Below are 57,671 nucleotides of genomic sequence, written 5' to 3' on the forward strand. Positions count from 1 at the left end.
ATCTTATAAAAGTGTAAGAATTACATGCAAAACAACCTTGTTTTTATTTTAATACAGTAATCTACCGTCAGTATTTATCAGTAAGATAAAATAAAAAAACCGCTATTTAAACCAAACACATTTCAATGAACTTTTAGTGAGAATTTATATTTAACCTCAGATTTTTATTAGGAGCCTTCAGTCTTAATAAGATTCGTTCAGCCATAAAGAAAAAGCAAGTTTTTTGGTATTTATGATCATAAAGGTGATAAATTCGATACATAAACCTATAAAAAACCACTATACCACCCACCGGCAGATTACTATTCTGTTAAATGATTTAAACCTTAGAATAAAAGATCGTCAAATTAAAATAATAGTAATGTAAATATATTTACAATTAAATTTGCATTGGATCCGTCTTAAAAATAACCATTCAAAAAAATCAATTAAATAATCACAAAAATATAAAGTTAATTATCAATGACAAATTAGTTGCAAAAAAAGTAACTCATCAATATTGAAGGATAATTAATATTAAACAGTAAAAAGACAAAAAAACACCGTCAGAAACAAAACACAACCAATTGAAATTAAACGATATTTAATATAAAAAAACAGGTTGAATATATTAAATTAAATCAAGATTAAAATGAATTTTATTCATATTAGCGGTACAGTTTGAATGGATGAGTGAATAAAAGGGTCGCATAAGCCGTGACTCATTAAGCAAGTTAAGTGCATTAGTATGGCGATTCATTTTTTTAAGAAAAAGGCCGGATACTGAAGAAGCCCGTCAGGAGTGGGAGCATTTGTCGGGATTGGAGGGATATCGAGCAAGCGCGTTGGATACTCGCGGTTCAAAGCAAGCTGATTGCCGTATCCAACACGCGTATGACATTCACAATAGTTATCAACCACAGGAGTTATCAGCTACAAGAGCTATCAACTCGCTGCCGCTTAGCGGAACGGAGTGGCGTCACCGGCACCTTCGCGGATAACTTCTGGGGAAGAATCCGTTAGGTCAATAACCGTAGTCGGTTGTTGGCCTAGAGAGCCGCCGTGAATAATTAAATCCACTTGCTTGCCCAAATTTTCTTTGATTTCTTCTGGGTCAGACTCAGCAAAATCATTGCCCGGTAACATCAATGTGGTCGACATCAGCGGCTCACCCAATACATCCAGCAGTGCCAGCGCAATAGGATTAGACGGCACACGCAAGCCGATAGTTTTGCGCTTGTCATTCATCAAACGCCGCGGCACTTCTTTTGTCGCTTTCAGTATGAAGGTGTAATTGCCGGGAGTATTATTTTTGATTAACCGAAATGCGGAGTTATCAACATAGGCGTAAGTTGATAACTCGGACAAGTCACGGCATACCAGTGTGAAGTTATGGTTTCCATCCAACTGGCGAATACGACAAATACGCTCCATTGCCGCCTTATCTTCTAAGCGGCAGCCCAGGGCATAGCCCGAATCTGTCGGATAAACCACCACCCCACCCTTGCGCAAAACATCAACACTTTGGTTGATTAACCGCGGCTGCGGGTTTTCCGGGTGAATATAAAAAAATTGACTCATGATTCTGCCTTATCATTCAACGTGCAAGTGGATTAGCGCTCTATCTGCCAATCACGCCATACCGGTTCTACCCCAGCGGGCAGCCACAATTTGCGGCCCAACTCAATCCAGGAACAAGGTTGATGGAAATCAGACCCCTGGGATGCAAGTAAATTATAGTCACGCGCATACTGGGCCAGTTGCGCCCGCTCAAAGGGGGCTTGCTGGCACTGGGCAACTTCCATGGCATCACCGCCATGCTCAGCAAAATGCGCTAATAACCGTTTCAGCCATTTTGCTGTTAAATCATAGCGCCCAGGATGCGCCAGTACGGCTTGCCCACCAGATTGCTTAATAGCATCAATAGCTTGTTCTATTGTACACCATTGCGCGGGAACATAGCCGGTCTTGCCTTTGGCCAAATACTTTTTAAAAACCTGACCGACATTGCTGGCCAGGCCTAACTCCACCAGATAGCGGGCAAAATGGCCTCGCGTCACCTGGCCGCCCTCTGCTAAGCGATTTGCCCCTTCCCAGGCACCGGGGATCCGCGCTTTTGCCAGCCGGGCACTTATTTCTTGCGCTCGAATATAGCGGCGCTCTGATTGTTCGCTTAACAACTGACAAAGACTGGCATGCTGAATATCCATGCCCAACCCCACAATATGGATCTCGTGGTTTTCCCATAATGTGGAAATCTCGACGCCGGGAATCAGCCGGAGGGGTAATTGCTGTTGCTCGATAGTCGCGGCGGCTTCTGCTAACCCTGCGGTGGTATCGTGATCGGTTATCGCCAACCCCCCTACACGCATTTGCGCCGCCCGGATAACCAACGCCGCGGGGCTTAACGAACCGTCCGATGCCGTGGTGTGGCTGTGCAAATCATAGAGTGTGAAGGCCGTTGATGTGACAGCATCAGTTAAATCAGCCGTGTCAGGTGATGTGGAGTTATCAGATAAAACGGGTTTATTAGTCAAAACTGATTCATTAGCCAAAACATGAGTCCGGAAAAAGCGTGGCCTTCAATTATACTCGCTAATGTGACATTAACGTTAATCAATCTTATTTGTGCTCGTCATACTTCAAGCCCATGAGGCCCAGCGCCCTGACAAAAAGAGTTTGTTAAAAAACAATCATCAGGGGTTGACATTCATCTCGCGAACCAGTTAACTAGTACACAAGTTCACGAGAGACCAAAATGCTGTTCAGGTCTATTCTGATAACACTATCAAATCGATAACAACAGCAAAGCAATTATAGCGAGTGACTGATAATGAAAATTTCCCTGATTTCCTTACTGCGTTGGTGGCACATCTCCCTCTCCCGGGCGGTGTAATCGCGCATATCAGTCACCAGACAATGCAGATTGCTTCAGCCCGCTAATAGCGGGCTTTTTTATGGATATACCCGTCATACTTCAAGCTACATGTGCGTTGGCTGCTCTCATTCACCCGAATCATTGACTCGAGTCAACTCATCGGGACTCACTCGATTGCCGCCTTCCTGCAACTCGAATTATTTAGAGCATAGATTTCGGCGTAATCACTTTTTTCAGGAACGACAAACAATATTTAGGAACGACAAACCATGCAAACCTCGCGCCCTACTTTACAGTTATTGACCACCACGGGGTGTTACCGTGATGACCCAACCGCACTGTTTCATCAGCTCTGCGGCGCACGGCCAGCAACACTTCTGCTTGAATCTGCGGAAGTGACCAGCAAACAGAACCTGAAAAGTCTGCTGATTGTCGACAGTGCGCTGCGTATCACCGCACTGGGGCAGAAAGTGACAATAGAAGCGCTGACACGCAATGGCGCATCTTTATTACCGCTGTTGGACTCAGCATTACCCGCGCAAGTTGAGATTCAAGTGCGCCCAAATGGCCGCGAACTCACGTTTCCCGTCATTAATGATGTGCAGGATGAAGACTCTCGCTTACAGGCATTATCCGTTTTTGATGCTTTGCGCCTGCTGCTGAAACTGGTGGATGCTCCAGTGGCAGAGCGGGAAGCCATGTTTATTGGTGGTTTGTTTGCCTACGATTTGGTCGCCGGTTTTGAAAACTTGCCACAGTTGCGCCAGGATCAGCGCTGCCCGGATTTCTGCTTCTATTTAGCCGAAACATTATTAGTGCTGGATCACCAACACCACTCCACAGGTTTACAAGCCAGCTTGTTCACCCCGGATAACAGTGAGCATCAGCGCTTAACAGCTCGTTTAGAACAACTTGCTCACCAATTGCAACAAACGCCACAGCCAATTCCTGCCAAATCAGCGCCAGAAATGGCGTTACAGTGTAACCAATCGGATGAAGAATACGGTGCAGTAGTCAGCGAATTACAGCAAGCCATTCGCGAAGGTGAGATTTTCCAAGTGGTGCCTTCCCGCCGCTTCTCACTGCCGTGCCCATCACCACTGGCGGCGTACCAAACACTGAAAGACAGTAATCCAAGCCCGTATATGTTTTTCATGCAGGATAATGAATTTTCTTTGTTCGGCGCCTCACCAGAGAGCGCACTGAAATACGACGCGACCAATCGCCAGATTGAAATTTATCCGATTGCCGGTACTCGCCCTCGTGGCCGCCGCGCTAATGGTGAACTGGACCGCGATTTAGACAGCCGCATTGAGCTGGAAATGCGCACCGACCATAAAGAACTCGCGGAGCACTTGATGCTGGTGGATTTGGCCCGCAATGACCTGGCGCGCATCTGTGAACCGGGCAGCCGTTACGTGGCAGATTTAACCAAAGTTGACCGCTATTCCTTTGTTATGCATCTGGTTTCTCGCGTGGTGGGCACATTGCGCCACGATTTAGATGTGCTGCATGCGTATCAAGCCTGCATGAACATGGGGACATTAAGTGGCGCGCCCAAAGTTCGGGCGATGCAACTAATCGCTGGCAGTGAGGGAACGCGTCGGGGCAGTTACGGCGGTGCCGTGGGCTATCTTACCGCCCATGGCGATCTGGATACCTGCATTGTGATTCGCTCAGCTTATGTTGAAGACGGAGTTGCTACTGTACAAGCGGGTGCGGGTGTGGTGCTCGACTCAATCCCACAGGCGGAAGCCGATGAAACCCGCAATAAAGCCCGCGCGGTTTTGCGCGCAATTGCCACGGCACACCACGCCAGGGAGCTGTTCTAATGGAAAATAATCTCATGGCCGATATCTTGCTGCTCGATAATATCGATTCCTTTACTTACAACCTGGTTGACCAGTTGCGCTCGAGCGGCCATCGCGTGGTGATTTACCGTAACCACATTGCTGCCGACACCATTATTGAGCGCTTGCAACAGCTTGAGCAACCGGTGCTGATGCTGTCACCCGGCCCCGGCACCCCTGCGGCAGCGGGCTGTATGCCGGAGTTATTACAGCGTTTGCGCGGCCAGTTGCCGATTATCGGGATCTGCCTCGGCCATCAAGCCATTGTCGAAGCCTATGGTGGCCATGTGGGTCAGGCCGGTGAAATATTGCATGGCAAAGCTTCAGCCATTGAACATGACGGGCACGGCATGTTTGCAGGAATGCCAAATCCACTGCCGGTCGCCCGCTACCATTCATTAGTCGGCAGCAATATCCCAGCAGAATTAACCGTTAACGCCCGTTTTGGCGAGATGGTGATGGCGGTTCGTCATGATGCCCATCGGGTTTGTGGCTACCAATTCCACCCGGAATCGATTTTAACCCCCCAGGGTGCCCGCTTGTTAGAGCAGACACTGGCCTGGACACTGGCGTAGGGATATAAGATGCAAACATTATCGAAAGAATTGTTATTGGAAAAACTGTTCCGCGCCGAGTCGATGACTCAGGCCGAAAGCCAACGCCTGTTTGCCGCGATTGTGCGCGGTGAACTGGAAGCCAGCCAATTAGCGGCGGCATTAATCAGCATGAAAGTGCGCGGTGAAACGCCAGCCGAGATTGCCGGTGCCGCACAAGCTTTATTAGCCGACGCGCAACCTTTCCCACGCCCAGATTACCTGTTTGCTGACATTGTTGGCACCGGCGGCGACGGCACCAACAGCATTAATATTTCCACCGCGAGCGCCTTTGTTGCCGCCAGTTGCGGGGTGAAAGTGGCCAAGCACGGCAACCGCAGTGTCTCCAGCCGCTCCGGCTCGTCAGACTTGCTGGCCGCCTTTGGTATTCGCCTCGACATGAGCGCTGAACAATCGCGTTTGGCCTTGGATGAGTTAGGGGTTTGCTTCCTGTTTGCGCCACAGTATCACACCGGTTTTCGCCACGCGATGCCAGTGCGCCAACAGTTAAAAACCCGCACCCTATTTAATGTGCTGGGGCCATTGATTAACCCCGCCCGCCCGCCGTTGGCGCTGATTGGTGTGTATAGCCCGGAATTGGTTTTGCCGATTGCTCAAACCCTTAAAGTCTTGGGGTATCAACGCGCTGCCGTGGTGCATGGCGGTGGAATGGATGAAGTGGCGATTCATGCGCCGACACAGGTCGCCGAGCTGAATAACGGCCATATTGAAAGCTACGAATTAGCGCCCGAAGATTTTGGGTTAAATCGTTATGAACTTGGCTCACTGCAAGGCGGCGCACCGGAAGAAAATCGTGACATTTTAGCACGGTTGTTACAAGGTAAGGGGACACCTGCCCACGCGGCAGCCGTCGCGGCTAACGTGGCGTTATTGCTAAAGTTGCACGGGCAAGAAAACTTGCGCCACAACGCACAGCAGGCATTGGAAATGATTCACAGCGGCCAGCCTTTTGACCGGGTTACCGCTTTGGCAGCAAGAGGATAAATCATGCAGGATACTGGGCTTAACAAAACTGTACTCCACAAAATAGTGGGCGATAAGGAAATCTGGGTTGCCGCGCGGAAATTGCAACAGCCTCTGGCCAGCTTCCAAAATGACATTACCCCGAGCCAGCGCAATTTTTATCACGCGCTACAGGGCGACAAAACGGTGTTTATTCTGGAATGCAAAAAAGCATCGCCATCCAAGGGTGTCATTCGCGATAATTTTAATCCGGCTGAGATTGCCGCAGTTTACAAAAATTACGCCTCGGCTATCTCGGTATTGACCGATGAAAAATACTTCCAGGGCAGTTTTGATTTCTTGCCGCAAGTCAGTGCCGTGGTGACTCAACCGGTATTGTGCAAAGATTTTATTATTGATGCTTACCAAATCCAGCTCGCCCGTTTTTATCAGGCTGATGCTATTTTGCTGATGTTATCTGTCCTTGATGATGAAACTTACCGCCAACTGGCTGCTGTGGCTCATAGCCTGAACATGGGCGTGTTGACGGAGGCCAGCAATGCCGAGGAGCTGGAGAGAGCCATTGCATTAGAGGCGAAAGTCGTCGGTATCAATAACCGTGACTTACGCGACTTGTCTATCAGCCTTGATCGCACCCGCGAACTGGCCCCCCGCTTGCCCGAGGGCGTGACAGTCATCAGCGAATCCGGCATCAATAACTACCAGCAAGTGCGCGAACTCAGCCACTTTGCCAATGGTTTCCTGATTGGCAGCGCGTTGATGTCTGAACCCAATCTAAATGCCGCAGTACGCCGCGTATTGCTGGGCGAGAATAAAGTCTGCGGGCTGACCCGCGCCCAAGATGCCACCGCAGCTTATCAGGCTGGTGCTGTGTATGGCGGGTTGATTTTTGTCGGCAATTCGCCACGTTATGTGGATATTGCGCACGCCCGCACCGTGATTAGTGGTGCGCCGCTAAAATATGTCGGGGTGTTCCGTGATGCCAAAGTCGAAACCATACAACAAACTGCCGAGCGCCTGTCACTAACCGCCGTGCAATTACATGGGCATGAAGATCAAGCCTATATCAACCAACTGCGCGAAATATTGCCCGCCAGTTGCCAGATTTGGCAGGCATTGAGTGTCAGTGGCACTGTGCCAGCACGCAACTTACAGCATGTCGAGCGCTATGTTTTGGATAATGGCCAGGGTGGCACCGGCCAACGCTTTGACTGGTCATTATTAGCCGGTCAGCCATTGGATAACATCCTGCTGGCGGGTGGATTGGGGCCGGATAACTGCGGTGCTGCGGCCCAATTGGGCTGTGCCGGTCTGGATCTCAACTCCGGTGTCGAAAGCGCCCCTGGAGTGAAAGACCCCAAAAAGATTGCCGCGGTGTTCCAAACATTGCGATTACGCACTTACTAATTTCTAAACACATTTGAGTTAACCCTATACCCAATAGATTTCAAGATGCAGGAAGGCGGCAAGCAAGATAATCCCGATGAACTTACAAAAGTAAGTGATTCGGGTTATTGAGTGCAGCCAACACACCTGCAGTTTGAAAGATGACGGGTATATAAAGGACAGAAAAATGACCACATTGAATCCCTATTTTGGCGAGTTCGGGGGCATGTATGTGCCACAGATTCTGATGCCAGCATTGAAACAACTGGAAGAAGCTTTTGTCAGCGCTCAGTTAGACCCTGAGTTTCAGGCGGAATTTCAGGATTTGTTAAAGAACTATGCCGGGCGTCCCACTGCCCTGACCCTCTGTCAGAATTTGACCGCTGGGACAAAAACCAAGCTATATCTGAAGCGCGAAGACCTGTTGCACGGCGGTGCGCACAAAACAAATCAGGTGTTAGGCCAAGCTTTATTAGCAAAACGCATGGGTAAGACAGAAATCATTGCTGAAACCGGTGCCGGTCAGCATGGTGTGGCATCCGCATTAGCCTGCGCCCTGCTCGGCTTAAAATGCCGCATTTATATGGGCGCTAAAGATATTGAGCGCCAGTCACCCAACGTATTCCGCATGCGCTTGATGGGCGCGGAAGTTATCCCGGTGCACAGTGGCTCCTCGACATTGAAAGATGCTTGTAATGAAGCCCTGCGTGACTGGTCTGGTAGCTACGAAACCGCCCACTATATGCTGGGAACCGCCGCAGGCCCGCACCCTTACCCGACTATTGTGCGTGAATTCCAACGGATGATTGGCGAAGAAACTAAAGCGCAAATGCTGGACAGAGAAGGCCGCCTGCCCGATGCAGTGCTGGCATGCATCGGTGGCGGTTCTAACGCCATTGGGATGTTTGCTGATTTTATCGATGAACCGGGCGTTGGGCTGATTGGTGTCGAACCGGCGGGGCTGGGTATCGAAACCGGCCAACATGGCGCGCCCCTCAAACACGGTAAAGTGGGTATCTACTTCGGTATGAAATCGCCGATGATGCAAACCAGTGATGGTCAAATTGAAGAATCTTACTCAATTTCTGCTGGTTTAGACTTCCCGTCAGTGGGGCCGCAACATGCATATTTGAACAGCATTGGGCGCGCGGACTATGTTTCCGTGACCGACGATGAAGCTCTGGAAGCATTTAAAGCGCTGTCGTGTAAAGAAGGGATTATCCCGGCTTTGGAATCTTCCCATGCACTGGCACATGCGTTGAAAATGATTAAAGCATCACCGGAAAAAGAACAGATATTGGTGGTGAATCTGTCCGGGCGTGGTGATAAAGATATTTTCACCGTTCACGATATCCTGAAAGCACGGGGAGAAATTTAATGGAGCGTTATCAGCAGCTTTTCCAACAATTGGCCGCCAAAAAAGAGGGCGCGTTTGTGCCTTTCGTCCAACTCGGTGACCCAACACCGGCGCTTTCTTTAGAGATTATCGACACCTTAATTGCCGCCGGTGCCGATGCATTGGAGCTGGGTATTCCCTTCTCTGACCCATTGGCGGATGGCCCGACGATTCAAAATGCGGCGCTACGTGCTTTCGCCGCCGGTGTTACCCCGAGTATTTGTTTTGAAATGCTGGCAGAAATTCGCAAAAAGCACCCTACCATTCCTATTGGGCTGCTAATGTATGCAAATCTGGTCTTCCATAATGGAATTGATACTTTCTATCAGCGCTGCGCTGATGTGGGTGTCGACTCAGTGCTGATTGCTGACGTGCCGTTTGAAGAGTCATTACCGTTCCGCACTGCGGCCTTGCGCCATGGAATTGCGCCGATCTTTATCTGCCCGCCTAATGCCGATGATGATTTATTGCGAGAGATTGCCTCTCATGGCCGTGGCTATACCTATCTGCTTTCTCGTGCCGGTGTGACCGGTGCGGAGAATCATGGTCACCAGCCCTTAAATCATTTAATAGATAAACTGCGTGAATACAATGCCGCGCCAGCCCTGCAAGGTTTTGGGATTTCAGAACCGGAACAGGTCAAAATCAGTCTGGCGGCAGGGGCGGCTGGGGCCATTTCGGGTTCTGCCATTGTAAAAATTATTGAAAACAATGTCTCACAGCCCACAGAGATGCTCGCGCAATTGGCGAGTTTTGTGACTAAAATGAAAGCCGCTACCCGCAATTAGTTTTCCAAGAGCGCCTGATGCCCCATCTTTCCCAGGCGCTATCTTCCTTATTTTCAATACCTTTCTCGCGGTCTATTCAGCATGAATTTGTATAAAAGCTATTCATCACCAATACTAATAATGTGTGACACACTCAGCATTTTTTACTTTTAAGATGCGGTGAATGTCAGCACGCCTGAGTGAAATATGAGTTAATAGTTCTTTGAGCTAAACATGGAGAGTCATTTATGAAGATTTTTAAGACCTTGGCAGCTTTATGTATTGCAGTGGTTATGGCGATGGCAATATCCGCTTGTGCGCCTACAGCAAAATCGGAAGGAACTGGTGGTTATCTGGATGATACCGTGGTTACCACGAAAGTGAAATCTGCGCTGCTGGGTGAGAAGAATCTAAAATCGACTGAAATCAGTGTTGAGACGTTCAAAGGGCGGGTTCAACTGAGTGGTTTTGTTAGCTCGCGTCAGGATGCTAACCGCGCGGTACAGATTACCCGTGGTGTACCTGGGGTGAAATCTGTTAGCGATCAGATGCTTATCAGGTAATTATGTGTAGGTAAGCACCTATTATAGTCTGGTGACTGGCGGGGCGACTGCACCGATGGGCGCTCCGGCAACTTTGGTCGCTACGACCCATTCGGTACATTTCCCCGCCTACTTGATGCTAAAAACGAAAAATATTAGCCAAAGTCATTGGTGTTACAGCAAGGCAGCCAGCAAACGCATCCCGATGAGCCTATTTATTTTAAGGTCAACGACAGTCAGTGATTCGGGAGTCAGTGATTCGGGTAAGTGAGCGCAGCTAACACCGCTGTAACGCCAAGGACGAAGGATAATTAGAAACGATAGCCAGCACCAAACATAAACACCCATGGATCAAGACGGGTATGAATACTTTGCTCTTGACCTGCTGCTTTGAATTTCACGTCAGTTTCGATATTCATCCACCAGACTGACATATTCACCATCCAGTTTTCGCTGACCATGTAATCCAAACCGGCCTGACCGGCTACACCCCAAGAGTCTTTGACACTTAAATCCGTCAGCCCAGCAGAAGTGCCGGTATTGTTGAATTTTTCATCAAAGAAAGTGGTGTAGTTCAGACCTATCCCCAGGTACGGGCGCAGTTTGTCTTGTTTATCACGGAAATAATATTGCGCCATTAATGTCGGTGGCAATTGCTTAACTTCTGCAATATCGCCGGTCGGCCCTAGGCCAACCTTATGACGAAACGGCGTCGCGGCCAATAGTTCGATCCCGATGTTATCAGTAACCAGATAGCTGAAGGTCAGACCCAACTGGGTATTGTTATCCGCTTTGAAAGAACCATAACCTAACACATCATCAGACCCGGTATTGGGTCTGACAGTTGCCGTCCCTGCCCGGAAAATATAATCGCCTGCTTGGTGCGCACTTACCGCAGTCGATGCCAGAGTTGCTACGGCTAACAATGCCAAAGTGACTTTTTTCATTATCCATTCCATTTGTAGGTATATTCGCGAGCAGAATATACCTACAAATAAGTATTCATGATCCAATCGAGATCACATCTTTCGTAACAATTTGAATAAAACCTAATTTAAGCATGGTTATTTAATGCCTTAATAATATTGAAATTGATCTGGATCATAAATGGCTGTTTACATCAGATTGTGCTCACAGCCATTGCTGAAACAGACAACAGGGGTCATGCTGCTATGCTTGGATGTCAGATGTGTGAAATCGTGATCGGTTGGCTGTTTACTTTGTAAGGAGCGGTAGATTAAAGATGAGCGCTGAAATAAATCCGTGTGTCAGTTGTGGGGCCTGCTGTGCCTATTTTCGAGTGTCATTTTATTGGGCTGAAAGCCAGGATGGCGGTGGTACAGTCCCCCCCTCTATGACTGAACAAATTACCCCCTTTATTAGCTGTATGTCCGGCACTAACTGCCAATCCCCGCGCTGCACCGCCCTTCAGGGAGAGGTTGGTCAGTCTGTTTCCTGTTCAATCTATGGTCAGCGCCCACCTCCCTGTCATGAATTTGAACCGTCGGGGGAAGCCGGGGTTCACAATCCATATTGTGACCGCGCCCGTGCCCACTACGGCTTGCCACCCTTACCTGTTGATAACATCCAGATAATTAGAGTAGAAGAAATCCGCCGTTGGCCAATGACGGGATCCCACAGCGCGCCATAACAAGGTATAATCATCGGCTAAGCGCTATTTTTTCATCCCAAGGAGCTTTCATGCCTATCACGGCTAACACTTTATACCGTGACAGTTTTAACTTTCTACGCAATCAGCTACCCGCTATTCTGTTGCTGGCGCTGCTGACTGCGTTCATTACCGTCATGTTAAATCAGGCATTTATCCCTGATACTGAACAATTGAGTAGTTTAAGTTCTACAGAAAGTGATTTCGCGTCATCAGGCAATCTCAGCATTACAGAATTAGTGGCGCAGCTCACACCGGAGCAACAGATTGTGCTGCTCAAAGTGTCAGCCGCGGCAACTTTCTCTGCACTAGTGGGTAACGTATTATTAGTCGGTGGCATGCTGACGCTGATTTCTATGGTTTCTCAAGGCCGTCGTGTTAGCGCATTGCAGGCAATTGGCATTTCCCTGCCTATTTTACCCCGCCTACTGCTGCTAATGTTCATCGGCACCTTGTTGATTCAGTTGGGAATAACCCTGTTTATCGTGCCGGGTATTGTCATTGCTGTCGCACTTTCCCTGTCACCGGCTATCGTCACGACAGAAAAAATAGGTGTTTTTGCCGCCATGAAAGCCAGCACTAAATTGGCATTTGCCAATGTGCGGTTGATTGTTCCGGCAATGATGCTGTGGATAGCGGCCAAACTGATTTTACTGTATTTGGTCAATCACCTGACGGTGTTGCCGACGCCAATTGCCAGTGTCGTTTTAGCTTCACTGAGTAATCTGGTTTCTGCATTGTTGCTGGTGTATCTGTTCCGCTTATATATGTTATTGCGCCCGACCGACATTACTGTATAAATATCAGTCAGATAACATGACAAAAGGGCCATTACGGCCCTTTTTTATTATTCAGGATTCAGCACATTTACTGTTGTACTGATTTCCGGCTCAGCTTCCGGCTCTTGTCTCTCTGCCACCCGCTGTTTACTCTGAATCAGCTTGAGGGCTAAATAGAGATCGGGCACCAAAATCAGGTCATCATCATGACTTTTCAGCCGATTAATCCGGAACCAGCGCGTCAGTTCGGTGCGCCGCCCTGCCAATATCAGCTTAATATTGCGCTGTTTTAAGTCGCGTTTAAGCTCATCAATCGCCGCCAACACACTGATATCCGCATAGGTAAAGCTGGCAACCGCATCAATCACCACCCAATTGGCCGGATGTGGCGTGCTGTCGACCAAATTCAGAATGCGCCGTTTAAAATAGGCGACGTTGAAATACGTCAGTGGCGAGTTAAACCGGTAAATCATCACGCCGGGTACAGGTTTGATGCCATTGCCACTGCGCATTGAATGGATCATGCCATCGGCATTCACCCCCAATAACTGCTCTGTCGGGCGAAAAACGGTGCGCAAGAATTGTAATAACCCCAACAATACCGCCAAACCAATGCCACTAATAACGCCGACCAATACCACGCTGACAAAAGTAAAAATCGCCAAATAGAAAGCTTGCGTATTACGTTTCCGTAATTGCCATAAACTCCTAAATCCGAGCAAAGACCAGGCGGCATAAATCAGCACCACGCCCAACGCCGCTATCGGGATATATTGCAGGGGACGGGTTAAAAACAGCAACACCATGGCGATAACCAATGCGGCAATAATGGACACCAACTGGCTTTTGCCATTATTGGCATCATTTACCGCAGTACGGGTGCTGGCCCCACTGATGGCAAAACCCTGAGACAAAGCAGAAACAATATTGGTAACACCGAGTGCGCGCAGCTCGACATCCGCATCGACTTCATAACCATTCTTCGCCGCAAAACTGCGGGCGGTGAGCATCATACTGACAAAGCTGACTACCGCCAGGTTGAGTGCCGGGATCACCATGTCACGTAACAGGCCTGGCTGAAAATCTGGCCAATGCACCATGGGCAAACCGCCGTCAAATCCCCCCACCACCCCAACACCAAATTGCTGCATATTGGCAGCCCAGGAGACAAAGGTCGCCATGACAATCGCCAACAAAGGCGCGGGCCAATTTGGCCGTAACCACTTGACGCCATACAGCACCACAAAAGTCAGTAGTGAAATCGCGACCGTGGGTAAATGGCTGTTAACCAAATTATGCGGCAGTGCCAAAACTCGCTCAATCAATTGAGGCGGGCGGGTCATAAAACCAAAAACTTTGCCCAATTGGTCAACAATAATGGTGACCGCCACCCCATTGAGCAAGCCGGTCAGTATCGGCCGCGATAATAAATCCGCCAACGCCCCCAACTTGAAGCGGCTGGCCACCAAGCACCATGTCCCCATCATCAGAGTCATCATGATGGTAAGCTGCCAATGAACCTCGCTATTCCCCGCCGCTAATGGGGCAACCACCGCCGCTATTACCGCGCAGGTTGCTGCGTCCGGCCCGACAATCAATTGCCGTGATGAACCAAAGAATGCATAGGCAATCATCGGCAAAATACAAGAATACAAGCCGACGGCGGCACTAACACCGGTCAATTCCGCATAGGCGATTGCGATGGGTAATGCCACTGCCGCCACCGACAACCCGGCTCTCATATCTGGCTTGAGCCAGTCGCGTTCATAAGCCATTAATTGGGTCAAACCCGGCATCCAATACCGGAGTGATTTTCTCTGCATATTTACTCCACAAACTTTAACCCAATATCTGTTTCTTATAATGCTGGGTTAGTGACTGACTGGCAATATACAGAAAATATCTGTTACGTGTTTATCGTAAGTTTCTGCAAATTCCGCTGGCAGAACGCGCATTCCAGCAGATAATTGAGGATAATAGTGTTTTGTCGCAGGTACCCTCACCTCACTGAATCCGGTATAGTCAGGCGGTGTATAAATGATGGATTGATTCATGAAGCAACTTTTAGATTTTCTCCCATTGGTCGTGTTTTTCGTTTTCTACAAAATGTATGACATTTTTGTCGCCTCAGGGGCACTGATTGTCGCCACATTGTTAGCGCTAGCCTTTACTTGGGTTAAATACCGCAAGGTCGAAAAAATGACACTGGTCACCGCCATTATGGTGCTGGTATTTGGTACCTTGACGCTGGCATTCCACAGTGACTTATTCATTAAGTGGAAAGTGACCGTGCTGTATGTTTTGTTCGCCGGTGCATTGCTCATCAGCCAGTGGTTTATGAAAAAACCCCTGATTCAGCGAATGCTTGGCAAAGAATTAACCTTGCCAGATAGCGTCTGGTCGACGCTGAACCTGTCTTGGGCAGTGTTCTTCCTGGTGTGTGGGCTACTGAATATCTATGTCGCGTTCTGGTTACCACAAGATATTTGGGTCAATTTCAAAGTCTTCGGCTTAACGGCCCTGACGCTGGTATTCACACTCATCAGCGGCGTTTATATCTACAAACATATGCCGGAAGAACAGAAAAAGTCATAATTTAAAATAGTAGGCAGAGATGACCCAAGAACAAACATCACCTCGCGGTGAGCGGTTATTACCTAACGGTGAGCTGGTGCTTCGCACCCTTGCCATGCCCGCCGATACTAATGCCAACGGGGATATTTTCGGTGGCTGGTTGATGTCGCAAATGGACATTGGCGGTGCTATTCAAGCGAAAGAGATAGCCCAAGGCCGAGTCGTCACGGTGCGGGTTGATGGCATGACTTTTCTCAAACCGGTTGCCGTGGGTGACGTAGTTTGTTGTTATGCCCGCTGCATTAAGTCCGGCCGCAGCTCTATTACCATTAATATTGAAGTCTGGGTGAAAAAGGTCTCTTCTGAGCCTATTGGGCAGCGCTACAAAGCCACTGAAGCGGTCTTCACCTATGTGGCCGTTGATGATGCAGGTAAAGCCCGCGCCTTGCCTGAAGGCAGCCGAAATTTTGAAGTTGGCGCGACGCAATAGCCGTAAAGCTATCCGATAGCATGCAAAAAGGGTCGCTATAAAGCGGCCCTTTTTATTGCAGCGTGACATTAATGCAGCATAGACACCGCCGAACAGCCATATCACGGGCTTAGTTCATTTCCGTCGTGCCACCAATTTTGAACACGATAGTGGTGACGCGATTTTTGTCCGTACCATCAAAACGCCATTTGCGCATCACCTGCTTCACTTCGCGCTCAAAGGTATTGCGCGGCGTTGCTTCCAATATCTGCACATTGGTGACTCGACCATCTTCGTCAATGTCATATTGTACTTTAACCTGCCCTTCAATGCCCAAAGCCAGTGCTCGAGCGGGATAATTCGGCTTCGCTTTGCTGAGCGCTCTTGGCCCGGTCGATGTTGATACCCCTGGCGTCGTCGCCTTAGGTGCAGATTTTACCGGTGCATTGGTAGAAACCAATGCTGGCTCATCCGATTTAAACGGTTTGTCATCCGGTGGTGCAACCGTCTTTTTAACATCCGGCTTCTTCACTTCTGGCTTTTTGACTTCTTTTTTCACCGGTTTTGGTTTCGGTTTGGGCTTCACCGGTTCAGGAAGCGGGACTGGCACCGGTTCTGGCAGCACTACTGGCTCTGGCGGTGCTTCTTCAACAGCTTCAGGTTCCGGCTCGGCCTGTGGCTCCGCCGCCGCTGGCTGGGGTGCCGCGAAGGTATCTATATTCACCATGGTGACAGCCAGCGGCGCGTCTTCTATCTCTGGCTGTATATTCATTTGCTCTACAGATACATATAGCAGCGCTGCAATGACGCTGCCATGTAGCCCGACTGAAAATACAAGTGGCCACGTCACCCGTCGACCCAGGAAAATTTTATTTAGCTGCATAATAATTCAGTGTCCTCTAATGCCGCTAAGTTTAAATGCAAATAGCAATCATATTCAATAAGCATGAGCAAACAATCTTACTGAACAGCTTTAAATGATGCTTTAAACGGCAATATCTACCCAATAACACTTTCCATTTACGCTTAGTTATCATTTTATTTCATTATAAATTACCGGTGTATTCACCTAAGAATTTTAGATGCCGCCCTTTATGCAGATTATTGAATTTATGGAGAGAACATGGTGTTATGGAGCACTGAACACAAATCATCATATTGAAGTATATACATTTAAAAGGTGAAACATGCTGTACATAATCCTTGCGACCGATGTCCCTGATTCACTTGAGAAGCGCTTGTCTGTGCGCCCTGCACATTTGACGCGCTTACAGGCATTACAAGATCAAGGCCGTTTATTGACGGCAGGCCCTAATCCCGCCATCGACAGTGCTGATCCCGGTGCTGCTGGGTTCAGCGGTTCTACCGTGATAGCTGAGTTTGAATCGCAGCACGAGGCCGAGGCTTGGGCTGAACAAGACCCTTATGTTGCCGCTGGGGTATATCACTCGGTCATTGTAAAACCTTATAAACGCGTATTTTGAATCAATGATTATTCAGGTGCCGCGCCCCTAATGGCGGCAGCCATTTGACAGAAGATATTCCTCACCATTCCTAGCCAGATTTTGGTTCACATTTCCCGGTCACTGCCGGGTTATTACATGTCTTTAATCAACTTTACTTATAATTACCGAGAATTAATGTCTAATTCTGTATCGATTGTTATGTCGAGACGATAAGCCATTTTGTTAAATGCGGAGATGAATACTATGCAGTGTCCAGTATGCAAAGATACCCAACTGGTTATGTCTGAACGTAAAAGCATTGAGATTGATTATTGCCCGAACTGCCGTGGTGTTTGGCTTGATCGCGGGGAGCTTGATAAAATCATTGAAAAATCAACTGAGAGTGCGCCTGCGGCCTCTTATGCTGAACCGAGAAATAGTGATCGTGATCGCGACCATCACGGATATTCAAAGCCCAAGCACTATAAAAAGAAAAGTTTTCTGTCAGAGTTGTTTGATTGACTCTGATGATGACTTAGATGGAAATCATACGCCTGACTCCAGGCGTATTAGCTTGATTACACCCGACTACACTTTGTAGTGTTTCAGCCAATGATCTTCACAGGCTTCCACCGCTTTATCCAACATATGCGCCGGTGATTTTAGGATCATATGGTCTTTTCTTACCCAGACAGAATAAGTATGTTTGCCGGCAGCAATGACTTGTTCAGAATAAATTGCAGCGTGATATATCAGCTCAGACTCTTCACAATAAATCTCATATTTATACAGCGCCGTGCTGGTTTTCAAATCCCCGAAGAATACTGTTTTCGCTAATTTATATTGAGACATTAACTGTAGCCTTTGCTGAACTAGGGATGACATCATCCGCCGAACCGCATGATATAACTGTGATATTCACAGCAAAAGTTTACCTAAGTTGATGTCCTATCGATAAATTTTGACTTTCATCTCCCGCGCCTTATAGCCCGCTAACTGAATTCTCTAATATTAAAATGATCATATTGCAGAGGCAGATGGCTCACCGCATCTAATGGACAAGCACTGAATAAGTAACCTTGCATGGCATCAACGCCCATATCGGCGAGTTGGCTAAACTGCTGGTGAGTTTCGACACCCTCGATAATCACATGCTGGCAATGGCTGCGCAAACTCACGATCAGGTTATCAAAGGTAGCGCTCCCTCCACATTGCCAATAAAAGTGCTTATCAATTTTTACACATTCAAAGAAGCCACTGGCTGATGCTGCAATATGAGCATCACCGCTACCAAAATCGTCCAACCAGAGAGAATATCGTTTAGCCAGCTTACTCAATAATGTATTCTCAGCGCCATCACTGAGGTTAGGAAAACATTCCATTATTTCCAATCGGATAAAAGGCATTGAACTCAACAACAATATGACCTCTTCATCATTCAACACCGCATTTGCCATATCAAAATCTATATTTATTGAGAGTATTATTTGATGTTCAGTAAACCACTGCTGTTGATTTTTCACTTCACATAATTGAGTGCGCAATAATTTTGCTTTCATCTGAGCATTAAGTTGATGTAAAAAGCGCTCAGTATAAATGGGCGATTTAAAAGAGGTTGTGGTAAAGCGACTCAATAACTCTACTGCAAGCAACTTACCGTCACGTTTGTAAACTGGTTCACAGATAAAAGTGCAATCAACAACAATGTTGAGTCTGCTATCCACAGTAAAATCCTTTTATTTGATGAGTACAGCAGTATTGATCAATTGATAAAATTGATCAATTTTTTATTATCGATCAATTAAAACGATGATTAAAATGGGCGCGATAAAATCAAATACAAAATAAACTATTGATAAATAATAAAATATAAGATAGGCATGATGATTATCATGTTTATTATCTCATAATCATTTATTTCGTTAGGGAATGGTCGCCTCGAACAACCCGACAGTAACACCCCTGAAACTGAAAAATTAGAGCGAAGCGACCGAATATATAGGGTAGCGCGAACACATTCTGATGTGAAATAAACTGAGAAAAGACTATTTTGCGCCTTTTATTATTAATATGAACATCAGAATAATCGTATTTTGATAATTTAGGATAGGAGCTGTTTTTCTGCGCAAAAAAGTGAAATTTAAAGTGGAAAATGCCTCTCAAAAATATCCAATCAATATCACTATTTTAGCAAAAACAGGGGATAGATCCGAGTTAGAAACTGTATTGTATCAAACACCATTCGGCGTAAAATAAATATTCAATGGGTTCGCACACTGTGGACTAAACAAAAACAGCCTCATAAAGAGACTGTTTTTATTACCACCACAGCGAATTACCATTCATAAGCCACAGTGAACAATAGCGCTCTACGATGTTGATGCTCGTGAAGCTGCCGAACACTATAGATATGGCGATAGCGCCGTGATTGACCTTCAAGCCAGCGATTTCTTCTGCGCTGATGTTGTCGCAACATCCGCCAACGGCCTACCTCATTTTTACTCCGCCTCATGAGCCACTCTTTCCAAGCTGAGAACCGGGCCATTATAAACTTTTCATCTCTTGAGCCAAGTCACACCGAGGAAAAAACGCATGTTTAGCGCTAAATCATCTAATCTTTAGTGTGGTAGAGCAAAATTAGTGTGATAAAACAAAAGTCGCTGACTCTATATCTCTATTCGTTCTTGCAAGTCCTTTAGCTTAAAAGACTTTATCCATTAATATATCCGATTAAAGGTTTCGCCTTCGCCATACTGTGCGTACACTCTTTAGTGACCGTTTGTGAACAGGATTTCCGCCCTTATGACAACATTTTATACCGTAATCAGTTGGCTCTCAGTTTTTGGCTATTGGTTGCTTATTGCCGGGGTTACATTGCGTATTCTCATGAAACGCAGAGCTGTTCCTTCGGCCATGGCATGGTTGCTTGTTATTTATATTCTGCCTTTGGTGGGCATAATCGCGTACCTCTCATTTGGTGAGCTTCATCTGGGTAAGCGGCGCGCTGAGCGAGCAAAAGCCATGTGGCCGTCCACCGCCCGCTGGCTCAGTGAACTGAAAGATTGCCAACATATTTTTGCCAGCTCCAATAGCGAAGTGGCGACCCCATTGTTCCAATTATGCGAACGTCGCCAGGGCATCAGCGGCGTTAAAGGCAATCAATTACAGTTATTAACCACCACCGATGACACATTAAAAGCATTGGTGCGCGATATTGAATTAGCTCGCCATAATATAGAAATGGTTTTTTATATCTGGCAGCCGGGCGGCTTAGTTGATCAAGTTGCGGAATCTCTGATGGCGGCGGCGCGGCGCGGTGTCCATTGCCGACTGATGCTGGATTCAGCCGGTAGCCAGCAATTCTTCCGCACCCCCTATCCGGCCATGATGCGCAATGCTGGCATTGAGGTGGTCGAAGCTCTCAAAGTGAATGTCTTCCGGGTATTTTTGCGCCGAATGGATTTGCGCCAACACCGTAAAGTCGTATTGATTGATAACTATGTTGCTTACACTGGCAGCATGAATATGGTTGACCCACGTTTCTTCAAGCAAGATGCGGGTGTCGGCCAGTGGATTGATATGATGGCGCGAATGGAAGGCCCAGTGGCGACAACCATTGGTATCGTCTATGCCTGCGACTGGGAGATTGAGACCGGTAAACGTATTCTGCCGCCGCCGCCCGATAACCATATTATGCCGTTCGAAGAAGAGAGCGGCCATACTATTCAGGTTATTGCTTCTGGCCCTGGCTTCCCTGAGGAAATGATCCATCAGGCATTGTTGACCGCCGTGTATGCGGCTCGTAAACAGTTGGTCATGACCACACCTTATCTGGTGCCCAGTGATGATTTGCTGCACGCCATCTGTACTGCGGCACAGCGCGGTGTCGATGTCTGCATTATCGTTCCGCGCGATAACGACTCAATGATGGTTCGCTGGGCCAGCCGCGCTTTCTTCTCAGAATTACTTGAAGCCGGGGTTAAGATTTATCAATTTGAGGGCGGCTTACTGCACAGTAAGAGTGTCCTGGTCGATGGTCAGTTAAGTTTAGTGGGAACCGTGAACCTGGATATGCGCAGCTTATGGCTGAATTTTGAAATCACACTGGTCATTGACGATGATGGTTTTGGTGCAGATTTAGCCCAAGTTCAAGATGATTATATTGCTCGCTCAGTATTATTGGACGGCGAACAGTGGAATAAGCGCCCGCTTTGGCATCGCGTAACTGAAAGATTATTCTACTTTTTCAGCCCATTCCTGTAATCAATCGGAAACTGAAAATCATCCAATTGTAGATTCTCTGAGTTATTCACTTTTAATAGCATATTAATTGTAAAAGCCGCATAGAGAATGTTTTAATAAGCACAGTCTGTAAATGATATACCCTAAATAATTCGAGTTGCAGGAAGGCGGCAAGGGAAATAATCCCGATGAGCTTACTGACGTAAGTGATTCGGGTTATTAAACGCAGCCAACACACATGCCGCTTGAAGTGTGGCGGGGATAAATGGGAATCTGCAAATGGATCATAATGTAATGGACCTGAATAACCGCCTGACTGAAGATGAAACGCTGGAGCAGGCTTACGATATCTTTCTGGAATTGGCCGGTGACAACCTCGATCCAGCAGATATTTTATTGTTTAATCTTCAGTTTGAAGAGCGCGGCGGTGCCGAGTTGTTTGATCCCGCTGAAGATTGGCAAGAACATGTCGATTTTGATTTAAATCCGGACTTTTTCGCCGAGGTGGTCATTGGCCTGGCGGAGAGTGATGGTGAAGAGATAAACGATGTATTTGCTCGTGTTCTGCTGTGCCGTGAAAAAGACCATAAACTTTGCCATATTCTGTGGAAAGAGTAACAAGCGCCCCATCTACTGCTTAGGCAGCGGCTTTACCAAACTGATGATTGTCGCTGCTCAATAAAAAATCCCCGCTGATTTATTTGGCGGGGATTTTTGCTATTCGGCTGTCAATATCTGAACAATAGCGCTATAACGGGTCCACTTTCAAACAAGAGACCGCATGACGGAAACTTCCTTCTAATAGTGGGCGGGTTTTTGCACATTCCGGCCCGGCGATGGGGCAGCGAGTGCGAAATACACACCCTGATGGCGGGTTAATCGGTGACGGTAATTCCCCTTCGAGCAATTGAATCACTTTCGCCCTTTCTTTATCCGGATCGGGGATAGGCACCGCCGACATCAATGCTTTGGTGTAAGGGTGCTGAGGGTTATGGTAAACCTCATCATAAGTCCCCAGTTCCACCGCATGGCCCAGATACATCACCAATACTCGGTCAGAAATATGTTTTACCACCGCCAGATCATGCGCGATGAAAATCAGTGACAGCCCCATTTCACGTTGTAATTGCTGCAACAGATTCACCACTTGCGCCTGGATTGACACATCCAGCGCCGATACTGGCTCATCACAAATGACCAGCTTCGGCTCAAGGATCAAGGCGCGGGCAATCCCAATACGCTGGCACTGGCCCCCCGAGAATTCATGAGGATAGCGGTTGATTAAGTTAGGCAGCAAACCCACCTTTAACATCATGGCCTTAACTTTATCTTTGATTTCCTGACGTGGCATTTTGGGATGATAAGTCCGCAATGGCTCGGCAATGATTTCACCAATAGTCATGCGCGGATTAAGCGACGCCAGCGGATCCTGGAATATCATCTGAATATCACTGCGTGTTGCCCGCCACTCAGCATCACTCATGTTGAGTAAATCTTTACCTAACCAGGTGACACTGCCGCCTGTCGCTTTCACCAAACCAATAATGGCACGCGCGAAAGTTGATTTGCCGCAGCCAGATTCACCCACTACTCCCAAGGTTTCACCTTCATACAGACGCAAGGTAACACCATCAACCGCCTTAAGTGTTTTTGACGGCTGCCAAAACCACTGCTTACCATCCTGAATATCAAAGTGAACTTTCAGGTCGACCACTTCCAACAAGACTTTTTGCTCTGTCATGGCATTCATACCAATTCCCCTACTGGCTTATAGCAGGCACGTAAACGGCCATCACCAAAGTGCTCTAATGCCGGAGCTGTCCCGCAGCGATCCATGGCATATTGGCAACGAGGCTGGAACGGGCACCCTTTCGGCAAGCGCAATAAATTAGGTGGATTACCCGGAATAGTCATGAGAGATTCGCCTTCAGCATCAAGACGAGGGACTGCATTTAGTAAGCCAATAGAATAAGGGTGGCTGGGGTGATAAAACACATCACGGGCCTGACCATACTCCATAGTTCGGCCCGCATACATCACCAGAACTTTATTACAAATACCGGCAACCACCCCCAGGTCATGGGTAATCATGATGATGGCGGTATTAAACTCATTTTTAAGTTCATTCAGCAAAGTCATGATTTGCGCCTGAACTGTGACATCCAGTGCAGTTGTCGGCTCATCAGCAATCAACAGTTTAGGGCGACACAGCAACGCCATGGCTATCATCACCCGCTGGCGCATACCGCCAGAAAATTCATGAGGATACATCCGCATGCGCTTGCGCGCTTCTGGCATTTTTACCGCGTCAAGCATGCGGATTGACTCTTCAAACGCCTCGCTCTTACTCATTTTTTTATGCAATTGCAGCACTTCCATTAGCTGCTCACCCACACGCATATAAGGGTTAAGAGAGGTCATTGGGTCTTGGAAGATCATCGAGATTTCTTCGGCCCGTAAGCGGTTCAATTGTTTCTCGGGTAAATTGAGAATTTCACGTCCATGAAACTTCGCCGAACCGCCTATGCGGCCATTACTGGCCAGCAACCCCATCAAAGCAAATGCCGTTTGCGATTTACCGGAACCTGATTCACCCACAATACCGAGAGTTTCACCGGCGCGCAGGTCAAAATTAAGGGCATTAACAGCGGTAACATCGCCGTCTGGTGTACCGAATGTGACGGTCAAGTCTTTGACATCCAACAGGACATCTTGCTGAACAGCAGACTGATTATCAATAGTTGTCATCGTGCTACTCCTCAGCGATCTTTCGGGTCGAGGGCATCACGCAAGCCATCGCCGATAAAGTTGAAACAAAACAGTGTCACCACCAGGAAACCGGCAGGAAACATCAATAACCACGGGGATACTTCCATTGAGTTGGCACCATCACTGAGTAATGCGCCCCAGCTGCTCAATGGCTCTTGTGTCCCTAACCCTAAGAAACTCAGGAATGATTCAAACAAAATCATGCTGGGAACCAGTAAAGAGGCGTATACCACCACCACACCCAATACGTTCGGCACAATATGACGCAACACAATATTGCGAGTGGAAACTCCGCCCACCAATGCCGCTTCGATGAATTCTTTGCGTTTCAGACTTAACGTTTGCCCGCGCACGATACGCGCCATATCCAGCCAGGACACCATTCCGATCGCCACAAATATCAACAGAATATTCTGACCAAAGAAAGTCACCAACAGAATGACGAAGAACATAAAGGGAAATGAGTTAAGAATTTCCAACACACGCATCATCAGTGAGTCAATTTTCCCGCCGAGATAGCCTGATAATGACCCATATAATGTGCCAACCACCACTGCCACCAAGGCCGCAGCAACCCCCACCATCAATGAGATGCGCCCACCAATAGCCACTCGCACCAATAAATCACGGCCAGATGAATCAGTACCAAAGTAGTGTCCGGATTCAATATCAGGTGCCGCTGACATCATGCCCCAGTCAGTATCTGCATAGGAAAACTGAGCTAACATCGGGGCCAGAATAACAAATAAGGTAATTAACATGAGGATCACCAAACTGGTGATCGCCGCGCGGTTATGAATAAAACGGCGGCGGGCATCCTGCCAAAGGCTGCGCCCTTCAACTTCCAGTTTTTCACTGAAAACTTCCAGAGCTTCGCTATTTTTCTTGCTCAACATAATTGGCGTGCTCCAGTGTTAATAACGGATTTTCGGATCGATAACGGCATATAGCACGTCGACAATCGCATTGAATAAAATGGTTAATGCGCCTACCAAAATGGTCAAACTCAGGACCAGAGAGTAATCGCGGTTTAACGCTCCGTTGACGAACAACTGACCAATACCTGGCAATCCAAAAATGGTTTCAATCACCATTGAACCGGTGATAATGCCAACAAATGCTGGCCCCATATAGGAGAGAACCGGTAGCAATGCCGGTTTTAATGCGTGGCGTAATACAATCGTTCGCAGTGGCAAACCTTTGGCTCGCGCAGTGCGAATAAAGTTGGAATGCAGAACCTCAATCATTGAGCCGCGAGTAATACGCGCAATACTGGCGATATAGGCTAAGGATAGCGCCACCATCGGCAAAATAATAAATTGTGGTGCCCCGCCATTCCAACCACCGCCAGGTAGCCATTTAAATATAATGGCAAACACCAGCACTAATAAAGGGGCCACAACAAAGCTCGGGATAACTACCCCGGTCATAGCAAATCCCATGACCATATAGTCCCACTTAGTATTTTGATTCAGCGCAGCAATAACACCGGCACTCACACCTAATACTACAGCGAGTAAAAATGCAGCCAGCCCAAGTTTAGCTGAAACAGGAAATGAGGCTGCAACCAGTTCATTGACGGTGTAATCTTTGTATTTGAATGAAGGCCCAAGATCACCATGCGCCAATTGCCCCAAATAATTGAAATACTGTTTATAAACTGGGTCGTTGAGGTGATATTTCGCCTCAATATTCGCCATCACTTCAGGGGGAAGATTACGTTCGCCGGTGAATGGACTGCCCGGAGCAAGACGCATCATAAAGAATGAGATGGTGATCAAAATGAAAAGTGTCGGAATTGCTTCCAGACAGCGGCGTAGAATAAATTTTAACATTGCCTGTACCTTTAGCCTTTTTGAATTATCAAGCAATAAGGGCAGCTCACAAATTTAGCGGCTGCCCTTAAGATATTAGTGCTTGATAATATAAAGATCTTTAACGTGCATGTTATCCAGTGGGTCTTTACCGGTATAACCACCGACATAAGGTTTCACTAAACGGGCATTCACGTAATAGAACAAGGGTACGATAGCAGAGTCTTTATCCAGCAAGACTTCAGCTTGTTGGTACAAGCCAGCGCGCTCTTTCTCCGTTTTAACTTTCAGCGTATCTTTTATCAGCTTGTCAAACGCCGGGCTTTTATAATGCACGGTGTTGTTGCTGCTGTCAGATAGCATCATATTCAGGAAAGAAGAAGGTTCGTTATAGTCAGCACACCAACCGGCACGCGCCACATCGAAAGCCCCTTGGTGACGGCTATCCAGGAAGGTTTTCCACTCTTGGTTTTCCAACTTAACATCAACACCCAGGTTTTTCTTCCAGATAGAGGCGGCGGCAATAGCCAGCTTCTTGTGTAAGTCTGATGTGTTGTATAACAGGTTGAATGTCAGCGGTTTATCTTTAGTGTAGCCAGCTTCCGCCAGTAACTTTTTAGCCACTTCATTTCGTTTTTCTTGTGTCCAACTGAACCATTCTGGCGGGGTCAACTCGGCACCACTGGTGTATGGCGGAGTGAAACCATAAGCCGGTAAATCGCCTTGGTTTTTCACTTTGTTCACGATGATATCGCGATCCATACCCAGTTTCAGGGCTTCACGAACACGAGCATCAGTGAATGGCGCTTTTTGGTTGTTGATTTCGTAGTAATAGGTGCACAGATACGGGTCAACATGAACTTCTGCTGGGATCTCTTTTTTCAGCTTCTGGAATAATTCAATCGGCATGTTGTTATAGGTCATGTCGATTTCACCACTGCGATAGCGGTTAACATCAGTCACTTCGGAAGAGATTGGCAGGTAAGTCACCTGATTAATGACGGTCTTGGCATTATCCCAATAAGTTGGGCTGCGCTCTAACACGATACGTTCGTTAACGACCCAATCTTTCAACTTATAGGCACCGTTACCGACAAAGTTCTGCGGTTGAGTCCACTTCTCACCAAACTTCTCTATCGCGGTTTTATTCACCGGGGACATAGAAGGATGCGCTAATAATTTATCCAAATAAGGCACCGGCTCACTCAACGTGACTTCCAGAGTATGGTCATCCAGAGCTTTCACGCCCAAGGTATCGGGTGCTTGTTTACCGGTGATAATATTGTCGATATTAGCAATATGGGCATATTGCACATAGCTTGCGTAAGGAGAAACTGTTTTAGGATCCGCCAAACGTTGCCAGCTATAAACAAAATCTTGTGCCGTTACAGGGTCACCATTTGACCATTTAGCATCTTTACGCAGATGGAAAGTCCACACTTTAAAATCTTTATTGTCCCAACTTTCTGCCACACCGGGTAGAATTTTGCCGTTAGGATCGTTAATAACCAATCCTTCTAACAGGTCACGTGAGATATTGGATTCAGGGACACCCTCAATTTTATGTGGGTCTAATGACTGAGGTTCGGAACCATTATTCCGTACTAAAACTTGTTTTTCAGCCAGTTGTACGCCTGCCGGCACATTGGCTGCAAAAGTATTGCCTACAGCCATCATACCTAAGGCAGCCACAATGCCTGCGGCCAGGAGACTTTTTTTTGTGATGTTTGTCATGCTTATATCCACTCCAGTTTTTATTATTGCATCGCCCAATAATCAGGCGAGCCTCACCTTTAAAAGGTATGTGTAAATTACATCGCGCGGGGAACGAATCCGGCCCTGTAATACCCTATATGTATTAACATCAGACGAAAATTCGTACTGTGTTATACATTCCTAATACCCTATTTGTTTTCTTCAATACTTTATGGCTCGACTTTCTACGGCTAATCGCTTTTTCACTACTCTAACTGACGAATATAAAGATTTTTTAAATCTATTAAATCTTGTGGATCCTTACCCGTAAACCCACCCACGGTTGGCCGAATTAGGCGCACACTGACGCGATAGTATACTGGCACCATGGCAGAGTCTTTATCCAATAAGTTTTCAGCCTGTTGATATAACGCTGCGCGCGCTTTGGCATCCGGTGCCGCTAATGTTTTGGCTAATAACGCATCAAACTCAGGATTCTTATAGAAAAAAGTATTATTGCTGCTGTCCGATAACAACATATTAAGGAATGCCGTCGGCTCATTGTAATCACCGCACCAGGTTGCTCTGGCAACATCAAACTGGCCTTGATGACGACTTTCTAAAGAAGTTTTCCACTCTTGATTCTGTAAAGTGACAGTGGCGCCGAGATTTTTTTGCCACATTGAGGCGGCAGCAATAGCCTGTTGCTTATTTTGATCTGAGGTGTTGTAGAGTAAATTAAACTTCAATGGATTCTCAGCATTGAAACCGGCCTCAGCGAGTAATTTCTTCGCTTCGGCATTCCGTTTTTCCTGAGTCCAACTGGCCCATTCGGGTAAAGCGAAATTACCGCCATCGGTAAATGTTGGGGTGAAACCATACGCAGGGATCTGCCCTTGCCCCATAATTTTGGTCGCAATAATGTCCCGATCTAGCGTTAATTTAATGGCAGCTCGAACCCTTGCATCAGTGAATGGGGCTTTTTGATTATTAATTTCGTAATAAAAAGTACAAAGGTATGGGCTGACATGAACCTGCGCTGGCAGGTCTTTTTTCATTTTGGCAAACAAATTGGGGGGAATGGCGCTGTTGGTCATATCGATTTCACCGCTACGATAGCGATTGATATCACTCACTTCAGATGTAATGGGTAAAAAAGTCGCCTTATTGATGATGGTGTCTTTATTATTCCAATAAGTCGGGCTGCGTTCGAGCACAATGCGCTCGTTAACCACCCAGTCTTTTAATTTATAGGCACCATTACCGACAAAATTCTGTGGAAGCGTCCATTTATCGCCATATTTTTCAACGATATCACGCTTAACCGGTTTCATTGAGGTGTGTGACAACATGCTAATAAAATAAGGAACAGGCTCGGTTAAAGTGACTTGCAACGTCTTGGCATCTAATGCTTTCACGCCTAATTCATCTGGCTTTTTGGCACCTTTTAGCACCGCGTCAACATTCTCAATTTGAGCATATTGTAAATAACTGGCGTAAGGAGAACCTATTTTAGGATTAGCCAGCCGCTGCCAGCTATAAACAAAGTCCTGTGCTGTCACCGAGGTGCCATCACTCCACACTGCGTTATCGCGCAGATGGAAAGTCCAGACTTTATAACCGTCATTATCCCAATGACTTGCGACAGCCGGAATGATTTGGCCGTTAGCATCATTACTTACCAGCCCTTCTAATAGATTTAGAATAATATTGGTTTCAGGGTTTCCCTCAACCTTGTGCGGGTCCAAAGAGGCAACCTCAGAACCATTATTAATAGTAATGCTCTGATCTAACGCTAATTCTACGCCCGGAAGAACGGTTGCAGCCATTGATCCCGCAGAGAATGACAACCCCAAAATAGTGCCAATTATTGCCAGTGGTCGCTGTTTAAACTTTATTTGCATTTCTAACCGCCCTTTTACGAGATTTGTGATGTTTTTCTCAAGGTTATGCGTCAATCTGCCGCCAACAACCACTAGCAATAACTATTCCAAAAATAAAAATTACGGTTCATTTTCATTGAAAAAACAAGAAAACTCTCGTTAGGGAGTTGCCCGAAAGCTAACAGAACCCGAAATCTGACGCCAATAATTTTTACAGAAATGTTAAGCAATTCTCTTTTTTACTGAGTCAGCATCCGTAGTAACTCAAGATATCATTATCCAAATAAACACATAAGTGAATGAATTTATTGGTTATATATAATAACGTTTTTAACTTCTCATTAAGAATTATGTTTAAAAACAGCGATAAGAAACATAAAGTTAACATTTCCACCATTGCTAGAATAAACACCTACTCTCTGCGATGTAATCACTAATAACATCTAGATAAATTCAGCACAAGCCCTACAGAATGATGTGAGCATTTTAACAACAAATAGCGTATTTAATTTAATCGGAAGGTTATCCAACCCTTTATTAAAGATGAATAAATAAGCCTTAAGCCAAATTATTTGTTCAGAATATCTATTAGTGCAGCATTTGAGTGCAATAGATTAAAGTTCCTGCATAATTTGCACCAAAATAACGCTTGAGGACTTCAATACCATGCTAATGGCAAGAAAAAGGCCACCGGTAATAAACCCGTGGCCTCTTAATAATGAGTTGTTTTCTGAGGGGGTTAAAGCAATCCTGGGAAAATAGCCTTAATACCGGTAACAATGAATTCGATACCCAATGCCATCAGCAGTAAACCCATAATACGTGTAATAACGTTAATGCCGGTTTGACCGAGTAATCGAACCAATAGCGGCGCAGCACGGAACAATAACCAACAACAAAAAGCAAACAGTGCAATCGCAACAGTTAACCCCAGCAGGTTCTGCCAACTGTGGTAGCGAGAACTCCACACGATAGTTGAACTAATTGCCCCCGGCCCGGCCATCAATGGTAATGCCAATGGGACGACGCCAATACTTTCGCGTACTGCGGTTTCTGTTTTTTCCTGTTTATTCTGTTTATCTTCACCCAATTTACCGCTGATCATCGACATGGCAATGCTGACCACCAAGATGCCACCGGCAATACGGAATGAATCAATAGAAATACCAAATATTTTCAGGATGGCATCCCCAAGGAACAGAGAGATCCATAAAATAATCGCCACCGACAGGTTAGCTGTCAGGTTGGTTTTATCCCGCCCTGCTGCTGCTTGATAACTAGTCATACTGATAAATACCGGCAAGATACCCACCGGGTTAACCAGCGCAAATAAGCCAACAAAAAACTTGATGTAACCTGAAAGGTCCAACAGGGATTGACTCACACATCACTCCGCGCAATTGCTCATAAATACATCACAGATATCAGGTCACTATACCTAATGCCCCGAGGCAACACACCTTACGGCTTAAACCTTAGAAAATTTGCGGGCAAATAATGATGTCACCGCACGCCGCAACTGATCTTCACTGCTCAAACCCCTGACAACAGTTCTTTTCACTGAAAATCACCCTTAGGGCAACCCCAAGTAGATGTGCGCGCTAATGTAATAGAATTAGTCACAGGAATCCATGGAATAAACCCGCATTTATAGATGGCCAATTTTTCCCGTTTAAAATGAAGATTATTGTTAACCATCTGTAGGGGTAATGATGCGTTAGCGTCATGAATTATCAATTCATTTCCGCCAATGATAATTACTCTCAACAAATAATGGCTGAATGGTGTCAGCTTGCAGATTTTGTGATTTAAATCACGAAAAACAGTCCTAAGAATCGTTAAGCTCAGAGCCGTAGTAGAGAGAACCTTTAGCAAGAAATAGAGTATCTGGGTTGAAAACAGTGTTTTTCTCCCACTTTATTCCTGGCGAACTTAAAGCTCTTTCAGTAAATCAGCGGTAAAGAATGAGAAAGTAAGATATAAAAACTATCTCTATTCGAGAGTACAGCACGGCTTAGCCTGTCTATACTAATTGCTTCAACAGCTCATTTACTAAAAGAGTTTAACATTATCAGGAGAGCATTATGGCTGTAACGAATGTCGCTGAACTTAACGAGCTAGTAGCACGCGTCAAGAAAGCCCAGCGCGAGTATGCCAACTTTACTCAAGAGCAGGTTGATAAAATCTTCCGTGCCGCAGCTCTGGCTGCAGCAGATGCCCGTATTCCTCTGGCCAAATTGGCTGTAGAAGAATCTGGCATGGGTATTGTGGAAGACAAAGTGATCAAAAACCACTTTGCTTCTGAATACATTTACAATGCATACAAAGATGAAAAGACTTGTGGCATTCTGGAAGAAGATAAAACCTTTGGTACTATCACTATCGCTGAACCTATCGGTTTGATTTGCGGTATAGTGCCAACGACTAACCCAACCTCTACCGCTATCTTCAAGGCATTGATTAGCTTGAAGACCCGTAACGGTATCGTATTCTCTCCACATCCACGAGCTAAAGACGCAACCAATAAAGCCGCAGATATCGTGCTTCAAGCCGCAATCGCCGCAGGTGCGCCAGCAGATATTATTGGTTGGATTGATGCCCCTACTGTTGAGTTATCTAACCAACTGATGCACCACCCAGACATTAACTTGATTCTGGCAACCGGTGGCCCGGGCATGGTTAAAGCTGCTTACAGTTCTGGTAAGCCTGCTATCGGTGTTGGTGCGGGTAACACCCCAGTTGTTGTTGATGAAACAGCAGATATCAAACGTGTTGTTGCCTCTATTCTGATGTCTAAAACCTTTGATAACGGCGTAATTTGTGCGTCTGAGCAATCTATCATTGTGGTTGACTCAGTTTATGATGCTGTTCGTGAGCGTTTTTCTTCTCACGGCGGCTACCTGTTACAGGGCAAAGAACTGAAAGCTGTTCAGGATATCATCCTGAAAAATGGTGGCCTGAACGCGGCTATCGTCGGTCAGCCAGCAACTAAAATTGCTGAAATGGCCGGCATCAAAGTTCCTGCTAATACTAAGATTCTGATCGGCGAAGTTAAAGTTGTTGATGAATCAGAGCCATTCGCTCACGAAAAACTGTCTCCAACCCTGGCGATGTATCGTGCGAAGAGCTTTGAAGACGCGGTTGAAAAAGCAGAGAAACTGGTGGAAATGGGCGGTATCGGCCATACATCTTGCCTGTATACAGACCAAGATAACCAACCTGCGCGCGTTAAGTATTTCGGCGATAAAATGAAAACCGCCCGAATCTTAATCAATACCCCTGCCTCTCATGGTGGTATCGGTGACCTGTATAACTTCAAAGTAGCGCCATCTCTGACGCTGGGTTGCGGTTCTTGGGGTGGTAACTCCATCTCTGAAAACGTCGGTCCGAAGCACTTGATCAACAAGAAAACTGTGGCTAAGCGAGCAGAAAACATGTTGTGGCATAAACTCCCGAAATCTATTTACTTCCGCCGTGGCTCCCTGCCTATCGCGTTGGAAGAAGTGGCAACTGACGGTGCAAAACGTGCCTTCATCGTGACCGACCGCTACCTGTTCAACAACGGTTATGCTGATCAAATCACCAGCGTACTGAAATCTCACGGTATCGAAACTGAAGTCTTCTTCGAAGTCGAAGCAGACCCTACCCTGAGTATCGTGCGCAAAGGTGCAGAGCAGATGAACTCCTTCAAACCAGACGTGATCATCGCGCTGGGTGGTGGTTCACCGATGGATGCGGCGAAAATCATGTGGGTGATGTACGAACACCCAGAAACCCACTTCGAAGAACTGGCATTACGCTTTATGGATATCCGTAAACGTATTTACAAGTTCCCGAAAATGGGCGTGAAAGCGAAAATGATCGCCGTCACCACCACATCAGGTACGGGTTCAGAAGTCACACCATTCGCGGTTGTTACCGACGATGCAACTGGCCAGAAATATCCATTGGCTGACTATGCATTGACTCCAGATATGGCAATCGTTGATGCCAACCTGGTTATGAATATGCCTAAGTCTCTGTGTGCCTTCGGTGGTTTGGATGCAGTGACCCATGCTCTGGAAGCTTATGTTTCTGTATTGGCGAACGAATACTCTGACGGCCAGGCTCTGCAAGCGCTGAAACTGCTGAAAGAATTCTTGCCAGCCAGCTATCATGAAGGGGCAAAAAATCCGGTTGCACGTGAACGTGTTCACAACGCCGCGACTATTGCCGGCATCGCTTTTGCTAACGCCTTCTTGGGTGTCTGTCACTCAATGGCTCATAAACTGGGTTCTGAGTTCCACATTCCACACGGCTTGGCAAACGCCATGTTGATTTCTAACGTTATCCGCTATAACGCGAATGACAACCCAACCAAACAGACTGCTTTCAGCCAGTATGACCGCCCACAAGCGCGTCGTCGTTATGCTGAAATTGCAGACCATCTGGGTCTGAGTGCTCCGGGCGACCGTACCGCACAGAAAATCCAGAAACTGCTGGCTTGGTTAGATGAAATCAAAGCTGATTTAGGTATCCCAGCATCAATCCGTGAAGCTGGCGTGCAAGAAGCAGACTTCCTGGCTAAAGTAGACAAACTGTCTGAAGATGCATTTGATGACCAGTGTACTGGTGCTAACCCGCGCTACCCACTGATCTCTGAGCTGAAACAGATCCTGATGGATACTTACTATGGCCGTGAATTCAGCGAAGAGTTGGATCATGAAGAAGTTGCAGTAGCCGCTCCAGCCCCAAAAGCTGAGAAAAAAGCCAAGAAGTAATCTCTATCTTAATGTGTAGTCTCACCGGTGGGTGAGGCGAATCACTGAAAGATATAACCCCCGACATCTGTTGGGGGTTTCTTTTTATATTCACCCAATGAATCTATACATAGTCTGCTCGTCACCACACTTTACTCATTGCGTCTAAATCCCCTATAACGGCGATTTATATCCTTCCTTACCTCATTCACCCGCTCCATCAAATAAACTCACCACATCTCGCCAGTAGCGATTTACTGGGGGATACCATCAGCTTGATAACTTATCAAAATGAATAACTCGATGTCATCCGGCCAATGATACTCAATAAAGTACCCTGGTCATTTATGGCGCGACCAGAAATAGAGGTCAGAGGATATGAGTCACACGCATAAGTACAATGAATGAAGCTGTATGGTGCTATATAGTGTTAATCAAGTAAAAGATCATTACCCCACGGTCTTTAATAAAGGAGCCAGTGAGGTGTTCTCTCGCAGATAATGGGCCGTTAAGGATATTGAGGGAGGGTGGCAGCTTTGATGGTTTCTTTATAATGGCGTCGGCAAACAGAAACGTAGCTTTCATTCCCACCGATAACAACTTGTTCACCATCGTGAACGGCCCGGCCCTGCGCATCCAAACGCAACACCATATTAGCCTTGCGCCCACAATGACAAATTGTCTTTAGCTCAACCAATTTGTCGGCCCACGACAATAAGTATTTACTGCCGGGAAATAACTCACCGAGAAAGTCAGTGCGCAAACCATAACACAGCACAGGGATATGCAATTCATCCACCACCTGGCACAATTCCTGAACCTGCTCTTTGGTCAAAAACTGGCACTCATCGAGTAAAATACAATGAACCGGATTTCTCTGATGCTCGGTGTTGATAATAGATAGTAATGATGTCCCACTATTGTAAAGCAGAGCCTCTGAAGACAGACCAATACGCGAACTGACCGTTCCAACCCCAAAGCGATTATCAATCTCGGCTGTAAACACCAGAGTGCGCATACCACGCTCTTGGTAGTTATAAGAAGACTGCAATAGCGCGGTGGATTTGCCTGCATTCATTGCTGAGTAATAAAAATAAAGTTGAGCCATGGGCCCGTAGCTCCAATAGTATAATAAATGGTCATATTGACAACATATGCACAGTTTATCATAAATCCTAAGGTTTCGTGGAACAGAGGAGCTTCTCTATATTACTGTTTTCTCTATTAAGTAATGAGAGAACTAATGAAGTTGACAGAGCTTTTATGTGAAATGCTTATGTATTATTAGGTAAGTTGCATGACCCATTTCACAATATTGCGATAGTAAAAGTATTCTGCTTGAACATTAACCAGATTAGCGCAAGATGAAAGCAATAGTGTTTGATATGCAGGCCGCACGATTGGTGCATTAATGATACGGGTAATGTGTTCTCATGATTAATTCGTAAATAGTGATAACAAATATTGCCGTAACCTGACAAAGCTTGGACCGCATGTTTTTTCTTACTCAATATTTCGTGGCGGCTATATCAATATCTCGGTGTTCTCGTGTGATCAGTTATTGTGCATCCTAACATGAGAAGTAACGTATTTTTGCTTTATTGATATAAAGCAAACTTATAACTTAGTGAGAAAATCATGCTCACGAGCAAAATCATTAGTGAGTGAAACGAAAATTTACGTTAAAAACAGCTCAGATAATAACAAGTGCCCATCGTTTATTAGTAGTAAGCAGCAACTTTTCGCAAATAAATACGTGAATTCGAGTATGCTAATCAAATTGGCTATTGCAGAAATTAAAATAGCACTCTATTATTATCCAGACGCCCCCCCACCAATTATAATTTGAGACCAGGACAATGAGCGAAGCGTTAAAGATTCTTAACAACATCCGTACTCTGCGTGCACAAGCGCGTGAATGCACTCTTGAAACTTTAGAAGAGATGCTTGAGAAACTTGAAGTGGTCGTTAACGAACGCCGCGAAGAAGACTCTCAGGCACAAGCAGAAATTGAAGAACGCACACGTAAATTACAGCAATACCGTGAAATGCTTATTGCAGATGGTATTGATCCGAATGAACTGTTGAATACTATTGCAGCTGCTAAAGCCGCAACTGGTAAATCAAAACGTGCTGCGCGCCCTGCTAAATATCAGTACACAGACGAAAATGGCGACGTTAAAACCTGGACAGGCCAAGGCCGTACTCCTGCAGTGATTAAGAAAGCCATTGAAGATGAAGGCAAATCACTAGATGATTTCCTGCTGTAATCGTAATAGTTAATTTACTATTGTGATAGAAATACCCTCCTATTATACGGGGGGTATTTTTTTGCGTTCTCTTTAACAGTCAAAACGCGCACTCCCCCCGATGAATTACCCTATCTAACAGTTTACATCCAAGCGGTAAACAACAGTCAATCTAAACATATCATTTTCAATAAATAACGTTCTGTTATCACTCTCATTGAGAATCGATAAGAATACTCCGCTAATTTATAACAATATAATAATCGCTATAACAGCCAAATCGACATTATCCTTTTGTGATATAAGATAAATTCAGCGATAAACCCCTGTTATTGAATCAGATAAGGATTAGCGTTGGCTACAAAAAAGAACTCCTTTAATTTTGTACCCAACACATAAACCCACCTTTACCACTTATTGCGCACGATTAATCGAAGCACCACGGCCAATTCCGTAATAAGTAAAACCTTGTCTATTTAGACGCTCGGGATCGTACAAATTACGCCCATCAAAAATAACGGGTTGTTTAAGGCGGGACTTGATCATCTCAAAATCAGGTGCTCTAAAATTCTGCCATTCAGTACAAATAATCAAAGCGTCAGCGCCTTGTAATGCTGACTCCTTTGTACCCATTAATTTTAAGTCATCCCGGGCGCCATAAATCCGCTGTGCTTCATCCATTGCCTCGGGATCATAAGCTTGAATAGTCACACCGGCTTTCCACAATGACTCCATTAAAATCCGACTCGGCGCTTCGCGCATATCATCCGTATTGGGTTTAAATGCTAACCCCCAAAGAGCCAATGTTTTTCCCGCCAGTTGTGAGTTAAAGTGATGCAGAATAAATTCGACCAATTTAAACTTCTGCTCATTATTGATTTGCTCAACAGCCTGTAACAGTTGAGGTTGATAGCCACAACTTTCAGCCGTACGAATTAACGCCTGAATATCTTTGGGGAAACAGGAACCACCATAACCACAACCAGAATAAATAAAATGATAGCCAATGCGCGAGTCGGAACCAATGCCCTGTCTCACCTTTTCGATATCTGCACCGAGACGTTCAGCGATATTAGCAATCTCATTCATAAAGCTGATCTTGGTTGCCAGCATGCCGTTTGCTGCATATTTCGTCAGTTCAGCACTGCGAATATCCATTATTAACATCCGGTCATGATTTCGATTAAATGGCTCGTATAACTCGCTAATTAAATCGATAACACCGTTATCATCAGTATCAATGCCGATAACAATACGTTCAGGCCGTTTACAGTCAGCGACCGCCGCCCCTTCTTTTAGAAACTCAGGGTTTGAAACCACATTGAATGCTATTTTCTGCCCACGTTGCTGTAGAACAGTTTGTATCCTTTCTTGCACTTTATCTGCTGTCCCTACAGGGACGGTAGATTTATCTATAATAACTTTGGGGGTATCCATATATTTAGCAATGGTACTGGCAACTTCAAGCACATATTTCAGATCAGCGGCACCATCCTCATCAGGAGGGGTGCCAACGGCTATAAATTGAATAGTGCCATGTGCTACGCCAGCTTTTGCATCTGTGGAGAATTGCAGCCTCCCACTCTCATAATTTTCTTTTACCAGCGGTGCTAATCCGGGTTCGAAAATAGCGATACGGCCTTTTTGTAGATCTGCAACTTTCTTTTCATCAATATCTATACACATCACATCATGGCCAACTTCAGCCAATACAGCAGCCTGGACTAACCCGACATAGCCAATACCAAAAACCGTAACCTTCATTCAATCTATCCTCAAGTTAAAAATTCAATAAGGGCGTGCTCCAGGTCATTATCAGTAACTAACCTTAATTTAGCCTGAGGCGACGTCTCTTATTGCCTGCAAAAATAAAGCAGGTTGAAAATTTTCAGAGATAAGTAAGGAAGAAAGTATATCAACCGATAATTATTACATCTCGGTTATACACATCGATTGAAACATATTGGTCTTATTTCACAGATTCGTTATAGAACCATTTATATTAGGATAGATGTCGTCGTAAATAAATGTGTCAATATATTGCTTTATTAAACTCATTACTCTGTTTTCATAGTACGGCTTGCTCAGCTGCGGACAGCATCAACCGTAAACGACTCCCTCCACCCCAAATTTGGCACTGCCATGCAGCGCAACGCTGGCTGATTTGATTTAAATGGGTGGTTTTTAATGTTCCTAAAGGCACACCATTGCTGAGTTGAATTTGATGTTTACCTGCATGGACATTGGCATGTAAACCAGCGGAAATCAGTATCAAATTCTGGTACTCCGCATGGTAGTAGCCCATAAGCAAGGGAAATTGCCCCTCTAAATGGGTTCGTCTTAAGAGTTGATTAACTTGTTCGAGTAAAGATGACATCTGCGGCAGCCGATGTTGTTGATGTGCTAAATGCTCTTGTAGAATCCCATTAAATAATACCCTTAACAATAAAGCGGCTAAAACGCCGTTATCTCCCGCACGTGTAACATCCAGACAGTAGAAAGCTAAATCTTTATCTGACAATGCTGCAATATCCAAGACTAACCCCGGTTTCTCAACCATGGTCAATTGCCGGTAGTTTATGCGGCAGTGAGCAATTGTTTGTTGTGCTGGAGGTTGGAGTTGCTTTAATAACTGAGCGGCATAATAAGGATTTTGGCGCAGCGCCTCCCAATCTTGAATAAGTTCAGTTTCTTCAATTGCATGGGAGGTAAACAACGTAGGATAAAGGCAGGCCAATACAGTTTCTCGCAAGCGTTTTAAGTCAACAATTGGCTTCAACAAAACATCCTTTACACCTAGACGCAGAACTTTAGCAATATCCGTCATTTTATCGGTTGCTGATATAACCAGAATGGGAATTTTCACCCCTTGAACGAGTAAACGCTCAACAAACTCTATCCCTCCCATCACTGGCATAGCCAGATCGCACAGTATCAGATCAGGAACCTGAGTTTTTAATTGTTCTAAAGCCTCCAGTCCATTCCCCGCCTGGTGAACTGTTGCGCCAAGTGAACCTAAGAATTCCGCAATGACTGAGCGAAAAACTGTTTCGTCCTCAACGACTAAAATATTTTTACCTGCTAGTGGTTTTTCCATGTACTGCTTCTCTTACTGACCTTAATGGTAATAGTGGCTCAAAATGATTGTTTGTGCTTGTCAGAAATTGTCATGCACTATTTTACAAACACTGACTTGTGCTATCTGTGCTTTATCAGGGGATATAATTGTTCCGCACACTTCTCCACGGCCAATTGCCCGGCAGCAATGGCTTCATCCGCACGATGAAAATCCAGCATTGATATTTGCGGGCAATAAGGTTGAATCAGGACATCAGGAGGATCACCGGCCATACGATTGCGCTTCAATCGGTTTTCCAATACTTGTATCGACGTAGACATGATGTCCATCGCGCTGGGCGCATTTTTTGTCGGGCTGGATGTTAGGTCTGTTATCCTTGCCTTCAAACGCCGGTGCCAATTATTCGGTATCTCCGCAAGCGTGCTCTCAAGAGGTGTTTGTGGGGACAATATATCTTGCGCAATAAGATGCGCATCATGTTGTAAATCAACCGCAATAACGATATCTGCTCCCATAGCCCTGGCCAAAGAGATAGGAACCGGATTAACAACTGCGCCATCAACAAGCCAATATCCCTCCAACAAAACAGGTGAGAATAACCCGGGCATACTGCATGATGCTCTGATAGCCTGTTTGATATCCCCCTCTGTAAGCCATAGCTCCCGACCAGTTGTTAAATTTGTCACCACACACCCGAAAGGCAATGCGCATTCGGCGATATCTTGTACTTCAAGAATTTCATTTACTACATTAAATACGCGTTCCCCGCGAAGTAGCCCACCACGCCGCCACGAGAAATCCATCATTCGGATAACATCCCAGTATTTAAATGAGCGTACCCAGCGTTCCATCACTTCCAGGTGATCACTGGCGTAAGCTGCACCAACCAATGAGCCAACTGAGCACCCGGCGACCACATCAATCTCTACGCCTATCTTTTTCAGTGCATTAATGACACCAATATGTGCCCATCCTTTAGCCGCCCCAGCTCCCAGAGCCAATCCAACCTTACTTTTTCTCATTGTGTTTCATCCATTTCGAATCACTTTGGCACTTCCCCGACACTGAAAAAACCAAATAAATCTAACGCTTCACATACCACTCGCTAACCGTCAATTTAGTTGTTCTCGACCTCGCTGTAGCTAGGGAATAAAACGTATATTTATGCTTTTACTTTGCAGCCTTACTTATATAACTATAGTGAATATTTATTCTTCTGCTTTCTTGATACAAATACTTTACATTTCATGGTTAAGATATAGCGCGGGGACAAAAAGACATACGATGAATATTGAAATATGCCAAATGGCTCGGTTTATTCCTGAGGTTGTTACATTAATTAATCAATTAGATGCGTATCAATCTGCACTCTACCCCGCAGAAAACAATCATGCGGAACCTATAGAGTATTTGGCTCAGATAAAAACATATATTTATGTCGCTAAATGGGACGATCGCATTGTTAGATGCGCGATTCTGGTACTACCAAGGGATAGCGCCCCTGAAGTTAAACGCGTTTTTGTCACGCCAGATTGTCGAGGTCATGGCATTGCATCTTTGCTGATGGCAGCTTTGATTGACAAAGCTAATGTTTTAAAACTAAAGGAAATTCACCTTGAGACGGGAGTGCTCCAACCTGAAGCGATAAGCTTATATCAACAGCTAGGTTTTGAATTGACTGCTCAATTCGGCCATGATGCCTATGACCCATTGAGTGTATTAATAGTGAAAAATTATATCCCAACCGCTAAGTAAAACATAAGAAACATATATGAAGAATATACAACTAATACATTAACTATATTCTTTTAATTTTATTATCATCAACAGCAGATAAAAAGCAAAATAGCCACCTGAATGGTAGCTATTTAGAGTTAATATTCAGGATCACGCGCTCAAAAGGCGAAATATCATCGGATAGAAACAAACACGAGAAACAGGTCATGCACATGGCATTGTTACTTGGCGGTCTGTCTGCAATGATTTCAAAACCATTACCTATGAACCGAATTTCGTCCAGAATATTATGAAGACTTACGGATTAATAATGAAATTATTAACCGTTAATGGTACCGAATGAGACATTCATTTTTTCGAACATTGCGATAACTTTGTTAATCAGTTTCATGGCTAGCTCCAGTCATATCTTTATTTTTATGTGATACACATCACAGTTGCAAAGTTAATCCAAAATGAAACGCCGGTCAAGTATTTTTGTGAGATAAATCACAAAACTTCTCATTGCACTCTGTCTCTTACTCGACTACCAGCTTTGAACCTCAACACATGATTAGGTAAGATAGCCCCCTATTCGCAACAACTCGACTTTGTTTGTGTTGATCTGCCGTTAACGAGTCACTCGCGCTGATCACGGCATATTGATTATTTGGGAGATATTTTGTCAGAACAGTGTCCTTGCGGCAGTACACTTGAATATCAAGAATGTTGTGCACCTTATATTCTAGGTACTCAGGCTGCGGTTAAACCGGCAGTATTGATGCGTTCCCGCTATAGCGCCTATGTGAAAAAGAATGTGGATTATCTGGTCAATACTTGGCATCCCGACTGCAATGCGCAAGAATGGCGTGATGGAATCATTCAAAGTTTTAGTCATACGACATGGCACGGATTAACAGTCGTTGCTGAAATCGAGAGTGATCGTGATGATGAGGCATTTGTTGAGTTTATCGCCCGTTTTTCTGATACAACCAGTACGGATACAACCGGTGTTACTAATACAAATAGTACCCAGATAAGTTCCATTCATGAACGTTCTCGCTTCCTTCGCATAAATGAACACTGGTACTATATTGACGGAATCCGGCCATCTGTGGGTAGAAATGATGCATGCCCTTGTGGCTCGGGGAAAAAATATAAGAAATGCTGCGGGCGCTAACGGTAAGATCGTTCTCTTATTGGCCGTAACATCAAACATTTACATAACATCAAGTCATGTTAAGACAGGATTTACCACCTTATGCCACACCAGAATGTACAAAAGAAAGTGTTACGCACCATTTGCCCTGATGCCAAAGGTTTAATCGCAAAAATCACTAATATTTGCTACAAACATCAACTGAATATCGTGCAAAATAATGAATTCGTCGACCATCTGACGGGTCGCTTTTTCATGCGTACAGAGCTTGAGGGTATTTTTAACGATACCACCTTACTCGCTGATCTGGACGATGCATTACCGGAAGGGACTAACCGCGAACTGCATACTGCTGGGCGTCGTCGCATTGTCATTATGGTCACCAAAGAGGCACATTGCCTGGGTGACTTATTAATGAAAAGCGCCTACGGCGGTCTGGATGTTGAGATTGCCGCCGTCATTGGTAACCACAATGAACTACAGCATTTAGTCGAGCGTTTTGATATTCCATTCCATCTTATTAGCCATGAAGGTTTGACCCGTGACCAACATGATCAACTGTTGATTGAACAAATAAAACAATACGAGCCAGATTATGTTGTATTGGCAAAATATATGCGCGTGTTGACGCCAGCTTTTGTAAAGTGCTTCTCATATCAGATTATTAATATTCACCACTCTTTCTTACCTGCCTTTATTGGTGCGCGTCCTTATCATCAAGCTTACGAGCGAGGAGTGAAAATCATTGGCGCTACAGCGCATTATGTCAATGACAGCCTGGATGAAGGCCCAATTATTATGCAGGATGTGATTCATGTTGATCACTCATATACTGCTGAAGATATGATGCGTGCCGGGCGTGATGTCGAGAAAAATGTACTCAGCCGGGCGCTCTATCGTGTATTAGCACAGCGAGTTTTTGTTTACGGTAACCGAACTGTTATTTTGTAAATACACAATAAATCGATATTTTTTGTCCATATAATCATCGTCACGGACAAAAAAACACCGAACGAATTATTTTTTTCATTTCAAGTCTTTACAGGGGCGCTTCATTTGATATGATGCGCCCCGCTTACCAAGACAGTGTTGTTAAGCAGATAGGCCAGTGGTGGGGTTCCCGAGCGGCCAAAGGGAGCAGACTGTAAATCTGCCGTCATCGACTTCGAAGGTTCGAATCCTTCCCCCACCACCATATTTAACCTTGAGTCTCAGGGTGATTCAGAAGACCGAACTCCCAATCAACACTCAAGGCGAGAGCAACGCTCTCGATGAAGAGTGAAGTGGCCAAGCCCTTCCTTTCAAGTTTCTGCAGATTAAGTCAGGTAGCCGAGTTCTAAGATGCGGGCATCGTATAATGGCTATTACCTCAGCCTTCCAAGCTGATGATGTGGGTTCGATTCCCACTGCCCGCTCCAAGATGTGCTGATATGGCTCAGTTGGTAGAGCGCACCCTTGGTAAGGGTGAGGTCGGCAGTTCGAATCTGCCTATCAGCACCACTTCTCATTTTCTCGTCCCCTGATTTTCTTTCTGTGTTATGGATTCAGCAAGCATGCGCTTGGTTGATGTGGTGAAACCACCGATTCCGTGTCTTAGAGGGACAATCGATGTCTAAAGAAAAGTTTGAACGTACAAAACCGCACGTTAATGTGGGTACTATCGGCCACGTTGACCATGGTAAAACTACCCTAACTGCTGCAATCACCACCGTTCTGGCTAAAACCTACGGCGGGAGTGCTCGTGCATTCGACCAGATTGACAACGCTCCGGAAGAGAAGGCGCGTGGTATCACCATCAACACGTCTCATGTTGAATATGACACCCCGTCTCGTCACTATGCGCACGTTGACTGCCCAGGGCACGCCGACTACGTTAAAAACATGATCACCGGTGCTGCTCAGATGGACGGCGCGATCTTGGTTGTTGCTGCAACTGATGGCCCTATGCCACAGACTCGTGAGCACATCCTGTTGGGCCGTCAGGTTGGTGTTCCTTACATCATCGTATTCATGAACAAATGTGACATGGTTGATGATGAGGAACTGTTGGAACTGGTAGAGATGGAAGTGCGTGATCTTCTGTCTACTTACGATTTCCCAGGCGATGATACGCCGGTTGTGCGTGGTTCAGCGCTGAAAGCATTGGAAGGCGAACCTGAGTGGGAAGCGAAAATTATCGAACTGGCTGGCTACCTGGATTCTTACATCCCTGAACCAGAGCGTGCTATTGATAAGCCATTCCTGTTGCCAATCGAAGACGTATTCTCTATCTCTGGCCGCGGTACGGTTGTAACGGGTCGTGTAGAGCGCGGTATCGTTAAAGTTGGCGAAGAAGTAGAAATTGTCGGCCTGAAAGATACGGTTAAATCTACTTGTACTGGCGTTGAAATGTTCCGCAAACTGCTGGACGAAGGCCGTGCTGGTGAGAACGTTGGTGTTCTGCTGCGTGGTATCAAACGTGAAGATATCGAACGTGGTCAGGTTCTGGCTAAACCGGGTTCTATCAAGCCACACACCAAATTTGAATCAGAAGTTTATATTCTGAGCAAAGACGAAGGCGGTCGTCATACTCCGTTCTTCAAAGGCTACCGTCCTCAGTTCTACTTCCGTACAACTGACGTAACCGGTACTATTGAATTGCCAGAAGGCGTTGAGATGGTGATGCCAGGTGATAACATTCAAATGATTGTTAACCTGATTGCGCCTATCGCAATGGATGACGGTCTGCGCTTCGCGATTCGTGAAGGCGGTCGTACGGTCGGTGCTGGCGTTGTTGCAAAAGTCATTGAATAAGATTTGACGCGACATGTGATAAAAGGGCATCATTTGATGCCCTTTTTATACGTTGTCATACTAGAACCTATCTCATCAGCGGTTTTTTCATCATAATTACTGGTGAGATGGGCTCTGGAAGTACGGCGAATAGTGCTGAGTGGTGCCGATTAGAGAATTTCTAGCGCATCCTTCGGCTTGGTTTGCTTTGCGGTGCGAAGCAAAGTTGTTTGTTCTGAATCATAGTGACAGGTTGGTTTATGAGTGCGAATACCGAGGCTCCAGGGAGCGGACGCGGCCTGGAAACGGCTAAATGGCTAATCGTTGCTGTATTATTAGTTGCCGCTATTGTTGGTAATTATTATTACCGTGATTTCAGCCTGCCGCTGCGCGCGTTGGCAGTTGTAGTAATTATCGCTGTTGCTGGTGCTGTTGCGCTGATGACGGCAAAAGGTAAAGCCACTGTTGCGTTTGCTCGTGAAGCACGCACGGAAGTGCGTAAAGTGATTTGGCCTACCCGTCAGGAAACTCTGCACACAACGTTAATCGTTGCTGCGGTAACTGCTGTAATGTCACTGATTCTATGGGGGCTGGATGGTATTCTGGTCCGCCTGGTATCATTTATTACTGGCCTGAGGTTCTAAGATGTCTGAAGCACCCAAAAAGCGTTGGTACGTCGTTCAGGCGTTTTCCGGTTTTGAAGGCCGCGTAGCTCAATCGCTGCGTGAGCATATCAAGTTAAATGACATGGAAGAGCTGTTTGGCGAAGTCATGGTCCCAACGGAAGAAGTCGTCGAAATTCGTGGCGGTCAACGTCGTAAAAGTGAACGTAAATTCTTCCCAGGCTATGTACTGGTTCAGATGGTGATGGAAGATGCCAGCTGGCACTTAGTGCGTAGCGTGCCACGTGTAATGGGCTTTATCGGTGGTACATCCGATCGCCCGGCACCAATCAGTGATAAAGAAGTTGATGCGATTATGAATCGCCTTCAACAAGTGGGTGATAAACCACGTCCTAAAACACTGTTTGAACCAGGTGAACTGGTACGTGTTAGCGATGGTCCGTTCGCAGACTTTAACGGTGTCGTTGAAGAAGTGGACTATGAAAAGAGTCGCTTGAAAGTGTCTGTTTCCATCTTTGGCCGTGCAACACCGGTCGAACTGGATTTCAGCCAGGTAGAAAAAGGCTGATTCATTTTTCACCATTGGTTGAAATTTGAGTCTTGTCTTAGGCGCGAAATTACAATATAATTTCGCGCCTTTTGTTTTTAGATGTCTTGCTTTTTGTCATGCGTGGCAATTTATTTCATAGTAAATAATAGCGGGACAAAACACGGGGAGCCTCGAACGCGAGGCGATATTACCCAAATCGAGGAAATCGTAAATGGCTAAGAAAGTACAAGCCTATGTCAAGCTGCAAGTTGCAGCTGGTATGGCGAACCCAAGTCCACCAGTTGGCCCAGCATTGGGTCAGCAGGGTGTTAACATCATGGAATTCTGTAAAGCGTTCAATGCTAAGACTGAAAGCATTGAAAAAGGCCTGCCGATCCCTGTTGTTATTACTGTTTATTCTGATCGCTCTTTCACTTTCGTTACTAAAACCCCGCCAGCAGCAGTTCTGCTGAAAAAAGCGGCAGGTATTAAGTCTGGTTCTGGCGTGCCGAACAAAGACAAAGTAGGTAAAGTGACCAGTGCTCAGGTCCGTGAAATCGCAGAAACCAAAGCTGCGGATATGACTGGTGCTTCAATTGACGACATGATGCGTTCAATCGAAGGTACTGCTCGTTCCATGGGCCTGGTAGTGGAGGGTTAATAAATGGCTAAGCTGACCAAGCGCATGCGCGTGATCCGTGACAAAGTTGATGTTACTAAGCAATATGATATCAACGAAGCTGTTGCCCTGCTGAAAGAGCTGGCTACTGCTAAATTCGTAGAAAGCGTGGACGTTGCCGTTAATCTCGGTATCGATGCACGTAAATCTGACCAGAACGTTCGTGGCGCAACTGTGTTGCCACATGGTACTGGCCGTTCAGTTCGTGTTGCTGTTTTCGCTCAGGGTGCAAACGCTGAAGCTGCGAAAGAAGCAGGCGCTGAATTGGTAGGTATGGAAGATCTGGCTGATCAAATCAAGAAAGGCGAAATGAACTTCGACGTTGTTATTGCTTCCCCGGATGCAATGCGCGTTGTAGGTCAATTAGGCCAAATCTTGGGCCCACGTGGCCTGATGCCAAACCCTAAAGTGGGTACTGTTACTCCTAACGTTGCTGAAGCAGTTAAGAATGCTAAAGCAGGTCAGGTTCGTTATCGCAACGACAAAAACGGTATTATCCACACGACCATTGGTAAAGTTGATTTCGACTCAGAAAAGTTGAGAGAAAACTTAGAATCTCTGGTTGTTGCGCTGAAGCGTGCTAAACCTGCTACAGCGAAAGGCGTTTATATCAAGAAAATCAGCCTGTCCACTACCATGGGCGCCGGCGTTGCGATTGATCAAAGCGGCCTGTCAGCAGTAGTGAGCTAATCACTATTTGCTTTTATCGCTTTACGTGGACGTAAGGTTTGTCTAGAATCTTACGCCCATGCTTCTGTTGATGGCTTATTTGTTAATGACAAATGTGCAATCGGTAGAAAACAGAATTTTCGGTTGGAGCTTGGCCTTATCCAAGCCTCCGTCCAAGACCGCAGGTGTGTTGCGAAGCACTTAATTTCCTGCGTAGACGGTGACAGAACCTGAAGAAATTTTTTCTTTCTTTATTTGTTTATAAAGAATGATAAAGAATAGTCTTTGCTGGATTCTGCTCACCGTGTTTCAACGCCCGCTCACTGCAATTTTGTTGTGAGTTGGGTGACGTGAGTTCCGGGGAATTAATCCCCGGTTAATCCAGGAGCAAGAACTAATGGCACTAAATCTTCAAGGCAAACAAGCGATTGTTGCTGAAGTTAAAGAAGTAGCCAAAGGTGCGCTGTCTGCGGTTGTTGCGGATTCTCGTGGCGTTACCGTTGATAAAATGACTGAACTGCGTAAAGCAGGTCGTGAAGCTGGCGTTCACATGCAAGTTGTTCGTAACACCTTGCTGCGTCGCATTGTTGAAGGCACTCCGTTCGAATGCCTGAAAGACACGTTTGTTGGTCCAACCTTGATTGCATTCTCTTCAGAACACCCGGGCGCAGCTGCTCGTTTGTTCAAAGCATTTGCTAAAGATAATGCGAAATTTGAGGTTAAAGCAGCAGCCTTTGAAGGCGAGTTAATCCCTGCGGCTCAGATCGACCGCCTGGCAACTCTGCCAACCTACGAAGAAGCAATCGCACGTCTGATGGGAACCATGAAAGAAGCCGCTGCTGGCAAATTGGTTCGTACATTGGCTGCGCTGCGTGACCAAAAAGAAGCTGAAGCGGCTTAATTCGCCCTCACTTTTTAAGTCATTGCTTTTTAACGTATAAACTATTTCTGTATTTTAGGAACACTTGTTATGTCAACTATCACTAAAGACCAAATTCTTGAAGGCGTTGCAGCTCTGTCTGTAATGGAAATCGTTGAACTGATCTCTGCTATGGAAGAGAAATTCGGCGTTTCAGCTGCTGCTGTTGCTGCAGGTCCTGCTGCTGCTGCTGAAGCTGTAGAAGAACAAACTGAATTCAACGTTGTTCTGGCTTCATTCGGCGACAACAAAGTTGCAGTAATCAAAGCTGTTCGCGGCGCAACTGGCCTGGGCTTGAAAGAAGCTAAAGACCTGGTTGAATCTGCACCTGCAGTTCTGAAAGAAGGCGTGAACAAAGACGAAGCTGAAACTCTGAAAAAATCTCTGGAAGAAGCTGGTGCTTCTGTTGAGATCAAGTAAGTTAAGCTTTGAGTTTGCAGCCTAACTTATAGGCTGATGGCTGGTGACTTTTTAGTCATCAGCCTTTTTGCGCTGTAGGGCGTTAGTCGCATTTCACACTGTTTAGCGGCTAACTAACCCCTAATATTCCTTTCTATTGACGACTTAATATACTGCGTTCTCAGCTACGACCCACTCGGGTAGCTCGGTAGTCAAAGTAACGCGATGAAATGGTTTAAGAGTGATAGAAAAGAGTATTCCGAGAAGTGTTTCGACTTCTCATTCTAAATAATAGTGTTGCATGACCTGTCCTGGTTTCAGGGCAGACAGAGTGGGTCGACTTTTCAGCGAGCTGAGGAACCCTATGGTTTACTCCTATACCGAGAAAAAACGTATTCGTAAGGATTTTGGTAAACGTCCACAAGTTTTGGACATACCTTATCTCCTTTCTATCCAACTTGACTCGTTCCAGAAGTTTATCGAGCAAGATCCTGAAGGACAACACGGTCTGGAAGCAGCATTCCGTTCTGTGTTTCCAATCCAGAGCTACAGCGGCAATTCGGAGCTGCAATACGTTAGCTACCGTCTTGGTGAGCCAGTATTTGACGTCAAAGAGTGCCAGATCCGTGGTGTGACTTATTCCGCACCGCTGCGCGTTAAATTGCGCTTGGTAATCTATGAGCGTGAAGCTCCGGAAGGTACGGTCAAAGACATCAAAGAACAAGAAGTCTACATGGGTGAAATTCCACTCATGACCGAAAACGGTACCTTTGTCATTAACGGTACTGAGAGGGTTATCGTATCTCAGCTGCACCGTAGTCCTGGCGTATTCTTTGACAGCGATAAGGGTAAAACCCATTCCTCGGGTAAAGTGCTGTATAACGCACGTATCATCCCTTACCGCGGTTCATGGTTAGATTTCGAGTTTGACCCGAAAGACAACCTGTTTGTCCGTATTGACCGTCGTCGTAAGTTGCCGGCAACCATCATTCTGCGTGCATTGAATTTCACCACAACACAGATCCTTGATCTGTTCTTTGACAAAGTGGTCTTTGAGATTCGTGACAACAAGCTGCAGATGGAATTGGTTCCAGAGCGCTTGCGCGGTGAAACGGCATCCTTTGATATTGAAGCGAATGGCAAAGTTTACGTCGAGAAAGCGCGTCGTATTACTGCACGTCATATTCGCCAGCTTGAAAAAGACGGTATTGATCGCATCGAAGTTCCGGTTGAATACATTGCCGGTAAAGTGGTCGCAAAAGACTACATTGATGAGAACACTGGTGAGCTAATCTGTGCAGCCAACATGGAGCTGTCACTGGATTTGCTGGCTAAGTTGAGCCAGTCTGGCCACAAGCAAATCGAAACATTGTTCACCAACGACCTGGATCACGGTGCTTATATCTCCGAGACCCTGCGTGTTGACCCAACCAGCGATCGTCTGAGCGCTTTGGTTGAGATCTACCGCATGATGCGTCCTGGTGAGCCACCAACACGTGAAGCAGCTGAAAATCTGTTTGAGAATCTGTTCTTCTCTGAAGACCGCTACGATTTGTCTGCGGTTGGCCGGATGAAGTTCAACCGTTCTCTGTTGCGTGACGAGATCGAAGGTTCCGGTATCCTGAGCAAAGAAGACATCACAGAAGTGATGAAGAAGCTCATCGATATCCGTAACGGTAAAGGCGAAGTGGATGATATCGACCACTTAGGCAACCGTCGTATTCGTTCCGTTGGTGAAATGGCTGAAAACCAGTTCCGTGTAGGTCTGGTTCGTGTTGAGCGTGCGGTTAAGGAGCGTTTGTCTCTGGGCGACCTCGACACACTGATGCCTCAGGACATGATCAACGCTAAGCCGATCTCGGCTGCGGTGAAAGAGTTCTTTGGTTCCAGCCAGCTGTCACAATTTATGGACCAGAACAACCCGTTGTCTGAGATTACGCATAAACGCCGTATCTCTGCATTGGGCCCGGGCGGTTTGACCCGTGAACGTGCTGGCTTTGAAGTTCGAGATGTACACCCGACTCACTATGGTCGCGTATGTCCAATCGAAACGCCAGAAGGTCCAAACATCGGTCTGATCAACTCCTTGTCCGTGTACGCACAGACCAATGAGTATGGTTTCCTGGAAACACCTTATCGTCGTGTACGTGATGGTGTAGTGACCGATGAAATTAACTATCTGTCTGCTATTGAAGAAGGCAACTTCGTTATCGCTCAGGCGAACTCCAACTTGGATGATGAAGGTCGCTTCTTGGAAGACTTGGTCACTTGTCGTAGCAAAGGCGAATCAAGCCTGTTTAGCCGCGATCAAGTTGACTATATGGACGTATCTACCCAGCAGATCGTATCCGTTGGTGCTTCTCTGATTCCATTCTTGGAACACGATGACGCCAACCGCGCCTTGATGGGTGCAAACATGCAACGTCAGGCGGTTCCTACTCTGCGTGCTGATAAGCCGTTGGTGGGTACTGGTATGGAACGTGCGGTAGCGGTTGACTCAGGGGTAACCTCTGTAGCCAAGCGTGGCGGTACTGTTCAGTATGTAGATGCATCTCGTATCGTGATTAAAGTTAACGAAGACGAAATGTATCCGGGCGAAGCAGGTATTGATATTTATAACCTGACCAAATACACCCGTTCTAACCAGAACACCTGTATCAACCAGATGCCGTGTGTGAATCTGGGTGAGCCAATCGAGCGTGGCGACGTGCTGGCAGATGGCCCATCAACAGACCTGGGCGAACTGGCATTGGGTCAGAACATGCGCGTAGCCTTCATGCCTTGGAACGGTTACAACTTCGAAGACTCCATCTTGGTCTCCGAGCGCGTGGTGCAAGAAGATCGTTTCACGACTATTCACATTCAAGAACTGGCCTGTGTGTCTCGTGACACTAAGCTGGGGCCAGAAGAGATCACTGCTGATATCCCGAATGTCGGTGAAGCTGCACTCTCCAAACTGGATGAATCCGGTATCGTATATATCGGTGCTGAAGTGACTGGCGGTGATATTCTGGTGGGTAAGGTAACACCTAAAGGTGAAACCCAGCTGACGCCAGAAGAGAAGCTGTTACGTGCGATCTTCGGTGAGAAAGCGTCTGACGTTAAAGACTCTTCTCTGCGTGTACCAAACGGTGTTTCCGGTACGGTTATCGACGTACAAGTCTTTACTCGCGATGGCGTAGAAAAAGACAAACGTGCGTTGGAAATCGAAGAGATGCAACTGAAGCAGGCCAAGAAAGACCTGACTGAAGAATTGCAGATCCTGGAAGCAGGCCTGTTTGCACGTATCCATGCAGTACTGGTTTCTGGTGGCATCGAAGCTGACAAGCTGAGCAAATTACCACGTGATCGCTGGCTGGAACTTGGCCTGACCGATGAAGACAAGCAAAACCAGCTGGAACAGTTGGCAGAGCAGTACGACGAAATGAAATCCGAATTCGAGAAGAAGATGGATGCCAAGCGTCGTAAGATCACCCAAGGTGATGATTTGGCACCAGGCGTGCTGAAGATCGTCAAGGTGTATCTGGCGGTTAAACGTCAGATTCAACCGGGTGACAAGATGGCCGGTCGTCACGGTAACAAAGGTGTTATCTCCAAGATTAACCCGATCGAAGATATGCCTTACGATGAAAACGGTACGCCGGTAGACATCGTTCTGAACCCGCTGGGCGTACCATCGCGTATGAACATCGGTCAGATTTTGGAAACCCACTTAGGGATGGCAGCGAAAGGCATCGGCGAGAAAATCAACGCCATGCTGAAGAAGCAGGAGGAAGTTGCCAAACTGCGTGAGTTTATCCAGAAAGCCTACGATCTGGGCGATAACGTTTGTCAGAAAGTTGATCTGAGCACCTTCACCGATGACGAAGTATTGCGTCTGGCTGAGAACCTGAAAAAAGGTATGCCAATCGCAACGCCAGTGTTCGATGGTGCGACAGAGAAAGAAATCAAGGAACTGTTACAGCTGGGTGGCCTGCCAACTTCTGGTCAGATTACTCTGTTTGACGGCCGTACCGGTGAGCAGTTCGAACGCCAGGTTACTGTCGGCTACATGTATATGCTGAAACTGAACCACTTGGTTGATGACAAGATGCATGCGCGTTCTACCGGTTCTTACAGCCTGGTTACTCAGCAGCCGCTGGGTGGTAAGGCTCAGTTCGGTGGTCAGCGCTTCGGTGAGATGGAAGTGTGGGCGTTGGAAGCTTATGGCGCCGCGTACACATTGCAGGAAATGCTTACCGTCAAGTCCGACGATGTAAACGGCCGTACCAAGATGTACAAAAACATCGTGGATGGCGATCACCGTATGGAACCAGGCATGCCGGAGTCCTTCAACGTATTGTTGAAAGAAATCCGCTCGCTGGGCATCAATATCGAGCTGGAAGAAGAGTAATTCTTCTCCAGACGGCAGACTTTGACAGCCGGGAGTCTGCTGGTGGTTCGCACTGGTCACAGGGGCGCTCAAACTTAGGTTTTTATATTCTTAGGCTTGAGCGCCTATCAGGTCTAACTCCGACAGGAGCCAATCCGTGAAAGACTTATTAAAGTTTCTGAAAGCGCAAACTAAGACCGAAGAGTTTGATGCGATCAAAATTGCTCTGGCCTCGCCAGACATGATCCGTTCATGGTCGTTCGGCGAAGTTAAAAAGCCGGAAACCATTAACTACCGTACGTTCAAACCAGAACGTGACGGCCTTTTCTGCGCCCGTATCTTTGGCCCAGTAAAAGATTACGAATGCCTGTGCGGTAAGTACAAGCGTTTGAAACACCGTGGTGTTATTTGTGAGAAATGCGGCGTTGAAGTGACTCAAACCAAAGTACGCCGCGAGCGTATGGGTCACATCGAGCTGGCTTCTCCCACTGCGCACATCTGGTTCCTGAAATCGCTGCCATCCCGCATCGGTTTGCTGCTGGATATGCCATTACGTGACATCGAACGCGTACTGTACTTCGAATCCTATGTGGTTATTGAAGGCGGTATGACCAACTTGGAACGCCGTCAGATCCTGACTGAAGAGCAGTATCTGGACGCGTTGGAAGAGTTTGGTGATGAGTTCGACGCGAAAATGGGCGCCGAAGCTATTCAGGCCCTGTTGAAAAACATGGATCTGGAAGCAGAGTGCGAGATCCTGCGTGAAGAATTGAACGAAACAAATTCTGAAACCAAGCGTAAGAAGCTGACCAAGCGTATCAAGCTGCTGGAAGCGTTCGTACAGTCTGGCAACAAGCCAGAGTGGATGATCCTGACCGTGCTGCCTGTGTTGCCGCCAGACTTGCGTCCATTGGTACCGTTGGATGGTGGTCGTTTTGCGACGTCTGATCTGAACGATTTGTATCGTCGCGTGATCAACCGTAACAACCGTCTGAAACGCCTGCTTGACTTGGCTGCTCCTGACATCATTGTGCGCAACGAAAAGCGTATGCTGCAAGAAGCAGTAGATGCATTGCTGGATAACGGCCGTCGTGGTCGTGCGATTACCGGCTCTAACAAGCGTCCGTTGAAGTCACTGGCTGACATGATCAAAGGTAAGCAAGGTCGTTTCCGTCAGAACTTGCTGGGTAAACGTGTTGACTACTCAGGTCGTTCGGTAATCACCGTTGGTCCATACCTGCGTCTGCATCAGTGCGGCCTGCCTAAGAAAATGGCTCTTGAGCTGTTCAAACCGTTCATCTACGGCAAGCTAGAATTGCGTGGTCTTGCTACCACCATTAAAGCTGCTAAGAAGATGGTTGAGCGTGAAGAAGCCGTTGTTTGGGATATCCTGGATGAAGTTATCCGCGAGCACCCAGTGCTGCTGAACCGTGCACCAACCCTTCACCGTTTGGGTATCCAGGCGTTTGAACCGGTTCTGATCGAAGGTAAAGCCATCCAGTTGCATCCACTGGTTTGTGCGGCATATAACGCCGACTTCGATGGTGACCAAATGGCTGTTCACGTACCGCTGACACTGGAAGCTCAGTTAGAAGCACGTGCGTTGATGATGTCGACCAACAACATTCTGTCACCAGCGAACGGCGAGCCAATCATCGTTCCTTCTCAGGACGTTGTATTGGGTCTGTATTACATGACCCGTGACTGTGTTAACGCCAAAGGCGAAGGCATGGTTCTGACTGGTCCGAAAGAAGCTGAGCGTATTTATCGTGCTGGTCTGGCATCTCTGCATGCCCGCGTAAAAGTGCGTATTACTGAAGAAATTCGTAATGTCGAAGGCGAAAGCATTACGCGTACCAGTATTATCGATACGACAGTCGGCCGTGCTATTTTGTGGATGATCGTTCCACAAGGCCTGCCTTACTCTATCGTGAACCAGCCGCTGGGCAAAAAAGCTATCTCCAAGATGCTGAACACTTGTTACCGCATCCTGGGTTTGAAGCCAACGGTTATCTTTGCTGACCAGATCATGTACACCGGTTTTGCTTACGCAGCACGCTCAGGTGCCTCTGTAGGTATCGATGACATGGTTATCCCAGATGCGAAAGCAGGGATCATCGAAGAAGCTGAAACTGAAGTTGCTGAGATCCAGGAGCAGTTCCAATCTGGTCTGGTAACGGCAGGCGAACGTTATAACAAAGTGATCGATATCTGGGCCGCGGCTAACGAACGTGTTGCCAAGGCGATGATGGATAACTTGTCGGTAGAAGATGTTGTCAACCGTGACGGCGTTGTCGAACAGCAAGTGTCATTCAACAGCATCTTTATGATGGCCGACTCCGGTGCGCGTGGTTCTGCAGCACAGATTCGTCAGCTGGCAGGGATGCGAGGCCTGATGGCTAAGCCAGATGGTTCGATCATTGAAACGCCAATCACCGCGAACTTCCGTGAAGGTTTGAACGTACTTCAGTACTTCATCTCAACCCACGGTGCGCGTAAAGGTTTGGCGGATACCGCATTGAAAACTGCGAACTCCGGTTACCTGACCCGTCGTTTAGTTGACGTGGCACAGGATCTGGTGGTGACTGAGGATGATTGTGGTACCCATAACGGTATCGTGATGACCCCAGTTATCGAAGGTGGTGATGTTAAAGAGCCACTGCGTGACCGTGTACTGGGTCGTGTGACTGCAGAAGAAGTTATCAAACCGGGTACGGCTGATATTCTTGTTCCGCGTAACACCCTGCTGGACGAAAAATGGTGTGATCTGTTAGAAGAAAACTCCGTCGACAGCGTTAAAGTTCGTTCAGTAGTCAGCTGTGAAACTGACTTTGGTGTGTGTGCAAACTGCTATGGTCGCGACCTGGCACGTGGCCACATCATCAACAAAGGTGAAGCGGTTGGTGTTATTGCAGCACAGTCCATCGGTGAGCCGGGTACCCAGCTTACGATGCGTACGTTCCACATCGGTGGTGCGGCATCTCGTGCGGCAGCAGAGTCCAGCATTCAGGTTAAGAACAAAGGCAGCTTGAAACTGAGCAACGTCAAGTTCGTTACCAATGCAGCGGGCAAGCTGGTTATTACTTCTCGTAATACTGAGCTGAAGCTGATCGACGAATTCGGCCGTACTAAAGAAAGCTACAAAGTGCCTTACGGTGCTGTAATGGCTAAAGGCGATGGCGCAGAAGTCCAGGGCGGCGAAACCGTTGCTAACTGGGATCCGCACATCATGCCAGTTGTCACTGAAGTGAGCGGTTTCATCCGCTTCGCGGACATGGTTGACGGCCAGACCATTACACGCCAGACCGACGAACTGACTGGTTTGTCTTCTCTGGTAGTACTGGACAGCGCAGAGCGTACTGGTAGCGGTAAAGACCTGCGTCCGGCACTGAAAATCGTTGATGCCAAAGGCGACGATGTATTGATTCCAGGTACGGATATGCCTGCTCAATACTTCCTGCCAGGTAAAGCGATTGTTCAGCTGGAAGACGGTATTCAAATTGGTGCGGGTGATACCCTGGCGCGTATTCCTCAGGAATCAAGCGGTACCAAGGATATTACCGGTGGTCTGCCACGTGTTGCTGACTTGTTCGAAGCTCGTCGTCCGAAAGAGCCTGCAATCCTGGCTGAAATCAGCGGGATTATCTCGTTCGGTAAAGAGACCAAAGGCAAGCGTCGTCTGGTGATTTCACCATTGGATGGTAGTGATGCATACGAAGAGATGATTCCAAAATGGCGTCAGCTCAACGTGTTCGAAGGTGAAATTGTAGAACGCGGTGACGTGGTTTCCGACGGCCCAGAATCTCCACACGACATTCTGCGTCTGCGTGGCGTTCACGCGGTTACCCGTTACATCACCAACGAAGTGCAGGAAGTTTACCGTCTGCAAGGCGTTAAGATAAACGATAAACACATTGAAGTTATCGTTCGTCAGATGCTGCGTAAAGGCACCATCGTTGATGCAGGTAGCACCGACTTCCTGGAAGGCGAGCAGGCAGAAATGTCTCGCGTTAAAATCGCTAACCGTAAGCTGGCAGCTGAAGGTAAAATTGA

46 protein-coding genes, 3 tRNA genes, 1 pseudogene and 1 other annotated feature (1 of these 51 running past the window's edge) are annotated in these 57,671 nt (G+C 46.4%); of the genes and pseudogenes, 31 read left to right on the forward strand and 19 right to left on the reverse strand.

The genetic code is table 11. The annotated features are described in order from the left end of the window. Positions 1-939: 939 nt before the first annotated feature. Positions 940-1,560, reverse strand: coding sequence for an L-threonylcarbamoyladenylate synthase (locus FTA91_RS19345; protein ID WP_004390873.1), 621 nt, complete (start codon positions 1,558-1,560; stop codon positions 940-942). Between the two features lie 32 nt (positions 1,561-1,592). Next, a complete protein-coding gene (rnm, locus tag FTA91_RS19350; protein WP_413081223.1) occupies positions 1,593-2,534 on the reverse strand; it encodes an RNase RNM in 942 nt (313 codons plus the stop codon). Positions 2,535-2,836: 302 nt separating this feature from the next. Then, positions 2,837-2,938: a sequence feature (Trp leader region), on the forward strand. Between the two features lie 188 nt (positions 2,939-3,126). Between rnm and FTA91_RS19360 the strand changes: the two genes are divergently transcribed. The 6 genes and pseudogenes from FTA91_RS19360 (at position 3,127) to FTA91_RS19390 (ending at position 10,396) form a co-directional block, all read left to right on the forward strand. Further along, the gene (locus FTA91_RS19360) at positions 3,127-4,689 is read left to right on the forward strand and encodes an anthranilate synthase component 1 (RefSeq protein ID WP_145583777.1); all 1,563 of its coding nucleotides are present in this window, start codon (positions 3,127-3,129) and stop codon (positions 4,687-4,689) included. A 14-nt stretch (positions 4,690-4,703) separates the two neighbouring features. Then, a pseudogene (trpD, locus tag FTA91_RS20645) lies at positions 4,704-6,305 on the forward strand (bifunctional anthranilate synthase glutamate amidotransferase component TrpG/anthranilate phosphoribosyltransferase TrpD). A 3-nt stretch (positions 6,306-6,308) separates the two neighbouring features. After that, positions 6,309-7,691, forward strand: coding sequence for a bifunctional indole-3-glycerol-phosphate synthase TrpC/phosphoribosylanthranilate isomerase TrpF (trpCF, locus tag FTA91_RS19375; protein ID WP_050113571.1), 1,383 nt, complete (start codon positions 6,309-6,311; stop codon positions 7,689-7,691). A 166-nt stretch (positions 7,692-7,857) separates the two neighbouring features. Beyond that, positions 7,858-9,048, forward strand: coding sequence for a tryptophan synthase subunit beta (trpB, locus tag FTA91_RS19380; protein ID WP_050113570.1), 1,191 nt, complete (start codon positions 7,858-7,860; stop codon positions 9,046-9,048). After that, positions 9,048-9,854 carry a tryptophan synthase subunit alpha gene (gene trpA / locus FTA91_RS19385; protein ID WP_050113569.1) on the forward strand — a complete coding sequence of 269 codons (807 nt, stop codon included), beginning with the start codon at positions 9,048-9,050 and terminating at the stop codon, positions 9,852-9,854. Before trpB ends, trpA begins: the two co-directional genes overlap by 1 nt. Before the next feature lie 227 nt (positions 9,855-10,081). Next, positions 10,082-10,396 carry a BON domain-containing protein gene (locus tag FTA91_RS19390; protein WP_004390880.1) on the forward strand — a complete coding sequence of 105 codons (315 nt, stop codon included), beginning with the start codon at positions 10,082-10,084 and terminating at the stop codon, positions 10,394-10,396. Positions 10,397-10,686: 290 nt separating this feature from the next. Here FTA91_RS19390 and ompW read toward each other — a convergent pair whose 3' ends face one another. Further along, positions 10,687-11,322, reverse strand: coding sequence for an outer membrane protein OmpW (ompW, locus tag FTA91_RS19400; RefSeq protein WP_072082533.1), 636 nt, complete (start codon positions 11,320-11,322; stop codon positions 10,687-10,689). Positions 11,323-11,618: 296 nt separating this feature from the next. Between ompW and FTA91_RS19405 the strand changes: the two genes are divergently transcribed. Together FTA91_RS19405 and FTA91_RS19410 are read left to right on the forward strand one after the other, a co-directional pair. After that, positions 11,619-12,026 carry a YkgJ family cysteine cluster protein gene (locus FTA91_RS19405; protein ID WP_174634830.1) on the forward strand — a complete coding sequence of 136 codons (408 nt, stop codon included), beginning with the start codon at positions 11,619-11,621 and terminating at the stop codon, positions 12,024-12,026. A 50-nt stretch (positions 12,027-12,076) separates the two neighbouring features. Next, a complete protein-coding gene (locus FTA91_RS19410; protein WP_050113566.1) occupies positions 12,077-12,844 on the forward strand; it encodes a YciC family protein in 768 nt (255 codons plus the stop codon). A 47-nt stretch (positions 12,845-12,891) separates the two neighbouring features. Here FTA91_RS19410 and FTA91_RS19415 read toward each other — a convergent pair whose 3' ends face one another. After that, positions 12,892-14,646 (reverse strand): SulP family inorganic anion transporter, encoded by a 1,755-nt coding sequence (locus FTA91_RS19415; protein ID WP_050113565.1) that lies wholly within the window; start codon positions 14,644-14,646, stop codon positions 12,892-12,894. A 229-nt stretch (positions 14,647-14,875) separates the two neighbouring features. On the opposite strand from FTA91_RS19415, the gene FTA91_RS19420 reads away from it, so the two are divergent. Then, positions 14,876-15,418 (forward strand): septation protein A, encoded by a 543-nt coding sequence (locus tag FTA91_RS19420; protein ID WP_050113564.1) that lies wholly within the window; start codon positions 14,876-14,878, stop codon positions 15,416-15,418. Between the two features lie 19 nt (positions 15,419-15,437). Next, positions 15,438-15,887: an acyl-CoA thioester hydrolase YciA gene (gene yciA, locus FTA91_RS19425; protein WP_050113563.1), complete on the forward strand. Its 450-nt coding sequence runs from the start codon at positions 15,438-15,440 to the stop codon at positions 15,885-15,887. 109 nt (positions 15,888-15,996) lie between these two features. On the opposite strand, the gene tonB is transcribed toward yciA, so the two are convergent. Then, the gene (tonB, locus tag FTA91_RS19430) at positions 15,997-16,749 is read right to left on the reverse strand and encodes a TonB system transport protein TonB (protein ID WP_145534975.1); all 753 of its coding nucleotides are present in this window, start codon (positions 16,747-16,749) and stop codon (positions 15,997-15,999) included. Between the two features lie 304 nt (positions 16,750-17,053). On the opposite strand from tonB, the gene FTA91_RS19435 reads away from it, so the two are divergent. Together FTA91_RS19435 and FTA91_RS19440 are read left to right on the forward strand one after the other, a co-directional pair. Beyond that, positions 17,054-17,350 carry a YciI family protein gene (locus FTA91_RS19435; protein ID WP_050113561.1) on the forward strand — a complete coding sequence of 99 codons (297 nt, stop codon included), beginning with the start codon at positions 17,054-17,056 and terminating at the stop codon, positions 17,348-17,350. Positions 17,351-17,575: 225 nt separating this feature from the next. After that, positions 17,576-17,833: a TFIIB-type zinc ribbon-containing protein gene (locus FTA91_RS19440; protein WP_038633183.1), complete on the forward strand. Its 258-nt coding sequence runs from the start codon at positions 17,576-17,578 to the stop codon at positions 17,831-17,833. Between the two features lie 66 nt (positions 17,834-17,899). Here FTA91_RS19440 and FTA91_RS19445 read toward each other — a convergent pair whose 3' ends face one another. The 3 genes from FTA91_RS19445 to FTA91_RS19455 form a co-directional block, all read right to left on the reverse strand. Next, on the reverse strand, positions 17,900-18,163 hold the full coding sequence (locus tag FTA91_RS19445) for a hypothetical protein (protein ID WP_050113560.1): 264 nt from the start codon (positions 18,161-18,163) through the stop codon (positions 17,900-17,902). 140 nt (positions 18,164-18,303) lie between these two features. After that, entirely contained in the window at positions 18,304-19,035 is a 732-nt protein-coding gene (locus FTA91_RS19450; protein WP_145534971.1) for an EAL domain-containing protein, read from the reverse strand. Between the two features lie 611 nt (positions 19,036-19,646). Continuing rightward, positions 19,647-19,823, reverse strand: a complete 177-nt coding sequence (locus tag FTA91_RS19455) for a YciY family protein (protein ID WP_071777623.1) — start codon at positions 19,821-19,823, stop codon at positions 19,647-19,649. Between the two features lie 290 nt (positions 19,824-20,113). On the opposite strand from FTA91_RS19455, the gene cls reads away from it, so the two are divergent. Continuing rightward, entirely contained in the window at positions 20,114-21,574 is a 1,461-nt protein-coding gene (cls, locus tag FTA91_RS19460) for a cardiolipin synthase (protein WP_050113558.1), read from the forward strand. Positions 21,575-21,847: 273 nt separating this feature from the next. Continuing rightward, positions 21,848-22,171: an HI1450 family dsDNA-mimic protein gene (locus FTA91_RS19465; RefSeq protein ID WP_050113588.1), complete on the forward strand. Its 324-nt coding sequence runs from the start codon at positions 21,848-21,850 to the stop codon at positions 22,169-22,171. A 130-nt stretch (positions 22,172-22,301) separates the two neighbouring features. On the opposite strand, the gene oppF is transcribed toward FTA91_RS19465, so the two are convergent. The 7 genes from oppF to FTA91_RS19500 form a co-directional block, all read right to left on the reverse strand. Then, on the reverse strand, positions 22,302-23,303 hold the full coding sequence (gene oppF / locus FTA91_RS19470; protein ID WP_050113557.1) for a murein tripeptide/oligopeptide ABC transporter ATP binding protein OppF: 1,002 nt from the start codon (positions 23,301-23,303) through the stop codon (positions 22,302-22,304). After that, positions 23,300-24,301, reverse strand: a complete 1,002-nt coding sequence (oppD, locus tag FTA91_RS19475; protein ID WP_050113556.1) for an ABC transporter ATP-binding protein — start codon at positions 24,299-24,301, stop codon at positions 23,300-23,302. Before oppD ends, oppF begins: the two co-directional genes overlap by 4 nt. Positions 24,302-24,312: 11 nt before the next feature. Further along, entirely contained in the window at positions 24,313-25,221 is a 909-nt protein-coding gene (gene oppC, locus FTA91_RS19480; protein ID WP_050113555.1) for an oligopeptide ABC transporter permease OppC, read from the reverse strand. 15 nt (positions 25,222-25,236) lie between these two features. Then, positions 25,237-26,157 (reverse strand): oligopeptide ABC transporter permease OppB, encoded by a 921-nt coding sequence (oppB, locus tag FTA91_RS19485; RefSeq protein WP_050113554.1) that lies wholly within the window; start codon positions 26,155-26,157, stop codon positions 25,237-25,239. Positions 26,158-26,232: 75 nt separating this feature from the next. Then, on the reverse strand, positions 26,233-27,870 hold the full coding sequence (gene oppA / locus FTA91_RS19490; protein ID WP_145583783.1) for an oligopeptide ABC transporter substrate-binding protein OppA: 1,638 nt from the start codon (positions 27,868-27,870) through the stop codon (positions 26,233-26,235). A 227-nt stretch (positions 27,871-28,097) separates the two neighbouring features. Continuing rightward, a complete protein-coding gene (locus FTA91_RS19495; protein WP_145533815.1) occupies positions 28,098-29,735 on the reverse strand; it encodes an ABC transporter substrate-binding protein in 1,638 nt (545 codons plus the stop codon). A gap of 718 nt (positions 29,736-30,453) precedes the next feature. After that, the gene (locus FTA91_RS19500; RefSeq protein WP_004708395.1) at positions 30,454-31,098 is read right to left on the reverse strand and encodes a YchE family NAAT transporter; all 645 of its coding nucleotides are present in this window, start codon (positions 31,096-31,098) and stop codon (positions 30,454-30,456) included. Positions 31,099-31,798: 700 nt separating this feature from the next. Between FTA91_RS19500 and adhE the strand changes: the two genes are divergently transcribed. Then, positions 31,799-34,474, forward strand: coding sequence for a bifunctional acetaldehyde-CoA/alcohol dehydrogenase (adhE, locus tag FTA91_RS19510; protein ID WP_050113551.1), 2,676 nt, complete (start codon positions 31,799-31,801; stop codon positions 34,472-34,474). Between the two features lie 487 nt (positions 34,475-34,961). On the opposite strand, the gene FTA91_RS19515 is transcribed toward adhE, so the two are convergent. After that, complete coding sequence (locus tag FTA91_RS19515; protein WP_145535814.1) at positions 34,962-35,561, reverse strand: thymidine kinase; 600 nt, start codon at positions 35,559-35,561, stop codon at positions 34,962-34,964. A gap of 751 nt (positions 35,562-36,312) precedes the next feature. Here FTA91_RS19515 and hns point away from each other — a divergent pair. Continuing rightward, entirely contained in the window at positions 36,313-36,723 is a 411-nt protein-coding gene (gene hns, locus FTA91_RS19525) for a histone-like nucleoid-structuring protein H-NS (RefSeq protein WP_004390904.1), read from the forward strand. A 393-nt stretch (positions 36,724-37,116) separates the two neighbouring features. Here hns and FTA91_RS19530 read toward each other — a convergent pair whose 3' ends face one another. The 3 genes from FTA91_RS19530 to rssA form a co-directional block, all read right to left on the reverse strand. Then, entirely contained in the window at positions 37,117-38,466 is a 1,350-nt protein-coding gene (locus tag FTA91_RS19530; protein ID WP_145535784.1) for a UDP-glucose dehydrogenase family protein, read from the reverse strand. A 304-nt stretch (positions 38,467-38,770) separates the two neighbouring features. Then, positions 38,771-39,799, reverse strand: coding sequence for a two-component system response regulator RssB (gene rssB, locus FTA91_RS19535; protein WP_050113548.1), 1,029 nt, complete (start codon positions 39,797-39,799; stop codon positions 38,771-38,773). Positions 39,800-39,900: 101 nt separating this feature from the next. Next, a complete protein-coding gene (gene rssA / locus FTA91_RS19540; RefSeq protein ID WP_050113547.1) occupies positions 39,901-40,803 on the reverse strand; it encodes a patatin-like phospholipase RssA in 903 nt (300 codons plus the stop codon). A gap of 262 nt (positions 40,804-41,065) precedes the next feature. Here rssA and FTA91_RS19545 point away from each other — a divergent pair, with 262 nt between their 5' ends. The 15 genes from FTA91_RS19545 to rpoC all read left to right on the forward strand — a co-directional run. Further along, entirely contained in the window at positions 41,066-41,536 is a 471-nt protein-coding gene (locus FTA91_RS19545; protein WP_145583785.1) for a GNAT family N-acetyltransferase, read from the forward strand. 643 nt (positions 41,537-42,179) lie between these two features. Continuing rightward, positions 42,180-42,677, forward strand: coding sequence for a YchJ family protein (locus FTA91_RS19550; RefSeq protein ID WP_050113586.1), 498 nt, complete (start codon positions 42,180-42,182; stop codon positions 42,675-42,677). Between the two features lie 81 nt (positions 42,678-42,758). Next, a complete protein-coding gene (gene purU, locus FTA91_RS19555; protein ID WP_050113546.1) occupies positions 42,759-43,607 on the forward strand; it encodes a formyltetrahydrofolate deformylase in 849 nt (282 codons plus the stop codon). Positions 43,608-43,766: 159 nt separating this feature from the next. Next, positions 43,767-43,851 (forward strand) — tRNA-Tyr (locus FTA91_RS19560). Between the two features lie 148 nt (positions 43,852-43,999). Then, positions 44,000-44,074, forward strand: a tRNA-Gly gene (locus tag FTA91_RS19565). A 6-nt stretch (positions 44,075-44,080) separates the two neighbouring features. Continuing rightward, positions 44,081-44,156, forward strand: a tRNA-Thr gene (locus tag FTA91_RS19570). A gap of 108 nt (positions 44,157-44,264) precedes the next feature. Continuing rightward, positions 44,265-45,449 (forward strand): elongation factor Tu, encoded by a 1,185-nt coding sequence (gene tuf / locus FTA91_RS19575; protein ID WP_004393380.1) that lies wholly within the window; start codon positions 44,265-44,267, stop codon positions 45,447-45,449. Between the two features lie 239 nt (positions 45,450-45,688). Then, on the forward strand, positions 45,689-46,072 hold the full coding sequence (gene secE / locus FTA91_RS19585; RefSeq protein ID WP_004704671.1) for a preprotein translocase subunit SecE: 384 nt from the start codon (positions 45,689-45,691) through the stop codon (positions 46,070-46,072). Between the two features lies 1 nt (position 46,073). Next, positions 46,074-46,619 carry a transcription termination/antitermination protein NusG gene (nusG, locus tag FTA91_RS19590; protein WP_038638415.1) on the forward strand — a complete coding sequence of 182 codons (546 nt, stop codon included), beginning with the start codon at positions 46,074-46,076 and terminating at the stop codon, positions 46,617-46,619. 193 nt (positions 46,620-46,812) lie between these two features. Beyond that, the gene (rplK, locus tag FTA91_RS19595; RefSeq protein WP_050116435.1) at positions 46,813-47,241 is read left to right on the forward strand and encodes a 50S ribosomal protein L11; all 429 of its coding nucleotides are present in this window, start codon (positions 46,813-46,815) and stop codon (positions 47,239-47,241) included. Positions 47,242-47,244: 3 nt separating this feature from the next. Then, positions 47,245-47,949, forward strand: a complete 705-nt coding sequence (rplA, locus tag FTA91_RS19600) for a 50S ribosomal protein L1 (RefSeq protein ID WP_050116436.1) — start codon at positions 47,245-47,247, stop codon at positions 47,947-47,949. A 376-nt stretch (positions 47,950-48,325) separates the two neighbouring features. Next, on the forward strand, positions 48,326-48,829 hold the full coding sequence (rplJ, locus tag FTA91_RS19605) for a 50S ribosomal protein L10 (RefSeq protein WP_004393386.1): 504 nt from the start codon (positions 48,326-48,328) through the stop codon (positions 48,827-48,829). Positions 48,830-48,898: 69 nt separating this feature from the next. Next, complete coding sequence (gene rplL / locus FTA91_RS19610) at positions 48,899-49,267, forward strand: 50S ribosomal protein L7/L12 (protein WP_050116437.1); 369 nt, start codon at positions 48,899-48,901, stop codon at positions 49,265-49,267. A gap of 343 nt (positions 49,268-49,610) precedes the next feature. Further along, positions 49,611-53,639: a DNA-directed RNA polymerase subunit beta gene (gene rpoB / locus FTA91_RS19615; RefSeq protein ID WP_048618187.1), complete on the forward strand. Its 4,029-nt coding sequence runs from the start codon at positions 49,611-49,613 to the stop codon at positions 53,637-53,639. Between the two features lie 136 nt (positions 53,640-53,775). Further along, positions 53,776-57,671, forward strand: partial view of a DNA-directed RNA polymerase subunit beta' gene (rpoC, locus tag FTA91_RS19620; protein WP_050116438.1) — the 5' portion only. The gene runs 325 nt beyond the window's last position; the window shows 3,896 of its 4,221 coding nt (coding positions 1-3,896); its start codon is at positions 53,776-53,778; its stop codon lies beyond the right edge, outside the window.

The sequence above is a fragment of the Yersinia thracica genome (assembly GCF_902170565.1).
Taxonomy (GTDB): Bacteria; Pseudomonadota; Gammaproteobacteria; order Enterobacterales; family Enterobacteriaceae; genus Yersinia; species Yersinia thracica.

Bases quoted from the DNA above. Each gene is read 5' to 3' on its own strand.
- FTA91_RS19405 (WP_174634830.1), top strand. From the start codon at position 11,619: ATGAGCGCTGAAATAAATCCGTGTGTCAGTTGTGGGGCCTGCTGTGCC.
- adhE (WP_050113551.1), top strand. From the start codon at position 31,799: ATGGCTGTAACGAATGTCGCTGAACTTAACGAGCTAGTAGCACGCGTC.
- oppF (WP_050113557.1), bottom strand. From the start codon at position 23,303: ATGAATGCCATGACAGAGCAAAAAGTCTTGTTGGAAGTGGTCGACCTG.
- rplK (WP_050116435.1), top strand. From the start codon at position 46,813: ATGGCTAAGAAAGTACAAGCCTATGTCAAGCTGCAAGTTGCAGCTGGT.
- FTA91_RS19440 (WP_038633183.1), top strand. From the start codon at position 17,576: ATGCAGTGTCCAGTATGCAAAGATACCCAACTGGTTATGTCTGAACGT.
- FTA91_RS19345 (WP_004390873.1), bottom strand. From the start codon at position 1,560: ATGAGTCAATTTTTTTATATTCACCCGGAAAACCCGCAGCCGCGGTTA.
- oppA (WP_145583783.1), bottom strand. From the start codon at position 27,870: ATGACAAACATCACAAAAAAAAGTCTCCTGGCCGCAGGCATTGTGGCT.
- FTA91_RS19495 (WP_145533815.1), bottom strand. From the start codon at position 29,735: ATGCAAATAAAGTTTAAACAGCGACCACTGGCAATAATTGGCACTATT.
- rplL (WP_050116437.1), top strand. From the start codon at position 48,899: ATGTCAACTATCACTAAAGACCAAATTCTTGAAGGCGTTGCAGCTCTG.
- trpCF (WP_050113571.1), top strand. From the start codon at position 6,309: ATGCAGGATACTGGGCTTAACAAAACTGTACTCCACAAAATAGTGGGC.
- oppD (WP_050113556.1), bottom strand. From the start codon at position 24,301: ATGACAACTATTGATAATCAGTCTGCTGTTCAGCAAGATGTCCTGTTG.
- rplJ (WP_004393386.1), top strand. From the start codon at position 48,326: ATGGCACTAAATCTTCAAGGCAAACAAGCGATTGTTGCTGAAGTTAAA.
- FTA91_RS19465 (WP_050113588.1), top strand. From the start codon at position 21,848: ATGGACCTGAATAACCGCCTGACTGAAGATGAAACGCTGGAGCAGGCT.
- ompW (WP_072082533.1), bottom strand. From the start codon at position 11,322: ATGAAAAAAGTCACTTTGGCATTGTTAGCCGTAGCAACTCTGGCATCG.
- oppB (WP_050113554.1), bottom strand. From the start codon at position 26,157: ATGTTAAAATTTATTCTACGCCGCTGTCTGGAAGCAATTCCGACACTT.
- FTA91_RS19415 (WP_050113565.1), bottom strand. From the start codon at position 14,646: ATGCAGAGAAAATCACTCCGGTATTGGATGCCGGGTTTGACCCAATTA.
- FTA91_RS19360 (WP_145583777.1), top strand. From the start codon at position 3,127: ATGCAAACCTCGCGCCCTACTTTACAGTTATTGACCACCACGGGGTGT.
- yciA (WP_050113563.1), top strand. From the start codon at position 15,438: ATGACCCAAGAACAAACATCACCTCGCGGTGAGCGGTTATTACCTAAC.
- rplA (WP_050116436.1), top strand. From the start codon at position 47,245: ATGGCTAAGCTGACCAAGCGCATGCGCGTGATCCGTGACAAAGTTGAT.
- rssA (WP_050113547.1), bottom strand. From the start codon at position 40,803: ATGAGAAAAAGTAAGGTTGGATTGGCTCTGGGAGCTGGGGCGGCTAAA.
- cls (WP_050113558.1), top strand. From the start codon at position 20,114: ATGACAACATTTTATACCGTAATCAGTTGGCTCTCAGTTTTTGGCTAT.
- rpoB (WP_048618187.1), top strand. From the start codon at position 49,611: ATGGTTTACTCCTATACCGAGAAAAAACGTATTCGTAAGGATTTTGGT.
- purU (WP_050113546.1), top strand. From the start codon at position 42,759: ATGCCACACCAGAATGTACAAAAGAAAGTGTTACGCACCATTTGCCCT.
- trpA (WP_050113569.1), top strand. From the start codon at position 9,048: ATGGAGCGTTATCAGCAGCTTTTCCAACAATTGGCCGCCAAAAAAGAG.
- secE (WP_004704671.1), top strand. From the start codon at position 45,689: ATGAGTGCGAATACCGAGGCTCCAGGGAGCGGACGCGGCCTGGAAACG.
- hns (WP_004390904.1), top strand. From the start codon at position 36,313: ATGAGCGAAGCGTTAAAGATTCTTAACAACATCCGTACTCTGCGTGCA.
- FTA91_RS19445 (WP_050113560.1), bottom strand. From the start codon at position 18,163: ATGTCTCAATATAAATTAGCGAAAACAGTATTCTTCGGGGATTTGAAA.
- tuf (WP_004393380.1), top strand. From the start codon at position 44,265: ATGTCTAAAGAAAAGTTTGAACGTACAAAACCGCACGTTAATGTGGGT.
- FTA91_RS19515 (WP_145535814.1), bottom strand. From the start codon at position 35,561: ATGGCTCAACTTTATTTTTATTACTCAGCAATGAATGCAGGCAAATCC.
- FTA91_RS19530 (WP_145535784.1), bottom strand. From the start codon at position 38,466: ATGAAGGTTACGGTTTTTGGTATTGGCTATGTCGGGTTAGTCCAGGCT.
- FTA91_RS19435 (WP_050113561.1), top strand. From the start codon at position 17,054: ATGCTGTACATAATCCTTGCGACCGATGTCCCTGATTCACTTGAGAAG.
- FTA91_RS19410 (WP_050113566.1), top strand. From the start codon at position 12,077: ATGCCTATCACGGCTAACACTTTATACCGTGACAGTTTTAACTTTCTA.
- rssB (WP_050113548.1), bottom strand. From the start codon at position 39,799: ATGGAAAAACCACTAGCAGGTAAAAATATTTTAGTCGTTGAGGACGAA.
- FTA91_RS19545 (WP_145583785.1), top strand. From the start codon at position 41,066: ATGAATATTGAAATATGCCAAATGGCTCGGTTTATTCCTGAGGTTGTT.
- FTA91_RS19420 (WP_050113564.1), top strand. From the start codon at position 14,876: ATGAAGCAACTTTTAGATTTTCTCCCATTGGTCGTGTTTTTCGTTTTC.
- FTA91_RS19455 (WP_071777623.1), bottom strand. From the start codon at position 19,823: ATGAGGCGGAGTAAAAATGAGGTAGGCCGTTGGCGGATGTTGCGACAA.
- nusG (WP_038638415.1), top strand. From the start codon at position 46,074: ATGTCTGAAGCACCCAAAAAGCGTTGGTACGTCGTTCAGGCGTTTTCC.
- trpB (WP_050113570.1), top strand. From the start codon at position 7,858: ATGACCACATTGAATCCCTATTTTGGCGAGTTCGGGGGCATGTATGTG.
- FTA91_RS19390 (WP_004390880.1), top strand. From the start codon at position 10,082: ATGAAGATTTTTAAGACCTTGGCAGCTTTATGTATTGCAGTGGTTATG.
- tonB (WP_145534975.1), bottom strand. From the start codon at position 16,749: ATGCAGCTAAATAAAATTTTCCTGGGTCGACGGGTGACGTGGCCACTT.